General features: G+C 68.9%; 41 protein-coding genes. 22 read left to right on the top strand and 19 right to left on the bottom strand.

Annotation, left to right across the window (positions count from 1 at the left end):
* Positions 1–128: 128 nt before the first annotated feature.
* From trmB to B128_RS0104485, 11 genes are read left to right on the top strand one after another with little or no spacing between them, the layout of a single operon-like run.
* Positions 129–1,064 carry a tRNA (guanosine(46)-N7)-methyltransferase TrmB gene (gene trmB, locus B128_RS0104535; protein WP_018111089.1) on the top strand — a complete coding sequence of 312 codons (936 nt, stop codon included), beginning with the start codon at positions 129–131 and terminating at the stop codon, positions 1,062–1,064.
* A 13-nt stretch (positions 1,065–1,077) separates the two neighbouring features.
* Positions 1,078–2,442: a bifunctional UDP-N-acetylglucosamine diphosphorylase/glucosamine-1-phosphate N-acetyltransferase GlmU gene (glmU, locus tag B128_RS0104530; RefSeq protein ID WP_018111088.1), complete on the top strand. Its 1,365-nt coding sequence runs from the start codon at positions 1,078–1,080 to the stop codon at positions 2,440–2,442.
* A 45-nt stretch (positions 2,443–2,487) separates the two neighbouring features.
* Entirely contained in the window at positions 2,488–2,715 is a 228-nt protein-coding gene (locus tag B128_RS0104525; protein WP_018111087.1) for a TatA/E family twin arginine-targeting protein translocase, read from the top strand.
* Positions 2,712–3,455 (top strand): twin-arginine translocase subunit TatC, encoded by a 744-nt coding sequence (gene tatC / locus B128_RS0104520; protein ID WP_018111086.1) that lies wholly within the window; start codon positions 2,712–2,714, stop codon positions 3,453–3,455. Before B128_RS0104525 ends, tatC begins: the two co-directional genes overlap by 4 nt.
* 33 nt (positions 3,456–3,488) lie before the next feature.
* Positions 3,489–4,556 (top strand): bifunctional 3-deoxy-7-phosphoheptulonate synthase/chorismate mutase, encoded by a 1,068-nt coding sequence (locus tag B128_RS0104515; protein WP_018111085.1) that lies wholly within the window; start codon positions 3,489–3,491, stop codon positions 4,554–4,556.
* On the top strand, positions 4,556–5,497 hold the full coding sequence (locus B128_RS0104510; protein ID WP_018111084.1) for a 4Fe-4S dicluster domain-containing protein: 942 nt from the start codon (positions 4,556–4,558) through the stop codon (positions 5,495–5,497). The genes B128_RS0104515 and B128_RS0104510 overlap by 1 nt, the downstream gene beginning before the upstream one ends.
* 24 nt (positions 5,498–5,521) lie before the next feature.
* On the top strand, positions 5,522–7,159 hold the full coding sequence (locus B128_RS0104505; RefSeq protein WP_018111083.1) for an FAD-binding dehydrogenase: 1,638 nt from the start codon (positions 5,522–5,524) through the stop codon (positions 7,157–7,159).
* Positions 7,156–7,533, top strand: a complete 378-nt coding sequence (locus B128_RS0104500) for a DUF3054 domain-containing protein (protein WP_018111082.1) — start codon at positions 7,156–7,158, stop codon at positions 7,531–7,533. Before B128_RS0104505 ends, B128_RS0104500 begins: the two co-directional genes overlap by 4 nt.
* Before the next feature lie 9 nt (positions 7,534–7,542).
* A complete protein-coding gene (locus B128_RS0104495) occupies positions 7,543–8,412 on the top strand; it encodes an NAD(P)-dependent oxidoreductase (protein WP_018111081.1) in 870 nt (289 codons plus the stop codon).
* A gap of 2 nt (positions 8,413–8,414) precedes the next feature.
* On the top strand, positions 8,415–9,065 hold the full coding sequence (locus B128_RS0104490; protein WP_018111080.1) for an AzlC family ABC transporter permease: 651 nt from the start codon (positions 8,415–8,417) through the stop codon (positions 9,063–9,065).
* Positions 9,062–9,340, top strand: coding sequence for a hypothetical protein (locus tag B128_RS0104485; protein WP_015716159.1), 279 nt, complete (start codon positions 9,062–9,064; stop codon positions 9,338–9,340). Before B128_RS0104490 ends, B128_RS0104485 begins: the two co-directional genes overlap by 4 nt.
* Positions 9,341–9,391: 51 nt before the next feature.
* Here the strand turns inward: B128_RS0104485 and lpdA (B128_RS0104480) are convergent, their stop codons facing one another.
* Genes lpdA (B128_RS0104480) through B128_RS0104455 form a run of 6 tightly spaced genes read right to left on the bottom strand, consistent with a single transcriptional unit; the run spans position 9,392 to position 14,702 of the window.
* The gene (gene lpdA / locus B128_RS0104480; RefSeq protein WP_018111079.1) at positions 9,392–10,777 is read right to left on the bottom strand and encodes a dihydrolipoyl dehydrogenase; all 1,386 of its coding nucleotides are present in this window, start codon (positions 10,775–10,777) and stop codon (positions 9,392–9,394) included.
* A gap of 9 nt (positions 10,778–10,786) precedes the next feature.
* Entirely contained in the window at positions 10,787–12,172 is a 1,386-nt protein-coding gene (locus B128_RS0104475) for a dihydrolipoamide acetyltransferase family protein (RefSeq protein ID WP_018111078.1), read from the bottom strand.
* A gap of 7 nt (positions 12,173–12,179) precedes the next feature.
* Positions 12,180–12,389: a type II toxin-antitoxin system HicA family toxin gene (locus tag B128_RS0104470; RefSeq protein ID WP_019550432.1), complete on the bottom strand. Its 210-nt coding sequence runs from the start codon at positions 12,387–12,389 to the stop codon at positions 12,180–12,182.
* Between the two features lie 11 nt (positions 12,390–12,400).
* Positions 12,401–12,598: a type II toxin-antitoxin system HicB family antitoxin gene (locus B128_RS0104465; RefSeq protein WP_018111076.1), complete on the bottom strand. Its 198-nt coding sequence runs from the start codon at positions 12,596–12,598 to the stop codon at positions 12,401–12,403.
* Positions 12,599–12,613: 15 nt separating this feature from the next.
* Positions 12,614–13,588 (bottom strand): alpha-ketoacid dehydrogenase subunit beta, encoded by a 975-nt coding sequence (locus B128_RS0104460; protein ID WP_018111075.1) that lies wholly within the window; start codon positions 13,586–13,588, stop codon positions 12,614–12,616.
* Between the two features lie 10 nt (positions 13,589–13,598).
* Entirely contained in the window at positions 13,599–14,702 is a 1,104-nt protein-coding gene (locus B128_RS0104455; RefSeq protein ID WP_018111074.1) for a thiamine pyrophosphate-dependent dehydrogenase E1 component subunit alpha, read from the bottom strand.
* Positions 14,703–14,853: 151 nt separating this feature from the next.
* Here B128_RS0104455 and B128_RS0104450 point away from each other — a divergent pair, with 151 nt between their 5' ends.
* Both B128_RS0104450 and B128_RS0104445 read left to right on the top strand, forming a co-directional pair.
* The gene (locus tag B128_RS0104450; RefSeq protein WP_018111073.1) at positions 14,854–15,267 is read left to right on the top strand and encodes a 23S rRNA (pseudouridine(1915)-N(3))-methyltransferase RlmH; all 414 of its coding nucleotides are present in this window, start codon (positions 14,854–14,856) and stop codon (positions 15,265–15,267) included.
* A complete protein-coding gene (locus B128_RS0104445; RefSeq protein ID WP_018111072.1) occupies positions 15,264–15,662 on the top strand; it encodes a metallopeptidase family protein in 399 nt (132 codons plus the stop codon). The genes B128_RS0104450 and B128_RS0104445 overlap by 4 nt, the downstream gene beginning before the upstream one ends.
* On the opposite strand, the gene B128_RS0104440 is transcribed toward B128_RS0104445, so the two are convergent.
* From B128_RS0104440 to B128_RS0104430, 3 genes are read right to left on the bottom strand one after another with little or no spacing between them, the layout of a single operon-like run.
* Entirely contained in the window at positions 15,607–16,032 is a 426-nt protein-coding gene (locus B128_RS0104440) for a DUF2203 domain-containing protein (protein WP_018111071.1), read from the bottom strand. The two genes, B128_RS0104445 and B128_RS0104440, sit on opposite strands and share 56 nt — an antisense overlap.
* Positions 16,033–16,079: 47 nt before the next feature.
* A complete protein-coding gene (locus B128_RS0104435) occupies positions 16,080–16,976 on the bottom strand; it encodes a biotin--[acetyl-CoA-carboxylase] ligase (protein WP_018111070.1) in 897 nt (298 codons plus the stop codon).
* A gap of 3 nt (positions 16,977–16,979) precedes the next feature.
* Positions 16,980–18,026 (bottom strand): glucose-1-phosphate thymidylyltransferase, encoded by a 1,047-nt coding sequence (locus B128_RS0104430; protein WP_018111069.1) that lies wholly within the window; start codon positions 18,024–18,026, stop codon positions 16,980–16,982.
* 34 nt (positions 18,027–18,060) lie between these two features.
* Here B128_RS0104430 and B128_RS0104425 point away from each other — a divergent pair, with 34 nt between their 5' ends.
* Positions 18,061–18,852, top strand: a complete 792-nt coding sequence (locus B128_RS0104425) for a class I SAM-dependent methyltransferase (RefSeq protein WP_018111068.1) — start codon at positions 18,061–18,063, stop codon at positions 18,850–18,852.
* A 10-nt stretch (positions 18,853–18,862) separates the two neighbouring features.
* On the top strand, positions 18,863–19,243 hold the full coding sequence (locus B128_RS0104420; RefSeq protein WP_026175018.1) for a secondary thiamine-phosphate synthase enzyme YjbQ: 381 nt from the start codon (positions 18,863–18,865) through the stop codon (positions 19,241–19,243).
* On the opposite strand, the gene B128_RS0104415 is transcribed toward B128_RS0104420, so the two are convergent.
* Genes B128_RS0104415 through B128_RS0104405 form a run of 3 tightly spaced genes read right to left on the bottom strand, consistent with a single transcriptional unit; the run spans position 19,240 to position 24,770 of the window.
* Positions 19,240–21,420, bottom strand: coding sequence for a RelA/SpoT family protein (locus B128_RS0104415; RefSeq protein WP_018111066.1), 2,181 nt, complete (start codon positions 21,418–21,420; stop codon positions 19,240–19,242). The genes B128_RS0104420 and B128_RS0104415 overlap by 4 nt on opposite strands.
* 19 nt (positions 21,421–21,439) lie before the next feature.
* A complete protein-coding gene (locus B128_RS0104410; protein WP_018111065.1) occupies positions 21,440–23,701 on the bottom strand; it encodes a coiled-coil domain-containing protein in 2,262 nt (753 codons plus the stop codon).
* Between the two features lie 10 nt (positions 23,702–23,711).
* Positions 23,712–24,770 carry a mechanosensitive ion channel family protein gene (locus B128_RS0104405; protein ID WP_018111064.1) on the bottom strand — a complete coding sequence of 353 codons (1,059 nt, stop codon included), beginning with the start codon at positions 24,768–24,770 and terminating at the stop codon, positions 23,712–23,714.
* A gap of 42 nt (positions 24,771–24,812) precedes the next feature.
* Between B128_RS0104405 and hemQ the strand changes: the two genes are divergently transcribed.
* Positions 24,813–25,565: a hydrogen peroxide-dependent heme synthase gene (gene hemQ / locus B128_RS0104400; protein ID WP_018111063.1), complete on the top strand. Its 753-nt coding sequence runs from the start codon at positions 24,813–24,815 to the stop codon at positions 25,563–25,565.
* Between the two features lie 4 nt (positions 25,566–25,569).
* Positions 25,570–26,061: a chlorite dismutase family protein gene (locus B128_RS0104395; protein ID WP_018111062.1), complete on the top strand. Its 492-nt coding sequence runs from the start codon at positions 25,570–25,572 to the stop codon at positions 26,059–26,061.
* On the opposite strand, the gene B128_RS0104390 is transcribed toward B128_RS0104395, so the two are convergent.
* The 3 genes from B128_RS0104390 to B128_RS0104380 are packed head-to-tail and all read right to left on the bottom strand — an operon-like array spanning position 26,058 to position 27,955.
* Complete coding sequence (locus B128_RS0104390) at positions 26,058–26,672, bottom strand: PepSY-associated TM helix domain-containing protein (RefSeq protein WP_018111061.1); 615 nt, start codon at positions 26,670–26,672, stop codon at positions 26,058–26,060. The genes B128_RS0104395 and B128_RS0104390 overlap by 4 nt on opposite strands.
* Positions 26,650–27,189: a DUF2271 domain-containing protein gene (locus tag B128_RS0104385; protein WP_018111060.1), complete on the bottom strand. Its 540-nt coding sequence runs from the start codon at positions 27,187–27,189 to the stop codon at positions 26,650–26,652. Before B128_RS0104385 ends, B128_RS0104390 begins: the two co-directional genes overlap by 23 nt.
* Positions 27,190–27,199: 10 nt before the next feature.
* Positions 27,200–27,955 (bottom strand): FAD:protein FMN transferase, encoded by a 756-nt coding sequence (locus B128_RS0104380; RefSeq protein ID WP_018111059.1) that lies wholly within the window; start codon positions 27,953–27,955, stop codon positions 27,200–27,202.
* Positions 27,956–28,037: 82 nt separating this feature from the next.
* Between B128_RS0104380 and B128_RS0104375 the strand changes: the two genes are divergently transcribed.
* Positions 28,038–28,697: a response regulator transcription factor gene (locus B128_RS0104375; protein WP_018111058.1), complete on the top strand. Its 660-nt coding sequence runs from the start codon at positions 28,038–28,040 to the stop codon at positions 28,695–28,697.
* Positions 28,687–29,880, top strand: a complete 1,194-nt coding sequence (locus B128_RS0104370; RefSeq protein ID WP_018111057.1) for a sensor histidine kinase — start codon at positions 28,687–28,689, stop codon at positions 29,878–29,880. Before B128_RS0104375 ends, B128_RS0104370 begins: the two co-directional genes overlap by 11 nt.
* Here B128_RS0104370 and ruvA read toward each other — a convergent pair.
* Entirely contained in the window at positions 29,877–30,452 is a 576-nt protein-coding gene (gene ruvA / locus B128_RS0104365; protein ID WP_018111056.1) for a Holliday junction branch migration protein RuvA, read from the bottom strand. The genes B128_RS0104370 and ruvA overlap by 4 nt on opposite strands.
* 6 nt (positions 30,453–30,458) lie before the next feature.
* Positions 30,459–31,223, bottom strand: coding sequence for an enoyl-CoA hydratase/isomerase family protein (locus B128_RS0104360; RefSeq protein WP_018111055.1), 765 nt, complete (start codon positions 31,221–31,223; stop codon positions 30,459–30,461).
* 86 nt (positions 31,224–31,309) lie between these two features.
* Here B128_RS0104360 and B128_RS0104355 point away from each other — a divergent pair, with 86 nt between their 5' ends.
* From B128_RS0104355 to lpdA (B128_RS0104345), 3 genes are read left to right on the top strand one after another with little or no spacing between them, the layout of a single operon-like run.
* Complete coding sequence (locus B128_RS0104355; RefSeq protein ID WP_018111054.1) at positions 31,310–33,994, top strand: 2-oxoglutarate dehydrogenase E1 component; 2,685 nt, start codon at positions 31,310–31,312, stop codon at positions 33,992–33,994.
* Between the two features lie 11 nt (positions 33,995–34,005).
* A complete protein-coding gene (gene odhB, locus B128_RS0104350) occupies positions 34,006–35,208 on the top strand; it encodes a 2-oxoglutarate dehydrogenase complex dihydrolipoyllysine-residue succinyltransferase (RefSeq protein ID WP_018111053.1) in 1,203 nt (400 codons plus the stop codon).
* A gap of 1 nt (position 35,209) precedes the next feature.
* Positions 35,210–36,577 (top strand): dihydrolipoyl dehydrogenase, encoded by a 1,368-nt coding sequence (gene lpdA, locus B128_RS0104345; RefSeq protein WP_018111052.1) that lies wholly within the window; start codon positions 35,210–35,212, stop codon positions 36,575–36,577.
* A 46-nt stretch (positions 36,578–36,623) separates the two neighbouring features.
* On the opposite strand, the gene B128_RS0104340 is transcribed toward lpdA (B128_RS0104345), so the two are convergent.
* The gene (locus B128_RS0104340) at positions 36,624–38,681 is read right to left on the bottom strand and encodes a S8 family serine peptidase (protein WP_018111051.1); all 2,058 of its coding nucleotides are present in this window, start codon (positions 38,679–38,681) and stop codon (positions 36,624–36,626) included.
* 6 nt (positions 38,682–38,687) lie between these two features.
* A complete protein-coding gene (locus tag B128_RS0104335) occupies positions 38,688–40,388 on the bottom strand; it encodes a carboxypeptidase-like regulatory domain-containing protein (protein WP_018111050.1) in 1,701 nt (566 codons plus the stop codon).
* Positions 40,389–40,676: the final 288 nt, after the last annotated feature.

Raw genomic sequence — 40,676 nt, 5'->3', positions numbered from 1 at the left:
AGGATGGAAGGGGGCGTCTGGTGTTCTTCCACAGCTCACCAAGCGCCCCCTTTTCCTTTGGCTTGTCAAGGGGGTATGCATTGAATATCCGAAAGGGGGGCCTTGAAAAGGTCGTATAATGCCCTTTCGTGTTGGTCCGGCCCGCCCTCCTTCCCTCCTGGCCCCCAAGCCCCGAGGAGCTCTTCGGCCGCGAAGGGCCTTTGGTGCTGGAGATTGGTTTTGGCGACGGGCGCTTCACCGCCGAGCTGGCCAAGGCCCATCCCGACTGGCTCATCCTGGGGGCCGAGGTCTCGGCGGCCAGCGTTCACCGGGCCCTGAGGCGCCTGCGCCGGGAGGGCATCGGCAACGTGCGCCTCTACCTGGGGGAAGGCCCCTTTGCCCTGCGCAACCTGGTTCCGGACCGCGGCCTGCGCCGGGTGATCGTCAACTTTCCTGATCCCTGGCCCAAGAAGCGCCACCAGGAGAGGCGGCTTTTGCAGGAGAGCTTCTTCCGCCGGCTTTCCCGCAAGCTGGCCGAGGGCGGCGACCTCCTCCTCACCACAGACCACGAGGCCTACTTCCGCTTCGCCCTGGAGGAGGCCGGGCGTACGGGGCTTTTCCGGGTGGCGGTGGCCCCTCCCCCGGAGGCCCACCTGCGCACCAAGTACGCCCTGAAGTGGAAGGAGGCGGGCCGGGCCTTTTTCCATGCGGTCTTCACCAAGGTGGCCGAGGACGAGACCCCCTGGCCCCCCTTAAGGAGGTACGAGATGGCCCACGCCCTTTTGGAAGGCAGTTTGCCCGAGGCCCTTTCCCTGGAGAAGACCCCGGTCCCGGTGGCGGGCGGGGTGGCGGTCTTTTTAGAGGTGGTGCGGGGGGAGAGGGGGTTTTACGTGCTCACCCACGTGGAGGAGGAGGACCTCACCCAGGACCTCCTCCTGGAGGTGCGCCCCAGCGCCCGGGGGGTGTACGCCGGGGTGGGCCGCTTCGGCAGCCCCCTCATCACCGAGGGAGTCAAGGAGGCGGTTCGTGCCCTGGTGGCCAGGTTGGCCAGTATGGGCCTAAGGGTGGTGCAGGACCACACCTGAGTAAGATAGCCTCATGCACGCCCACGTGATCCTGGCCGCCGGGCAGGGGACGCGGATGAAGTCCCGCCTGCCCAAGGTGCTCCACCCCCTTCTGGGGAAGCCCATGCTGGCCTATGCCGTGGAGGCCGCCCTGGCCCTGGACCCCAAGAGGCTCATCGTGGTGGTGGGCCACGGGGCGGAGGCGGTCAAGGAGGCCCTCAGGGACTACCCCGTGGCCTTCGCCCAGCAAAAGGAGCAGCTGGGCACCGCCCACGCCCTCCTGCAGGCCGAGCCCCTGCTGGGGGATTTCCCCGGTCCCGTCCTGGTAACCCAGGGGGACACCCCCCTCCTGCGGCCCGAGACCCTGGGGGCCCTCCTGAAGGGGGTGCGGGAGGGAGCGGGGATGGCCCTCCTCACCGTGGAGCTTGAGGACCCCACGGGCTACGGCCGCATCCTCCGGGAGGGGGAGGAGGTCTTGGGCAACGTGGAGGAGAAGGACGCCTCCCCTGAGGTCAGGGCCATCAGGGAGGTCAACGCCGGGGCCTACGCCTTTGACGGCTTCCTCTTCCAGGCCCTAAAGGAGGTGGGCAACCAGAACGCCCAGGGGGAGTACTACCTCCCCGACCTCATCGCCATCTACCGGGCCCACGGCCGGAGGGTGGCGGCGGTGAGGGGGGTGGCCGAGGAGGCCCTGGGGGTGAACACCCGGGAGGAGCTGGCCCGGGTGGAGGGCATCCTCCTGGCCCAGTTGCGCTCGGTCTGGATGCGCCGGGGGGTGCGGATGGTCCTGCCCGAGAGCATCTACCTGGAGCCCTCGGTGGAACTGGCCCCTGACGTCACCCTCTGGCCCGGAGTGGTGCTGAAGGGCCGCACCCGTATCGGGGAAGGGTGCGAGGTGGGGCCTTACGCGGTGCTGGAGGACACGGTGCTGGAGCCCGGGGCCCGCGTCCTGGCCCATACCGTGGCCCAGGGGGCCCACCTCCACCCCGGGGCGGATGCCGGCCCCTTTGCCCGCTTGCGCCCGGGGGCGGTCCTCATGGAGGAGGCCCACGTGGGCAACTTCGTGGAGGTGAAGAAGAGCGTCCTCCACAAGGGGGTGAAGGCCGGCCATCTGGCCTACCTGGGGGACGCCGAGGTGGGGGAGGGGGCCAACATCGGGGCTGGGGTCATCACCGCCAACTACGACGGCAAGCGCAAGCACCGCACGGAGATCGGCAAGGGGGCCTTCATCGGCTCCAACAGCGTGCTGGTGGCTCCGGTGAAGGTGGGGGACCACGCCCTGGTGGGGGCAGGGAGCGTCATCACCCACGAGGTGCCCTCCGAGGCCCTGGCGGTGGCCCGCTCCCGGCAGCGGAACCTGGAGGGCTACGCCCGCAAGAAGCTCCTGGAGGAAGGGTAGTCCCTTTCATCCCCCCTTCAGGTCCTGGATGGTACACTTTAGGGTATGAACCTGGGCATGCCGGAAATCCTGGTGATCCTGGTGGTGGCCCTCCTCATCTTCGGGCCCAAGAAGCTCCCCGAGCTTGGCCGTTCCTTGGGCCAGAGCATCCGCGAGTTCAAGCGGGGAGCCCAGGAGATCCGCGAGGAACTGGAGAAGTCCGTGGAGGTCCGCGAGGAGGCCAAGCCCAAGCCGGCCGTGCAGGCCCCCGAGGCCGAGGAGCGTAAGGCTTGAAGGAAGCCCCCCTCGTAGAACACCTGGAAGAGCTCAGGGCCCGCATCCTCTGGGCCCTCCTGGCCTGGGTGGTGGGCACGGGGGTGGCCTGGAGCTTCCGGGTGGAGCTTCTGGCGTGGCTGAAGCGCCCTTTGGACCTGGCGGCCCAGCAGAACGGCATCCAGGTGAACCTCATCGTCCTGGACATCACCGAGCCCTTTTTGGTCTCCTTGAAGGTGGCGGCCTTCGGGGGGCTGGTGCTGGCCCTTCCCTTCATCGTCTACCAGGTCTGGGCCTTCATCGCTCCAGGCCTCTACGAGCACGAGAAGCGCCTGGCGGCGCCCTTCCTCCTGGGGGCAGGGTTTAGCTTCGCCCTGGGGGCTCTTTTCGCCTACTACGGCTTTTTGCCCTTCGCCATTCCCTTCCTCCTGGGCTTCCTGGGTGAGGTGATCACCCCCCAGATCTCCATCGGCCGCTACATGGGCCAGGTGCTCATGATGATGACCGTCATGGGCCTGGTCTTTGAGATGCCGGTGGTGAGCTACCTCCTGGCCCGCCTGGGCCTCCTCTCCTCGGGCTTTTTGGCCCGCAACTGGAAGGTGGCCGTGGTCCTCCTCCTCACCCTGGCGGCGGTCATCACCCCCACGGTGGACGTGGTCTCCCTGGCCATCGTCACCGGCCCCCTCCTCGTCCTCTACTGGGTCTCGGTCCTGGTGGCCCGCGTGGCCGAGCGGGCCCGGCTTCGGGAGGAGGCCGCTTGACACCCTGAGGGGGCTTTGCCCCTACAATGACCCATGGACGAGCGCATCCTGGCCCTGCGCAAAGAGGTGGACCGGGTGAACCGGGAGATCCTGCGCCTCCTCTCGGAAAGGGGGCGGCTGGTGCAGGAGATCGGCCGCATCCAGACGGAGCTGGGCCTGCCCCACTACGACCCCAAGCGGGAGGAGGAGATGCTGGCCTACCTCACCGCGGAGAACCCGGGACCCTTCCCCCCGGAGACCATCCGGCGGCTTTTCAAGGAGATCTTCAAGGCCAGCCTGGACCTGGAGGAGCGGGAGGACCAGAAGAAGTTCCTCTACTCCAGGAAGCATAAGCCCGAGCCCACCCGGGTGCGGGTGAGGGACGTGGTCTTCGGGGAGAGGCCCCTCCTCATCGCCGGGCCCTGCTCCATTGAGTCCGAGGCCCAGATGATGGAGACCGCCCGCTTCCTGGCCGCTAAGGGGGTGCGGGTCCTGAGGGGCGGAGCCTTCAAGCCCCGCACCAGCCCCTACGGCTTCCAGGGCCTGGGGGTGGAGGGGTTGAGGCTGGGCCGCCGGGCGGCGGATGCCTTCGGCATGGTCTTCGTCACCGAGGTCATGGACACCCGGGACGTGGAGGTGGTGGCGGAGTACGCGGACATCCTGCAGATCGGGGCCCGCAACATGCAGAACTTTGCCCTCCTCAAGGAGGTGGGCCGTGCGGGGCGGCCCGTGCTCCTCAAGCGGGGGCTTTCCGCCACCATGGAGGAGTGGTTCTACGCCGCGGAGTACATCCTGGCCCAGGGCAACGAGCAGGTGATTCTGGCGGAGAGGGGCATCCGCACCTTTGAGCGCTGGACCCGGAACACCCTGGACCTTTCCGCCGTGGCCCTGGCCAAGCAGGAGACCCACCTGCCGGTGATTGTGGACGTGACCCACGCCGCCGGGCGCACGGACCTCCTGGCCCCCCTGGCCCGGGCGGCCCTGGCGGTGGGGGCGGACGGGGTGCACGTGGAGGTCCACCCCAACCCCAAGGTGGCCCTTTCCGACAACCAGCAGCAGCTGGACTTTGCCCAGTTTGAGCGCTTCCTGGAGGCCCTCAGGGACCTCCTGCCCGAGGGGTGATGGGCCTTTTGGACAACATCCTCAACGTCTTCCTGAAGGCCACGGACCCCAGGCCCCGCTACACTGAAGGCCGGTGCCTCCTCTACAAGAACAGCGTGGGGGGGTGCGACCGGTGCTACCAGGCCTGCCCCCGGGGGGCGGTGCGCCTCGAGGGCTGGCGGGTGGAGCTGGACGAGGTCCTGTGCACGGGCTGCGGCCTCTGCACCGGGGTGTGCCCCGGGATTGCCCTGGAGTACCCCCTGGGGGGCATCCAGGAGGCCCTCATCCGGGGCAAGGGCCAAATCCGCTGCTCCAAGGCCGAGGGCAAGGGGGAGGAGGTCTTGTGCCTGGGCCGCCTCACCCCTGGGCTTCTGGCGGAGGCGGGAAGCCGGTTTGGCAAGGTGGTTCTGGCCCGGGGGGACTGCGCCAGCTGCCGGATCGGCGGGGCCTCGGTGCCCGAGCACCTTTCCCAGATGGCCGCCGAGGCCCAGCGCTACCACCCGGTGGAGGTGGAGGTCCTGGAGGGGGAGCTTCCCGGGGAGAAGGTGGGGCGGCGGGAGCTCTTCCAGGCCCTTCTGGGTAGCGCCAAGCGCACCGCGGCCGACCTGGTGCCCGAGCTTCCCCTGCCCCAGGAGCCCGAGGAAAAGGGCCTGCCTGCCGAGCTCCGCCTGCGCCAGTTGGCCGCAACACGGGCCCCTGAGGTCCAGTGGCCCCGGATCCGGGTGGAGGAGGGGTGCACCCTCTGCCCGGTCTGCACCAACGTCTGCCCCACGGAGGCGGTGCGGCGGGTGCGGGAGGGGGAGGAGTACGTGCTCTACCTCCAGGTGGCCGCCTGCACGGGGTGCGGGGCCTGCGTGGAGAGCTGTCCGCCCCAGGTGATCCGCCTCGAGGCCGCCCCCAAGGAGGCCGTGGGCCAGGAGCTGGAGCTTTTCCGGGGCAAGCCCCCCTGGTATGACCTTTGAACCGGGTATAATCCTCCCCAACCTATGGAAGCGGACGCCATCGTGGTGGGGGGTGGCCTGGCTGGTCTGGTGGCGGCCACCGAGGTGGCCCGGCGGGGCAGGCGGGTCCTCCTCCTGGAGCAGGAGCCCCACCTGGGGGGGCAGGCCTACTGGTCCTTCGGGGGGCTTTTCCTGGTGGACTCCCCCGAGCAACGGCGGCTTGGCATCCGGGACAGCCTGGAGCTGGCCCGCCAGGACTGGTTCGGTGCCGCGGGCTTTGATCGGGAGGAGGACCTTTGGGGCCGGCGCTTCGCCGAGGCCTACCTGGAGTTCGCCGCCTCCGAGAAGCGGGCCTGGCTGGTCTCCCTGGGGGTGCGCTTCTTCCCCGTGGTGGGCTGGGCGGAGCGGGGCGGGGGCTTGGCCACGGGGCACGGGAACTCGGTGCCCCGCTTCCACATCGTCTGGGGCACGGGGCCGGGGCTTCTCGAGCCCTTCCTCCGCCGGGTGCGGGACCTGGAGGAGAAGGGGCTCCTTAAGGTCCTCCTCCGCCACCGGGTGGAGGAGGTGTGGCGGGAAGGGGGCAGGGTGGTGGGGGTGGCCGGGGTGGTCCTGGCCCCCGACCCCAAGCCCCGGGGGGTCCCCACCTCCCGGGAGCCCGTGGGGGAGTTCCGCTTCCGGGCCCAGGCGGTGGTCCTGGCCACGGGGGGCATAGGGGCCAACCTGGACCTGGTGCGCCGCCTCTGGCCTGAGCGCATGGGCCCTCCCCCCGGCAGGATGCTCTCCGGGGTGCCCGACCACGTGGACGGTTTGGGCCTCTTCCTGGCCGAAAGGGTTGGGGCGCGGCTGGTGAACCTGGACCGCATGTGGCACTACCCCGAGGGGGTGGAGAACCACACCCCCATCTGGAGCCACCACGGCATCCGCATCCTTCCGGGGCCCAGCCCCCTGTGGCTGGACGCCACGGGCCGGCGCCTCCCCCCACCCCTCTTCCCCGGGTTTGACGCCCTGGAGACCCTGCGCCATCTGCGGCAGACGGGGTTTGACTGGAGCTGGTTCCTCCTGGACCTGCGCACCCTGAAGAAGGAGTTCGCCCTCTCCGGTTCGGAGCAGAACCCCGACCTCACGGAAAGGCGCTGGCTGGAGGTGCTAAGGGGCCGCCTCCTGGGGCCTTCCGCCCCCGTACGGGCCTTTTTGGAGCGGGGCAGGGACTTCCTGGTGGCGGAGAACCTTTCTGAACTCATGCGCAAGATGGAGGCCCTGGCCCCCGGGGTCCTGGACCCCGTGCGCCTGGAGAAGGAGGTGCGGGCCCGGGACCATGAGCTCCAGAACCCCTTCGCCAAAGACGCCCAGGTGCTAGCCCTCCACGCCTTCCGCCGCTACCTGGGGGACCGGCTTTTCCGCGTGGCCAAGCCCGCCCCCTTCCTGGGGGGGAAGGGGCCCCTGGTGGCGGTGAGGCTCTGGACCCTGACCCGCAAGACCCTGGGGGGTATCCAGACCGACCTCAAGGGCCGGGCCCTCACCCCGGGGGGCGAACCCCTCCCGGGCCTCTTCGCCGCCGGGGAGGCGGCGGGGTTCGGCGGCGGGGGTGTGCACGGGTACAAGGCCCTGGAGGGCACCTTCCTGGGAGGGGCCCTCTTCTCCGGCCTCCTGGCGGGAAGGGGGGTGGCGGAGGGGTTAGAATGACCCCCATGACCTCCAGGCGTGCCTCTCCCTACCTCTTCCTCCTGGACCTCCTGGCCCTCCTCCTCTTCGCCGGGGTAGGCCTCCTTTCCCACGGCCAGCCCTTAAGCCTTGCGGGCCTTGCCCGGAACGTCCTCCCCGTCCTTTTCGTCTGGGTCCTCCTGGCCCCCTTCCTGGGCACCTACCGCCGGCCCAGCTGGCCCAACCTCCTCCTCACCTGGGCCCTGGCCTTCCCCGCGGGGCTTTGGCTCAGGCAGATGGTCTTCTTCGGCTCCTTCGGCATGGGGTTTTGGGTTTTCCTGGGGGTGGCCATGGGCTTCAGCCTCCTCTTCCTCCTGGGGCTTAGGGGCCTGGCCAAGCTCCTCCGCCTCTGGTAAAAAGGACCCATGGAGAAGGTAGCCTTTGTGGGGCTTGGGGCCATGGGCTACCCCATGGCGGGGCACCTGGCCCGGCGGTTTCCCACCCTGGTCTGGAACCGCACATGGGAAAAGGCCAAACGGCACCAGGAGGAGTTCGGCTCCCTGGCCGTGCCCCTGGAGGGGGTGGCGGAGGCCCAGGTCCTCTTCACCTGTCTGCCCACCACCAAGGAGGTGGCGGCCCTGGCCGAGGCCCTCTGGCCCCACCTGCGCCCGGGCACCTACTGGGTGGACGCCACCAGCGGGGACCCCGGGGAAAGCCGCCTCCTGGCGGAGCGCCTTCTGGAGAAGGGGGTGGTCTATCTGGACGCCCCGGTCTCCGGGGGCACCCTGGGGGCCCAACGGGGCACCCTCACGGTGATGATGGGGGGACCGGAGGAGGCGGTGGAACGGGTGAGGCCGTATTTAGCCTACGCCGGCAAGGTGGTGCACGTGGGCCCCGTGGGGGCGGGGCATGCGGTGAAGGCCATCAACAACGCCCTCCTGGCGGTGAACCTCTGGGCGGCAGGGGAGGGGCTTGTGGCCCTGGTGCGCCAGGGGGTTTCCGCGGAGAAGGCCCTGGAGGTCATCAACGCCTCCAGTGGCCGCTCCAACGCCACGGAGAACCTCATCCCCGATCGGGTGCTCACCCGGGCCTTCCCCAAGACCTTCGCCCTGGGCCTCCTGGTGAAGGACCTGGGGATTGCCATGGGAGTTTTGGATGGGGAAAAAGCCCCAAGCCCCCTGCTTCGCCTCACCCGGGAGGTGTACGAGATGGCCAAAAGGGAGCTGGGCCCGGAGGCCGACCACGTGGAGGCCTTGAAGCTTTTGGAGCGCTGGGGCGGGACGGAGATCCGCTAGGGATGGGAGAAGGCCTGCGGGCTGCCTGGCCCATCGCCCTGGGCTACTTCCCCGTGGCCGTGGCCTTTGGCGCCTTGGGGGCCCAGGCGGGGCTTGGCTACCTTTGGATCCAGCTCACCTCCCTTCTGGTCTTCGCCGGGGCCAGCCAGTTCGCCCTGGTGGGGCTTCTAGCCCAGGGGGTGCCGCCCCTTTTGGCGGCCTCCCTGGGCCTTCTCCTTAACCTGCGCCACGCCTTCTACGGCCCGGCCCTGAGGCCCTACCTGAAAGGAGGCCCCCTGGAGGCCTTTTTCCTCACCGACGAGGTCTTCGCCCTGGCCTTAAGGACGCTTCCCGGCCTTTCCCCGGAAAAGAGGCGGGGCTACTTCCTGGGCCTGGCTTTGGGAGCGTACCTTTCCTGGAACCTGGGCACTGCCCTCGGGGCCTTGGGGGCCAAGGGGCTTCTGGCCTGGCCCCGCCTGGGGGAGGCCCTTGCCTTTGCCCTTCCCGCCCTTTTTCTCCTCCTGGCCCTGCCCCACCTGCGGAACCCAGCGGCCCTTCTGGCGGGGGGAATGGCCCTGGGGTTTCACCTCCTGGGCCAGACGGCCTGGGGTCTATTCCTGGCAGGGGTGGTGGGGCTCCTTTGGAAGGAGCCCTGGAAAGGGAGGAAGGCATGACCCTGGCCCTTCTCCTTCTGGCTTTGGGCACCTTTCTCCTCCGCTTTCTGCCCTGGCGGGGGGAAAAAAGCCTGAAGACGGGCCAGGCAGGGCCCGCCTTGGTGGTGGCCCTTTTCCTGGTCTCCGCCTTTAGCCCGCCTCCTTCTTCCGAGTGGGTCCGGGCGGCCTTGGCCCTTCTTGGCACCTATCTGGGGCTTAGGCTCACCGGGAACCTGGGCGTGGCCGTCTTCCTGGGGGCAGGGCTTTACGGGCTTCTCGGGGCCCTGGGCTTTTAAGGGCCCGGTGGGGCTTCTGCCCCACCGGGAACTCCCAAGAAACCTGTTGGGTCAACGGTTCAGGATGTGGATGGCCTGTTTGTGGAGGGCCTCCGCCGCCTCCATGAGCCCCTCGGAGAGGGTGGGGTGGGGGTGGATGGTGAGGCCCAGGTCGGAAACCGTGGCCCCCATCTCCAGGGCCAGGGTGGCCTCGGCGATGAGCTCTCCCGCCTGGGGCCCCACCATGAAGACCCCCAGGAGGAGGTCCGTCTCCTCGTCCCCCACCACCTTGATGAGCCCCTCCGCGGCCCCCAGGGTGAGGGCCCGGCCGCTGGCGGAAAAGGGAAACTTCCCCACCTTGACCTTATACCCCGCCTTCTCTGCCTCCTCCTCCGTGAGCCCCACCCCGGCCCATTCGGGGCCGGTGTAGACCACGCTGGGCACCTGGAAGTCGAAGAGGGCGTTTTTGCCGGCGGCGTTTTCCGCGGCCACCAGGCCCTCCTTCATGGCCTTGTGGGCCAGGAGGGGGGGACGGGCCACGTCCCCGATGGCGTAGACCCCGGGGGCCGAGGTTTCCATGCGGGCGTTCACCTGGATGAAGCCCCGTTCGTCCACCTTGACCCCAGCCTTTTCCAAGCCGAGCCCTTCCGTGCGGGGCCTGCGGCCCACCGCCACCAGGATTTTGTCCACCACGATCTCCTCCTGGCTGCCTCCCTGGGCGGCCTCGAGGAGCACGTGGAGGCCATCCTGCTTCTTCTCGTAACCCACCGCCTTGGTGCCGGTGCGTACCTTAAGGCCTTCCTTCTCCAGGGCCTTGCGCAGGAGGGCGGCGGTTTCCTTATCGCCTGCGGGGAGGATCTCCGGCATGTATTCGATCAGGGTCACCTCCGAGCCCAGGCGGTGGTAGATCTGGCCAAGCTCGAGCCCCACCGCCCCGCCCCCGATCACCAAAAGGCGCTTGGGGATGCCCTCTTCCACCCTTAGGGCCCGGGTGGAGTCCCACACGTCCTCCCCGAAGGGAAAGCCCTTTAAGGGCATGGGCTCGCTTCCCGTGGCGATAATGAGGCTTTTCGCCCCATAGGCCTCGCCGTTTACCTCGATCTCCTTAGGCCCCCTAAAGCGGGCGAAGCCCCGCAAAAGCTCCACCTTGTTGCCCTTTAAAAGCCCGGCCACGCCCCCGGTGAGCTTCTTCACCACGCCATCCCGCCAGGCGCCGAGCTTGTTGAAATCCAGTTCGGGCTTGGCCTTCAGGCCAAAGCCCTCGGCCCCCTTGAGGTGGTGTACGGTTTCCGCGGCGTGCAAAAGCGCCTTGGTGGGGATGCACCCCACGTTCAGGCACACGCCCCCTACCTCGGCGGCCTCCACCGCCAGAACCTTAAGCCCGAGCTGGGCTCCCCGGATGGCGGCGTGGTAGCCGCCGGGTCCGGTGCCGATCACGATCAGGTCGTAGGTCTTCATGGCGTCATCCTACATTTCCAGGAGGAGGCGCTCGGGGTTTTCCAGGAGCCGGATCACCTCCCGGGTGAAGGAGGCCGCCTCGGCCCCGTCCACCAGGCGGTGGTCAAAGGAGAGGGAGAGGTACATGATATCCCTCGCCTGGATGGAGCCATCCGGCATCACCCAGGGCCGCTTCCTTATGGAGTGCACCCCCAGGATAGCGGCCTCGGGTACGTTGATGATGGGGAAGCTCATCAAAGCCCCCACGGAGCCAATGTTGGTGATGGTGAAGGTGGAACCCGTGACCTCCTCGGGGGAGAGCCTTCCTTCCCGGGCCTTGGCGGAGAGCTCGGCGATCTCCTGGGCCAGCTCCAGGATGTTTTTCCGGTCCACGTCCCGCACCACGGGCACCATGAGACCCCGCTCCGTGGCCACCGCCAGGCCCAGATGGTAGTAGCGCTTGTAGACGATCTCCTGGCGCTCCTCGTCCAGGCTGGTATTGAGCATGGGGTACTTCTTCAGGGCCCGCACCACGGCCTTGAAGATGAAGGGGAGGTAGGTGAGCCTTATGCCCTGCCCCTCGGCCTCGGGCTTCAGGCGTTCCCGGAGGGCCACCAGCTCCGTGAGGTCGGCCTCGTCCACGTTCAGGGTGCGCACGGTGTAGAGGTGGCTCTGCCAAAGCCCGGTGGCGATGCTGCGGCGGACACCCCTCAGGGGCTGGCGTTCCTCCAGGTGCTCGTACCCCTTGGGGGGGGTGTAGCGGGGTGGGGGAGGGAAGGCACTGGGGGCAGAGGGGGGTGGGGGAGGGGTTTCGGGGGCTGGGGTGGGCTGGGCCTGGCGCGTATTTGCGTAGGCCCGGACGTCCTCTACCCGGATCCGGCCCAGGGGACCGGAGCCGGGGACCTCCTCAATGGGAATACCCAGCTCCCGGGCCAGCCGGCGGGCGGCGGGCACCGCCAGGACCCGGCCCTGGGGCCTTTGGGGCGCCTTCTCCTCCGGCCTGGCCTCCTGGAGGAAGGGGTTTTTCACCGCCACCTGGGTGGTGTCGGGCTTGAAGAGGGAGAGATCCTCCTTTTCCTCCTTTGGGGGAAGCCCGGGCTCCACGATGGAGCGCTCCTCCACCGCTTGCACGGGCGGAGCCTCCTCCTTTACCTCCTTTACCCCAGCCACGGCCTCCCCGGGCTCCGCCAGGAGGGCGATGGGGGCGTGGACCTTGACCACCTCCCCTTCCTTGGCCAGCTTTTTCAAAAGCACCCCCTCGTAGGGGGAGGGTAGCTCCACTGTGACCTTGTCGGTCATCACCTCCACGAAGGGCTGGTCCTTCTTGAGGTAGTCCCCTTCCTCCACCAGCCACTTGAGGATCTCGCCTTCCACCACGCTTTCCGCCAGTTCGGGCATGAGGATTTCCTTGGGCATAGGCCTCCTAGATCAAATCTAAAAATTCCTCGAGGGAGATCTGCGCATCTTTGAGAATGTGGGCTAGGGTGGAGCGCTTTATGGGGATATGCGCAGGCACGATGACGATGATCCGCTTTTCTCCCAGCTGCCTCTCCATCCGGATATGGCTTCCCCGTTGGCGCACCACCTGAAAGCCTGCCTTTTCTAAAGCCTTGATCACCCGCTTGTAGGACAAGGAGGGGACCTTCAAACCTCTACCTCGGCCAGCTCAGCGTTCTCCGGCAACTTTTCCTCTAGCGGTTCCAGGTAGAGGGCGATGGCCTCACGGATGTTGGCCAAAGCTTCTTCCAAGGTGTCCCCCTCGCTAATACAACCAGGAAGGGCAGGCACGTAGACGGTGTACCCTCCCTCCTCGCTCTTTTCCAGGACCACCTTTAGCCGCATAAAGCCTCCCTTCAGTCAGTAGTCTAACGCCCGCTTGGCGGCGCCCAGGATGCGGGTGACGGTGGGCAGGTACAGCTTGTCCTGGGCGTAGGGGTACGGGGTGTCAAACCCCGTCACCCGGATGGGAGGGGCGAGGAGCATGTCCAGGATGTCCTCGGCGATGGTGGCCGCCACCTCGCTGAGGAAGCTCGCGTGCCGGGGGGCATCGGAGACCAGGACCACCCGCCCCGTCTTGGCCACGGAGCCCATCACCGCCTCGTAGTCCCAGGGCATGAGGCTCCGCAGGTCCAGGACCTCCGCGGAGACCCCGGCCTTGGCGAGCTCCTCCGCCGCCTGGAGCACCTCGGGCATCACCGTGCCGTAGCCGATGAGGGTTAGGTCCTTCCCCTCCCGCCGCAGGGCCGCCTTGCCCAGGGGAAGGGTGTAGTCCTCCTCCGGCACCTCCTCCTTCACCGAGCGGTAAAGCCTTTTGGGCTCCAGGAAGACCACCGGGTCCTCGTCGCGGATGGCGGCCTTGAGGAGGCCCTTGGCGTCGTAGGGGGTGGAGACGGCCACCACCTTGAGCCCGGCGGTGTGGACGAAGTGGGCCTCGGGGCTTTGGGAGTGGTGGTGCCCCCCCTTGACCCCGCCCCCGGAGGGCATCCGCACCACCAAAGGGGCGGTGAACTGCCCGCCGGAGCGGTAGCGGAGCTTGGCCACCTGGCTCACCAGCTGGTCGAAGCCGGGGAAGATGTAGTCGGCGAACTGGATCTCCGCCACGGGCCTTAAGCCGTGGGCGGCCATGCCCAGGGCAGCTCCCACGATGGCGGCCTCGGAGAGGGGGGTGTCTATGACCCGGTCGGGGCCATACTTCTGCAAAAGGCCTTCCGTCACCAGGAAGACCCCGCCCCTCTTGCCCACATCCTCTCCTAGGACCACTACCCGGGGGTCCAGGGCCATCTCCTCGTCCAGGGCCCGGTTCAGGGCTTGCACCATGGTCATGGGGGCCATGGGGACCTCCTTAAAGCTCTTCCTTGAGAAGGGCCTCCTGGCGCTTTAGGTGCCAGGGCTTTTCCGCAAGGACGTCGTCGAACATCCACTCGGGGGGTACGGCGCCGGCCTCCTCGGCTTCCTTCAGGCCCCGCTCCAGCTCGGCGCGGATGCTTTCCCGCAGGTCCTCCTCCCACTCCAGGTTCCAGAGGCCCTTGGCCTCGAGGAAGCGCTGGAACCGCAGGATGGGGTCCCGCTTGCGCCAGGCCTCCACCTCCTCCTTGGGGCGGTAGCGGGTGTCGTCGTCCGCGGAGGAGTGGGGGCCGTAGCGGTACACCCGGAGCTCCACCAGGCTGGGGCCCCCGCCCATGCGGGCCCGTTCCACCGCCTCCCGCACCACGTAGTAGGCGGCCAGGACGTCCATGCCGTCCACCAGATAGCCGGGGATGCCGAAGGCGTGGGCCTTGTCGGCGAGGGTGGGGCTGTGGGTCTGGTGGCGGTAGTCCACGCTGATGGCGTAGAAGTTGTTCTCGGCGATGAAGACCGCCGGAGCCCCCTGCACGGCGGCGAAGTTGATGCCCGCGTACCAGTCTCCCTCGCTGGTGGCCCCGTCCCCGAAGGTGCAGACCGCCACCTGGCCGGTGCGCAGAAGCTTCATGCTGATGGCGGCCCCAGCGGCGGGGGGCACGTGGGAGGCGATGGGGCTGGCCACGGTGAAGTAGTTGAGGGCCTTGGAGCCGGGGTGCTCGGGCATCTGGCGGCCTTTGTTGGGGTCGGCCTTGGTGGCGAGCATCTGGCCGAAGAGCTCCTTGAGAGGGATCCCGAGGGCCAGGGCCAGGCCGTGGTCGCGGTAGTAGGGGAAGACCCAGTCAAAGCCCCTCCTGATGGCGTGGGCGATGGCCACCTGGGCGGCCTCGTGCCCGGCGGCGGGGGCGATGAAGCTGGTCTTGCCCGTGCGGATGAGGATGGTGTAGCGCTCGTCCAGCATCCGGGCCGCCAGCATGTCCCGGTAGAGGCGGCGTAGCTTGTCCTCCTCGAGGTCCAGGGGGAAGTCCCCCAGCCACTCTCCCTTCTCCCCGATGAGCCTTATGGGCTCGGGGGTGAAGGGCTGAAACCGGTGGGTGTCCTTTACCATAAACCCTCCTTTTCCGGCGCTTTTGGCGCCCCTCGGGCCTGCCCTGGGTAAGGGCTTAGGCCCGGGTCGGGGTGGGGCTAGGCCCACTTTCCCTTCGCCCTGAGTATACCCAAGGCCTTCGTGGGAGGCCGCTGGGGGTAGCATAGGACCTGTGCGCCTGCGGGTGGTGGCGGTGGGCAGGCCCCGGCTGGACTACGCCCGGCTGGGGGTGGAAGAGTATGCGGGGCGCATCCGGAAGTATGCCCCCCTGGAGCTCCTCTACGTGAGGGAGGCCCAGGAGCTCCTCCCCAAGGCCGAGGGGCACCGCAAGGTGGTGCTGGACGAGCGGGGGAGGCTTTACACCACGGAGGAGCTGTACCGGCTCCTCCGGGGGTGGGAGGGGGAGCGGGTGGCCTTCCTGGTGGGGGGGGCGGAGGGGCACCTCGAGGCGGTGCGCAAGGGGGCGGACCTTCTCCTTTCCCTTTCCCCCCTCACCCTACAGCACGAGCTGGCCCTCCTGGTCCTCCTGGAGCAGCTCTACCGCCTCCTCACCCTTAGGGCGGGCCATCCCTACCACCGGCCATGACCTACCCGGAGTTCGTCCGCCTGGTGGAGCGCCTTTGGGCCCAGGTCCCTGAGGCCTTCAAGCGGGGGCTTCAGGGGGTGCACGTCCTGCCCCAGGCCAAGCCCGAGCCGGGCTTAGAGGGGGTTTGGCGCCTGGGGGAGTACCTGGACCCCGGCCCCCCCAGCGCCTTCGGGGGGTTTGAAGGGCTTGGGCGGCACATCGTCCTCTACCACGGCTCCTTCCTGGCGGTGGCCGGACCCGACTTTGACTGGGAGGAGGAGGCCTGGGAGACCCTCCTCCACGAGCTCCGGCACCACCTGGAGTCCCTGGCGGGCCGGGACGACCTGGTGCGGGAGGACCTCAGGCGCCTGGCCGCCTTTCGCCGGGGCGCTCCTCCGGGGGAAGGGCAGGGTTAGGTTCCCCCAAGGGGCGGCGCTGGGCGAAGCCCCCGGCCAGGGGATGGTAGTGGGCCACCTCGGGCTCCCCCTCCCGCCAGCAGAGGAAGACCACCTCCCCCCCCAGCCGGGCGGGGAAGTCCACCAGACCCTGGTCTAGGTCCTTGAGGAAGACCCCTAAGGAGGCCAAATAGCGGGCGTCGGCCTCTAGCGCCCCCAGGAGGAAGCGGATTTCCTCCTCCAGGGCCCGCCTTTCCAGGCCCCGGGTCTGGGGAAGGCGGGCCTGGGCCTCCTGGAGGTCCTGCCGGTTCTGCCGCATCTGGGCCAGGACCCGCCTGAGCTCGGGCAGGAGGGCATCGGCCTCTTCCTTGGTGAAGATGCGGGCGAACATACCCACCCTTATCCTAGCAAGGATGCTTAGGAAAATCTAAGCCTGATTCACTCAATGGGTGGGCGCACCCCTCCCAGGAGCTCCACATCCCCCGCCCCCACCCGCACCCCGCCCACCAGGAGGCTGCCGTCGGGGAGGACGGCCTCCGCCACCCCTTCCACCGGGCCCCTGGGGGTGTGCACCCGCACGGGCCACCCCAGGGTGTAGGAGGCCTGGCGGTAGCGGGCTAGGAGGGCTTCCGGCTTCTCCAGGAAGGGGAGGAGGGCTTCCAGCCGCAGGAGGAAGCCCTCCAGGACCTGCAGGCGGGAAAGGGAAGAGAACTCTCCCAGATGGGCCGCTCCCTCGGGAGCCCAGGCCACGTTGACCCCCACCCCCAGGAGGGCGTAGGCCACCTCCTCCCCCTCGGCCTTGGCCTCCAGGAGCACCCCAGCCAACTTCCGCCCGTCGGGGGAGAGGAGGTCGTTGGGCCACTTCAGCCCCCCCACCCCCACCGCCTCCCAAAGGGCGAGCCCCGCCAGAAGGGGCAAAAGGCCCAGGGTGGGAAGGGGGAGCTTAGGCCTGAGGAGGAGGGAAAAGGTGAGGCTGGTGGCGGGGCGGCTTTCCCAGGGCCTTCCCCGGCGGCCCCGGCCCCTTTGTTGTGCCTCCGCCAGCACCAAGGCCCCTTCAGGGGCTCCCGCCTCCGCCCAGGCCCGCAGGACGTCCTGGGTGCTCCCCACCCGGCCCAGGTAGCGGTAGGGCTGGCCCAGCCGGCCTTGGGGGCGAAAGAGGTGGGGCAGGGGGGTCCCGGGGAGGATGCGGTAGCCCTTGCGGTCCACCACCACGGGAAAACCCTCCCCCTGGAGGCGTCTGGCCTCCTTGTGCACCGCGGCCCGGCTCACCCCCAGGGCCCGGGCCAGGGCTTCCCCGCTCTGGGGGGTTTCGGTGAGGAGGTCCAGAAGCCCCATTCCCTAGGCCAGCTCCACCTGGGAGAGGTCTCCCAGGATGAGCCGGTGGGCCCGGGGGAGGCCGTTGCGGCTTCGCACTGCCGCCCCCACCCCCAGGATGCTCTCCTGGAGCCTTAGGGCCACGTCCACCAGGGCGGCGTGGTCCTCGAGGATGGAGTACTCCACCTCGGAACGCACCACCCTGGCCCCGGGCCCCAAGGAGGTGAAGGGGCCGATGTAGGCCCCCTCCACCAGGGCCCCTTCCCCGATGAAGGCGGGGCCGATTACCGTGCTCCCCACCACCTTGGCCCCCCGCTCCACCACCACCCGCCCGGTGAGCTGGCTTCCCTCCACGTGCCCCTCCACCCGGGGAGAGAGCTCCTCCAGGAGGAGGCGGTTGGCGTCCAGGAGGTCCTCGGGCCGGCCGGTGTCCTTCCACCAGCCCTCCACCTCCACCCCCACCACCCGCTTGCCCCGGTCCACCAGGCCCTGGATGGCGTCGGTGATCTCGTACTCCCCCCGGGCGGAGGGCTTCAGGTCCTGGATCACCTCCAGCACCTCGGGGGTGAAGACGTAGACCCCGGCCACGGCCAGGTCCGAGGGGGGGTCCTTGGGCTTTTCCACCAGGCGCACAATCCTATCCCCCTGGAGGACGGCCACGCCGAACTGGCTGGGGTTTTTCACCCGCACCAGGGCGATGACCGCGCTCACCCCCTCCCCGAAGGCCTCGAGGAAGCGCCCAATCCCCTTCTGGAAGAGGTTGTCCCCCAGGTAGAGGACGAAGGGGCTTTGCCCCAGAAAGTCCCGGGCCACCGCCACGGCATGGGCCAGGCCCTGGGGCTCCTCCTGCAGAACATAGCTCACCCGGTAGCCCGCCAGGGCCTCGCGGATGTCCTTCTCCGTCTCCGGGGAGACCACCACCCCGATCTCCTTTACCCCCGCTTCCAGGAGGTTTTCCACCGCGTAGTGCAGGATGGGCCGGCCCGCCACCCGGATGACGGGTTTGGGCCGGGTGTGGGTGAGGGGGCGCAGGCGCGTCCCCCTTCCTGCGGCCAGAATCAGCCCCTTCATGGGGGGGAGTATACCCCGTAGAATGAGGGGGAAGATGTCCAGCGCCCTTACCCGGGTGGCCTACGCCTACGACCGCCTGCGGGCCTACCCGCCCGAGGTGGCGGGCCGCATCGCCACCGCCATGGCCAACGCCCTCCAGGTTAAGGGCGAGGAGCCCTTGCTCTTGGAGCTCGGGGTGGGCACGGGGCGCATCGCCCTGCCCCTTATCGCCCGGGGCTACCCCTACCTGGCCCTGGACAACAACCCGGCCATGCTGGAGGTCTTCCGGCAGAAGGCGGCCGGGGTCATGCGCAAGGTGCGCCTCCTGGAGGCGGACGCCCGCGACATCCCCCTGCCGGGGGAGAGCGTGCACGGGGTGATCGTGGTCCACCTCTGGCACCTCCTCCCCGACTGGCCCAGGGCCCTGGCCGAGGCCCTTAGGGTGCTGAAGCCTGGGGGGGTGCTCCTGGAGGGCTGGGACCGGGTGGAGGCCGAGGTGGAGTGGCGCCTGCAGGAGCGCTGGCGGGCCCTGGTGGAGGCCGAGGGGTTTAGGGTGGAGCGGGGCCTCCACCAGAGGCGGCTTGCCGAGGTGGAGGAGGCCCTGAAGCGCCTGGGCCTTAAGCCCAAGGTCCGCCAGGTGGTGGCCTGGCGGGAGATGCGCACCCCCAGGGAGGCCCTGGAGGCCTTAGGGGAGCGGCTTTACTCCTTCACCCAGGCGGTGCCGGAGGCGGTGCACCAGCGGGTCATGCCCAGGCTTTGGGCCTGGGCCGAGGGGGAGCTTGGCGACCTGGACCGCCCTTTCCCGGTGGAGAAGAGCTTTTACCTGCGGGCCTCCCGCCTGGGCTAATATCCGGAGCATGAGGGCGCTTTCCGTGCGCACGCCTACCGAGGGGCTGGTCAACATCACCCGGCTGGTGGAGGGGGCCCTGGAGGGACACACGGGCCTCGTCTACCTCTTCGTGCCCCACACCACCTGCGGCCTCCTGGTGCAGGAGGGAGCGGATCCGGACGTGGCCCACGACCTCCTGGTGCGCCTGGACGAGCTTGCCCCCCGCTTCCACCCCAAGGACCGCCACGCGGAGGGCAACACCCACGCCCACCTGAAAAGCCTCCTCACCGGGGTCCAGCTCCTCCTTCCCGCGGAGGGGGGAAGGCTAAGGCTTGGCCGCTGGCAGCAGGTTTTCCTGGCGGAGTTTGACGGGCCCAGGACCCGGGAGGTCTGGGTGCGCCCCCTCTAGACCCAGCGCACCTCCTGCACGCTCTTGACCCCCTTCAGGGCCTGGACCAGGGCCTCCCGCTCCCCGTCCTGCACGGTAAGCCGCAGGCGGATGCGGGCCAGGGGGCCCAGGATCCGGGTCTCCGAGCCCAGGGCACTCTTGCCCGCCTCGGCCACCACCTGCATCACGTCCCGCAGGAGGCCGGCGCGGTCCTGGGCCAGGACCTCGAGGGTGGCCACCTTTCCCCCCACCCCCTCCCAGTGGGCCCCGATCACCCGGTCGGCCTCCGGCCCCTGGAGGAGGCGGCGCAGGTTGGGGCAGTCCGCCCGGTGCACCGTCACCCCCCGGCCCCGGGTGACGAAGCCCAGGATGCTGTCCCCCTTGGCGGGCTCGCAGCAGGAGGCCAGGCGGATGGGGGCCTGCAGGTCCTGGTCCAGGCGGATGCCCCACTCATTCCTGGGAGGGGGCTTGGGCTTTTCCGGCTTGAGGAGGGCTTTGGGGTAGAGCTTCTCCGCCACCTGCTTGGGCGTGAGGCGGTTCAGGGCCAGGGCCAGGTAGAGCTCCTCGGGGGAGGGCGTGAGGCCTAAGCGCTTGGCCGCCTCCTCCAGCTGGCTGTCCGTGGGCTTGGGCAGGCCCTTGCGCTTCAGGTAGCGCTCCAGGAGGTTTTGGCCCCGCTCCAGGGTCTCCTGGCGCTCCTGGGCGCGGAAGTACTGGCGGATCTTGCTCTTGGCGCTCCGGGTCCTGGCAAACTCCAGCCAGCCCTTGGAGGGGTGGGCGTTTTTGGCGGTGAGGATCTCCACGATCTCGCCGTTTTGCAACTCGTAGGAGAGGGGGACGATGCGCCCGTTGACCTTGGCCCCCACCATGTGGTGCCCCACCTCGGTGTGGATGTGGTAGGCGAAGTCCACCGGGGTGGCCCCCTTGGGCAGGTTGATGATCCGCCCCTTGGGGGTGAAGACGAAGACCCGTCCTCCCAGGAGGTCCCGGGTCACCGCCTCCACGAACTCCCGGGAGCTGGAGAACTCCTGCTGCCACTCCTGGATGTTCTTCAGCCAGGAGACCCTCCGCTTCACCTCCTCGGGGTCGGTGAGGCCCTCCTTGTAGAGCCAGTGGGCGGCGATGCCGTACTCGGCGATGCGGTGCATCTCCCGGGTGCGGATCTGCACCTCCAGGGGCAGGCCCTCCAGGGCGATGACCGTGGTGTGGAGGGACTGGTAGCCGTTGGGCTTGGGCACGGCGATGTAGTCCTTGACCCGGCCGGGGATGGGCTGCCAGAGGGCGTGGACCAGGCCGAGGACGTGGTAGCAGACCTGCTTTTCCCGTAGGGATTGCCCCTCCTCCGTGGGGGCGGGCCTGGGGTCCAGGATGACCCGCACCGCCAGGAGGTCGTAGATCTGCTCCAGGGCCTTGCCCTCCCGCTCCATCTTCTTCCAGATGGAGTAGAGGTGCTTGGGCCGTCCTGTAATCTCCAAGCCCTGGAGCTGGGCCTGGAGGAGCTCGTCCTTCTCCAGGGCCTCCTTTAGGGCGGCCATGGCCCTTTGGATGACCCGCTCCCGGGCCTCCTGGGTCTCTTGGATGCGGGAGAGGAGGGCATGGTAGGCCTCGGGGTGGAGGTAGCGGAAGGAGAGGTCCTCCAGCTCCCACTTCAGTTGCCCCATGCCCAGGCGGTGGGCCAGGGGGGCGTAGATCTCCAGGGTCTCCTGGGCGATGCGCCGTTGCTTGTGGGGGGGCATGTGCTCCAGGGTGCGCAGGTTGTGCAGGCGGTCCGCCAGCTTGACGATGATGATGCGCACGTCCTCCGCCATGGCGATGAACATCTGGCGGAGGTCCTCGGCCCGCTTTTCCTCCCCTTCCAGGTTGGCCAGCTTGTAGAGCTTGCTGACCTTGGTCTCCCCCTCCACGATGCGCCGCACCGCCGGGCCGAACCGCCTCTCCAGCTCCTCGGGGCTTACGCCGCAGTCCTCCAGGGTGTCGTGCAGAAGCCCCGCGGCCACGGTGTCCGCGTCCATGCGCAAGGAGGCCAGGATCTCCGCCACCGCCACGGGGTGGGTGATGTAGGGCTCCCCGCTCTTGCGCAGCTGGCCCCGGTGGGCCTCCTCCGCGAAGAGGTAAGCCTGCCAGACCCGCTCCCGCTCCTCAGGGGAGAGGTAGTCCAGAGAAGGGGCCAGGTTTTCCCAGAGGGCCGAGGCGGTTACCACTATAACTTAGTGTAGCACCCTAGGAGGCGAGCTCCTGCAGGAAGGCCGAGAGGCTTGCCCGCTCCAAGAGGGCCACCAGGGTCCGGCCCCGGTAAGGGCTCAGGACCAGCGCCTTTTCCCCCAGGAGGACCACCGCCGCCTTCCTGGGGTGCCTCAGCCCTTCGTCCAGGCGGTCCAGGGCCCGCTTGAGCTCCAAAAGAGCTTCCTTGGGCAGGGGCAGGGGGTCTTCCAGGTGGCCGAGCACCTCCACCCCTGGTAGCCGCAGGCGGGCCAGGTCCTCAGGGGGGGCTTCCGGCGCCCTGGGCTGGTCAAAGACCCCCAGGAGGGCCTCCAGGTCTGCCCCGCGGATCTCCTGGAGCACCGCCTTGGCCGCCTCCTTCTCCCGCTCCAGCTCCTTGAGGAGGACCTCCGCCTGGCCCAGGGTCTTCTCCACCTGCAAAAGCCCCTGGGGGCCCAGGCGGGGGAGCTTCTCCGCGGCGCTCTGCAACACCCCCAGCAGGGGCCTCAGCCGCCGAGCGGTCTCGCTCTGGAAGTCCCCCAGATGGGCGTGGGCCTGGAAGAAGGCGGTGAGGCGGGTCATGAGTTCCTCGCGCTTGGCCTCAAGCCGCCTCCTTAGAGCCTGCAGGGCCCGGGCGATGGGGAGGGGATCGGGGAGGGGCTTGGCCTTTTCCTCCTCCAGGGCTCTCAGCACCCCCTCGCCCCCGAAGCCGCGGAAGCGTTCGGCCAGGGCCTGGAGCCGGGAGAGTTCCCTGAGGGCCGCCTGCCGGGCCTGGGCCTTGGCCTCGGCCATGGCGGCCCGGAGGGCCTCCAGGTCGGGAAGCTCTCCCCGGTTGAGGAGGGCTTCCGCCTCGGCCACCGCCTCCTCCAGGCCCAGGGCCTTGGCCTCCAGGCGCAGGGCCTCCAGGGTCTCCCGGGCCTCCTGGAGCTTGGCCCGGAGGGCAGCCTCCTCCCCCTGGGCCTTGAGGAGCTCGGCGTAGCGGGAGCGGACCTGGGGGAGGCCCTGGGGCAGGGCCTCGAGGGGCATCTCCTTCAGGGCCTCCCAGAGGGGACGGAAGACCTCCCCCTTCCCGGAAAGCTCCGCCAAGAGGGCTTCCTTTTCCGCAAGGAGGCGTCTTTCCTCCTCCGCCTTGCGCCTGGCCTCCTCCTCCAAGCGCTTGAGCTCTTCCTCCAGGGGTACCAGGTCGGGGTAGCCTCCCTCGGCCAGGGTCTCCTCGGCCAGGCGCAGGGCGCTTTCCAGGGGGGCCTTGGCCCCCTCGGGGAGGGGCAGGGCCCTGAGGGCCTCCGCCAGCTGGATGAGCCGGGCCCGCTTCTCGGCCTTAAGGTTTCGCTCCGCCTCCTTGAAGGCCTCCTCCAGGGCGCTGAGCTTCTCCCCCACGGGGGTGCCCGCCTCCAGGAGGGCCTGGACCTCGGCCAAAAGGGGGCTCACCGTGGCCCGCTCCAGGAGGGGGCTGTAGCGGGCCAAGAGTTCCTCCAGCCTCCGCCTTTCCTCCTCCACCTCCAGGGCCTGGATCCGCTGGTTGGCCTCCTCAGGCAGGGCCTCCAGGTCAATGACCAGCTCCCCCTCCAGCTCGGAAGCCTCCTCCACGGTGAGGAAGACGTCCGTGGGGTGCTTGGGGGCCTCCTCCTGGGTTTCAAAGACGATCTCCGGCAGGGTGGGGGCCCGCACGGCGCTGGACTCCAGGAACTTCCTGAGCTCCAGGGCCAGGCTCCGGGCCTTCTCCACCTCCCCCTGGGCCAGGAGCCCGTCCTGCTGGGCCTGGCGCACGGTCTCCACCAGGCTCTCCAGCCGCCGCACCTTGGGCCCCCCCAGGTGGCGCACCCGTTCCAGGGCCTCCTCCAGGTGGACCAGGTCCTTGGCCTGGCGCAAGAGGGCCTCCTCCAGCCGCTCCTCCAGGGCTTCCAGGAGGTGGGCGCCCTCGGCCAGGAGCTGGGGGTCGGGGCTTTGGCGCAGGCGGTTCACCAGGGCCCGCAGGCGGCCCACCTCGGGCCAGTCCAGGTAAAGGCCGAAGCGCTTCAGCCCCCTTTCCAGGGCCTCCAGGGTGGTTCCCTGGGCCTCCAGGCGGGCCAGGAGGCCCTCCACCACCCGCCGGGCCTCCTCGGGGCGCAGGCGGGTCTGGAGCTCGCGGAAGACCAGGCCCTTCAGGAGGTGCTGCCCGTCCTCGAGGGTGAGCTCGGAGGGGCGCTTGCCCAGACGCTTCAGGCCCTCATCCATCACCGCCTCCGCCCGGTTGCCCAGGTGGGGGCGGAGGGATTCCAGGATCTCCCCGTAGATGTCCGGCATCGCCCTTAGCCTACACCCCCTTTGCCAGCTGTAGGGGCTCCCCGAAGTAGAGCTTCTGGTGGGGGAAGGGGATCTCTATCCCCTCCCGGTCCAGGCGGTTTTTGATGCGGCGGCGGAACTCCCGGGCCACGGGCCACTGCTGGGCCGGCTTGGTGCTGAAGAGGACCCGGATCACCACCCCGCTTTCCCCAAGCTGCTGCACCCCCAGGACCTCCGGGGGCTCGGTGAAGCGCTCCTGCCACTCGGGGTCCTGGTGGAACCTTTCCACCTCGTCCCGGAAGACGGCCAGCACCCGGTCCAGGTCCTCCTTGTAGGCCACGGCCACGTCCACCACCGCCCGGCTCCACTCCTGGGTGAGGACCGTCACCTGGCGCACCTCGGAGTTGGGGAGGAAGTGGACCCGGCCCTCGAGGTCCCGCAGGACGGTGAGCCGCAGGGTGAAGCGCTCCACCTGTCCCCCCACGTTCCCGATCTGCACGATGTCCCCCACCCCGTACTGGTCCTCCAGCAGGATGAAAAAGCCGTTGAGGAAGTCCCGGATCAGGTTCTGGGCGGCAAAGCTCAGGGCCAGGCCCGCCACCCCCGCCCCCGCCAGGAGGGCGGTGATGTTGAGGCCCAGGTTGGAGAGGAGGAAAAGTCCCCCCACCACCAGGAGGCTTCCCTTGAGCACCGACTCGGCCACCGCCCGCAGGGTGCGCCGCCGCACCGCCTCCCGGGTGAGCTCCCCCTCGGGCTCGGGGAGCCGGGCCAGGAGGAGGGGCAGGAGGCGGAAGCCCAGGAAGGTGAGGCCCAAGACCGCCAAGGCGGCAAGCCCCCGGGCCCCCAGCCAGCCCGCCAAGGCCCTTCCCCAGGAGGCCCAGGGCTCGTGGGGTAGGCCCAGGGCGTGGACCAGGTAGCTTAAGGCCAAGAGGAGGACCACCCCCCACCAGAGGAGGCCCAGGAGGCGGAAGAGGCCGTCGTCCCGTTCCGTGGGGGTGAGGCGGCCTAGGGCGTTCAGGGCCCTGGCCCCGTAGCGGCCAAGAAGCCAGGCCAGGATGAGGGTCAGGACCACCTGCAGCAAGGCAGCCATGGGGTGAATATACCCAAGGCGGGTGCCCGTATAGTGAGGGGGATGGAAGGCCACGTTCCCGAACCCACCTTTACCCTGGAGGGCTGGCACATCCTCCACGACTTCCGCCACCTGGACTTCCCCGCCTGGCGGAGGGCCCCGGAAGGAGAACGGCAGGCGGCCTGGGAGGAGCTACGGGACATCCTGGCGGAGTGGGCCGGGGTGGAGGCCGCAGGCAGGGGGTCTTTTGGGGTCTACCAGGTGGTCACCCACAAGGCGGACCTCCTCTTCCTCAACCTGCGGGAGGACCTGGAGGCCCTTTTGGCGGTGGAGGCCAGGCTCAACCAGAGCCGCCTGGCCGCCTACCTGCGGCCCGCTTACGGCTTCTACTCCGTGGTGGAGCTGGGGAGCCAGACCGGCCCCCTGGACCCCGAGGCCCCCTACGTGAAGCCCCGCCTCACCCCCCGGGTGCCCAAAGGGGGGTACGTGTGCTTCTACCCCATGAACAAGCGCCGCCAGGGCCAGGACAACTGGTACCTCCTCCCCGCCCGGGAGCGGGCCGGCCTCATGAAGGCCCACGGGGAGACGGGCCGCAAGTACCAGGGCAAGGTCCTCCAGGTCATCAGCGGGGCCCAGGGGCTGGACGACTGGGAGTGGGGGGTGGACCTCTTCAGCGAAGACCCCCTGCAGTTCAAGAAGATCGTCTACGAGATGCGCTTTGACGAGGTCTCCGCCCGCTTTGGGGAGTTTGGGCCCTTCTACGTGGGCAAGTACCTCACGGAGGAGGCCTTGGCCCGCTTCCTGGGCGTAGGATAGGGGCATGGCGCGCTACTGGGCCTTTAGCCTCTTCCGGCTCCTGCCGGAGTTCCGCCGCCTCGAGGCCGAGCACCAGGAGCACCTCAAGGAGGAGTTCGCGGCCCTCCTGGGGCGCTGGCAGGCCCGGGAGGGGTTTTTGGCCGTATACAGCCTGGTGGGCTTTTCCGCGGAGGCCGACCTCCTCCTGTGGCAGGGTGCCCCTGACCCTAGGGCCTTCCAGGCCCTGAGGCGGGAGATGTACCGCACCCGTCTTTTGGGCTACCTGGAGCCCGTGGGCCTCCACCTGGACCGGGGGGAGGGGGAGCCGGGCGGGCACTTTTTGGCCCTTTTCCCCTTTGGGCTGGAAGGGAGCCTACCCGAGGGGCTTAAAGCCTTCCGGGGGGAGGTCCTCCAGGCCCTGGAGGGGTCTGTGGAAGCCCTCCTTCCCCTGGCCCTGCGCGAGGGGGGTCTCCTGGGGGCCCGCCGCACCCCCCGGGAGGCCCTGGACGAGCTTTAGCGCGCCGCCCAAAGGGCGAAGCCCCCGAAGAGGAGGAGGCCCAGGAGGAGGCTTAAGAGGGCCGCCCGCCGGGTTTTGCGCAGGAAGAGGCTGAGGAGAAGCCCTGTGAGGCTCACCAGGCCCAGGAAGAGGGCGGAGAGGTCCAGCACCCACCGCCAGCCTGAGGGTGTATCCCGGCCCTTGTGCAGGTCGTTCAGGGCGGCCACCAGGCCGGCCTGGGTCAGGCTCAGGGTGTAGCGCCCCGTCTTGAGGTCCACCTGGGCGTCGGCCCCGTACCCGGGGGCGCGGAAGGAGAGCCAGGCCATCTCTCCACTTGTCCCGTGCTCCGCCACCCGGCCCCTAAGGCCCAGGGCCCGCAGGTCCTCCGCCAGCCTCAGCCAGTCCACCCCTTCTTCCGCCTGGTAGGGGGCGCCGGGGAGGGTACCGGAGCGTTTTTGCACCTGCCCTTCCCCGAACCACTCGGGATGGTTCAGGGTGAGGCCGGTAAGGGCGAAGAAGAGGATGGCCAGAAAGGCCAGCAGGGAGAGGTAGAGGTGCAGGGTCCGGGCCCAGGCGTAGACCCTGGCCCGCAGGGCGCTTCCTCCGGGCTTAGGCCTTCCGACCGTAGTCAAGGCGCACCTCCTGAAGCTCCCCCTTGAGGGCATAGGCCTTCTGAAAAGGGCTTTCCCCTATCTCCACCCTTTCCCGGAAAAGCTCGTAGGGGCCGTGCTCCCGGGCGTACTCCACGCAGAGGTAGTAGCCCCCCTGGGCCACGGTGCGCCCCCGCTCGTCCTTCCCGTCCCAGGCCACGGTGTAGCGCCCCGGGGGGCGGGTGGGTCCGGAGAGGGTGCGCATGGCCTGCAGCTCCCCCAGGGCGAAGTAGCGCCTCAGCTCGTTCCACCACCTTTCCCCTTTCCCCGGCATGAGGAAAAGGGCCAGGGTGCGCACCAGGCCCCCCCGCTCGTCCTCCACGTAGACGGCCACGTAGGGGGCCCGGTAGCGAAAGCCCGCCCCCTCGTAGGCGAAGCTCACCCGCAGCTCCATTCCACTGGGCCAGGGCTTGCCCTGGGCCCGGGCCAGGCCCACGGCCAAAACCCCTCCCAGTACCCGCCTAAAGAAGTTCCTCCGGCTGTAGTAGCGCTTCAACATGCTCCCCTCCCTAAGGAACCGGTACGGGGCCTTGGGAGGTGAAGAGAAACCCCTGGGCCCCAAAGGCCGCCAGGACCTTTCCTGCCTCCTGACCCATGAGGAAGAGGGCCTTGGCCAGGCCATCGGCCAGGAGGGCTGAGGGGGCGAGGACCGTGGCCTGCAGGCCCACGGCCGGGGTGCCCTTCCGGGGGTCCAGGAGGTGGGCCCCCTTGTGCCGCACCCCGCTGGTGGCCACCCCGCCTTCCCCAAGGGTCAGGGTCAGGGCTGGGGGGGCGTTGTCGGGGCCCGTGGGGGGCTCCACCCCCACCAGGGCCTTCCCCGGGCCCCGGCGGGCCAGGTTCCCGCCCAGGTTCACCAGGGCCGCCCGGGCCCCGGCCCGGAGGGCGGCCGCCACCGCCTGGTCAGCCATGTACCCCTTGGCCAGGCCATCCAGGTCCAGGGGGGCCAGGACCTCCACCTCCTCCCCCAGGAAGCGGAGGGCCTCCCCCCCATGCTGAGGGGCAGGGTGGAAGGCCCCATCTGTGGCCTCCTGGAGCTTAAGGGCCCAGGCCAGGACCTGGCGCATCTCCCCGCTGGGCCGCCCCCCGCCCGCCCGCACCAGGCGGGTGAGCTCGCTTTCCCGGTGGCGGCTGAATACACCTTCCAGCCTTCGCACCTCCGCCAAGGCGGCCTCGAGGGCCCTCCGTGCCCGCCAGGGGGGAGCGAAGAGCTGCACCTCCAAAAAGCTTCCCAGCACCCCTTCCCACCTGGCCCCGTACCGGCCCATGGCCTACAGGGTAGGGGCGGGCGGTTAGCCCGGGGTTAACCCCCGTAACCCCCGGCTAACCGCCCCGGGGCATACTGGGGGTGTGCAGGTGCTCTTGCTGGAGGACGAGCCCCGCCTGGGCCGGGCGGTGGAGAGCGCCCTTTTGGCCCAGGGCTACGGGGTGCGCTGGGCCAGGGACCTGGTGGGGGCCCGGGAGGCCCTTTGGGAGCTGGAGCCCGACCTCATGGTCCTGGACGTGCGCCTGCCTGAGGACCCCGACGGGGGCTTCCGTTTTGCCCAGGAGGTGCGCCAAGCGGGATACAAGGGCTCCATCCTCTTCCTTACCGCCCGGGACGCCCTGGAGGACCGGGTTTTGGGCCTGGACCTCGGGGGGGACGACTACCTGGTGAAGCCCTTCCACCTGGAGGAGCTTTTGGCCCGGGTGCGGGCCCTTCTGCGCCGGCAGGCGGAGATGAAGGCAGGGCAGGTGCGCTTTGGGGCCCTGGAGGCCGACCTGGCCGGGCGGGCGGTCTACCTGGGGGGTCGGCGGGTGGACCTCTCCTTGCGGGAGTTCGCCCTTTTGGAGGCCTTCCTCCTGCATCCGGGCCGGGTCTTTACCCCGGAGGAGTTGGCCGAAAAGGTCTTCGGCCACGGGGAGAAGGTGGGGGCGGTGAAGGTCTACGTGCACTACCTGAGGCAGAAGCTCTACCCGGAGGTGGTGCGCACCGTGCCCGGGGGGTACCGGCTTGGGGATGAGCCTTAGGGCGCGCCTGGCGCTTTTTCTGGCCCTGGCCGTGGGGCTGGCCCTCCTCTTCCAGGGGGCCTTGAGCTACCTGGCCTTCCGGCGTTTGGTGGAGGCCGACCTGGACCGCTCCCTCCTCCTCTACGTGGAGGCCCTTTCCGAGGGGCGCCGCCCTCCCCGGGGGGAGTTCGCCTTTCGCCTGGTGCAGGAGGGAGAGGCCCACGCCAGCGCCAACTTCCCCAACCTTCCTGACCTTGCCCCGGGGTCCCACTGGCGGGAGGGGTGGCGGGTTCTGGTCCTAAAGGTGCCCGGGGGCACCCTCACCGTGGCCCGGTACGATCCCGGAGCCGCGGCCGCCCTGCGCAACTTCCGCCTGGCCCTCCTGGGGGTGGGGGCCCTTCTCACCCTGGCCTTTGCCCTGCTGGCTTCCTGGCTGGCCCAGGCGGCCCTGAGGCCTCTTTCCCGGCTTACGGAGGTGGCCCGGAAGGTGGCGGACTCCGCCGACCTCTCCCACCGGGTGGCCCCTGCGGGGGGTGGGGAGCTCAAGGCCCTGGCCCAGGCCTTCAACCACATGCTGGAGCGCCTCCAGGCCTTTTGGGAGCGGGAGCGGCGCTTTACCCGGGACGCGGCCCACGAGCTGAGGACCCCGGTGGCCGCCGCCTTGGCCCAGCTCCAGGCGGCGGAGGCGGGCTACCTGCCCAAGGAGGAGGCCCTGGAGGCGCTTAAGGAGGAGCTTTTGCGCATGAAGCGCCTGGTGGAGGCCCTCCTCGTCCTGGCCCGGGAGGGGCGGGTGGAGCGGGTGGCCCTGGACCTGGCGGCCCTGGTCCAGGAGGAGGCCGCGGCCTTTGGGGTGCCCTACCGGGGGCCCAAGACCCTGCCCTTCCAGGGGAACCCCCTGCTCCTGGCCCAGGCCCTGCGCAACCTCCTGCAAAACGCCTTCCTCCACGGGGAGGGGAAGGGGGTGGTGGCGGCCCTCCGGCCGGAAGGGGGAGAGGTGATCCTGGAGGTGCAGGACCAGGGGCCGGGGATGTCCGAGGCGGCCCTCAAGGAGGCGGGAAGACCCTTCTTCCGCGCCTCCCCAAGCCCGGGGGAGGGGCTTGGTCTCTCCGTGGTCCAGAAGGTGGCCGAGGCCCACGGGGGGAGGCTGGAGCTTCTCCCTAACTCTCCCTCAGGCCTCTTGGCCCGCCTCCGCCTGCCCCTTTAGCGCAGGCGCTTCAGGGCTTCCTTGATGAGCTCCTGGGCCTTGGCCCCCGGGCGCTTGGCCAGGAGGTCCAGGACCACCGCCCGGGCCTGCCCCTCCTTGAAGCCCAGGGCGCTCAGGGCCAGGACGGCCTCCTCCGCCGCCTGGCTTTCCACCCGTTCCCCGGTGAGGAGGTGGGCGGGTACCTTGCCCTTGAGCTCCAGGACGAGCCTCTCCGCCAGCTTCCGCCCCACCCCGCTGGCCGAGGTGAGGAGGCGCAGGTCCCCCTCGGCCAGGGCCCGGGCCAGGAGCCTGGGGGTGAGGGCGGAGAGGAGGGCCAGGGCCACCTTGGGCCCTACCCCGCTCACGGAGAGGAGGAGCTCAAAGAGGGCCAGGCTGTCCTCCTCGGGAAAGCCATAGAGGCTGAGGCCCTCCTCCTTAAGTTGCAGGTGGGTGTGGACCGCCACCTCCTGGCCTTCCTCCAGGCCCTGCAGGAAGGGGATAGGGGCCTGCACCTGGAAGCCCACCCCCCCCACCAGGAGGAGGAACCAGCCCTCCTCCTTCTTCAGGACGGTGCCCCTGAGGTAGCGGAGCATGGGGGGCTAGCGGCCTTGGAAGCGGGGGGGGCGCTTCTCCCGGAAGGCCCGTACCCCCTCCTCGTGGTCCGCCGTGCGCCCCGCCTGCCCCTGGAGGATGGCCTCGAGGCCCAGGGCCTCGGGGAGGGAGAGGCGGTAGGTCTCCAGGAGGAGCTTCTTGGTGAGCCCGTAGGCCCGGGTGGGCCCCTCGGCCAGCCGCCTGGCCAGGGCCAGGGCCTCTTCCATGAGCCTTTCCCCCGGCACCACCTTGTGCACCAGCCCCAGGGCCAGGGCCTCCTCCGCGGAGAGGCGGGGGGAGAGGAGGAGGAGCTCCTGGGCCTTGGCCAGGCCCACCAGGCGGGGAAGGAGGAAGCTCATGCCCGAGTCCGGCACCAGGCCGATGTTGACGAAGGCGGTGGTGAAGCTGGCCCCCGTGGCCGCCACCCGCAGGTCCCCCCAGAGGGCGAGGCTCATCCCCGCCCCGGCGGCAGGGCCGTTCACCGCCACCACCAGGGGCTTCTCCAGGGCGCTCATGGCCTCCACCACCCGGTTGTAGCGGCGCAGGTGGGCCTCGTAGTCGGGCTTTTCCTCTCCAAACTCCCCCAGGTCCTGCCCCGCAGAGAAGGCCCGCCCCGCCCCGGTGAGGAGGAGGGCCCGCACCCCGGGGTCGGCCCCCGCCTCCTCCAAGGCCTCATGGAGGGCCTCCAGGAGCTCGCCGGTCAGGGCGTTGAGCCGTTCGGGCCGGTTCAGGGTGAGGAGGAGGACATTCCCCTCTCGTTCCTTCAGGACCATGGCCCCATTGTAAAGGACCTGGGTTCCTACACCGCGTTTTGGTGTAGCGTAATGAAGGGGGTATACCACCCCCCTTGGGAGGCAGGATGGAGCTCACGCTGGAAAGCCAAGGTTACCTGGAGGCCCTCTACCGGGCTTACCTGGAGGACCCCTTTTCCCTGCCGGAGGAGTGGCGGCGCTACTTCTCCACCGTGGTCCTGGAGGACGGCCGACGAGAGGGGCCCCCTACCCCGACCCCCGTGGCCGAGGCTGTGGACCTGGCCTTCCTCCTCAGGGTGGAGCGCCTGGTCCAGGCCTACCGGGAACTGGGGCATCTGGCGGCCCAGATAGACCCCCTGGGCCGTCCCCGGCCCAGGCCCAAGGAGCTCACCCTGGAGGCCCACGGCCTCTCCCCGGAGGACCTTAAAAAGCCCCTTCCCCCCTTCTTCGGCGCCCCCACCCTGGAGGCCCTCCTTTCCCGCCTGGAGGCCATCTACCTGGGTCCGGTGGGCATTGAGGTGGCCCACGTGGACCCTGAGGCGCGCTCTTGGCTCCTGGCCCGCCTGGAAGCTCCCTGGGAAAAGCCCCCCCTGGAGGTGCGCCGCCGCCTCCTGGAGGGCCTCATGCAGGCCAGCCTCTTTGAGACCTTTTTGCAAAAGAAGTACCTGGGGGCCAAGACCTTCAGCGCCGAAGGCTTGGAAAGCCTGGTCCCCCTCCTTAAGGAGGCGGTGGTGGAGGCCGCGCGGCTTGGGGTCAAGGAGGTGGTCCTGGGCATGGCCCACCGGGGGCGGCTCAACGTGCTGGCCAACGTGGTGGGCAAGCCCTTTGAGCGCATCTTCCGCGAGTTTGAGGAGATCTTCCCCGAGGGCTACGCCGGGGACGTGAAGTACCACCTGGGCTTTTCCCGCGACCTGGAGACCCCCTTCGGCCCGGTGCACCTCTCCCTCAACTTCAACCCCAGCCACCTGGAGTTCGTGAACCCCGTGACCCTGGGGAGGCTTCGCGCCAAGCAGGACCGCTTCGGGGACCGGGAGCGCAAGCGGGGGCTGGCGGTTTTGGTCCACGGGGACTCGGCCTTCATCGGGGAGGGCATCGTCCAGGAGACCCTGAACCTCTCGGGGCTTCCTGGCTACCGGGTGGGGGGCACCCTGCACCTGGTGGCCAACAACCAGGTGGGCTTCACCACCAACCCCGAGGAGTACACCTCCTGTCGCTACCCCACGGACATCGCCAAGATGGTGGGGGCCCCCATCTTCCACGTGAACGCGGAGGCCCTGGACGAGCTTTGGTTCGTCCTCCGCCTGGCCCTGGAGTACCGCCAGCGCTATGGCCAGGATGTGGTCATAGACCTGGTGGGCTACCGCCGCCGGGGGCATAACGAGACCGACGAGCCCACCTTCACCCAGGCCCCCATGTACGCCCTCATCGCCAAGAAGCCCGAGCCCTGGCGGGTGTACGCCGAGCGGCTTAAGGGGGAAGGGGTGGTGGCCGAGGAGGAGCTTAGGGCCTGGCAGGAGGCCTACCTGGAGCGGCTGGAGAGCGAGTTCGCCCGGGTGAAGGCGGAGCCGGGCCCGGTGGTGCCCCACGGGCTTTCCGGCCTCTGGCAGGGGTACGTGGGCGGGGCGGACGCCCTGGTGCCCGAGGCGGACACCCGGGTTTCCAAGGAGGTCCTGAAAGGCCTCCTGGTGCGCCTGGCCTCGGTGCCCGAGGGCTTCCAGGTGCACCCCAAGCTCAAGCGTTTCCTGGAGGCCCGTCTGGAGATGGCCGAGGAAAAGCGCCCCCTGGACTGGGCGGCTGCTGAGGCCTTAGCCTTTGCCTCCTTGGCCGTGGAGGGGCACCGGGTGCGCCTCACGGGCCAGGACGCCCTGCGGGGCACCTTCACCCAGCGCCATGCCGCCCTTTACGACTACCGCACGGGAGAGCCCTACATCCCCCTGCGCCACCTGGCCGAGGGGCAGGCGGAGGTGGAGATCCACAACTCCCCCCTCTCCGAGGCCGGGGTCCTGGGCTTTGAGTACGGGTACAGCCTGGACTACCCCGAGGGGCTCATCCTTTGGGAGGCCCAGTTTGGGGACTTCGTTAACGTGGCCCAGGTGTACATAGACCAGTTCCTGGCCAGCGCCGAGGCCAAGTGGAATCGGCTTTCCGGGCTGGTCCTCCTCCTGCCCCACGGCCTCGAGGGCCAAGGCCCCGAGCACTCCTCCGCCCGGTTGGAGCGCTTCCTCCAGCTGGGGGCCAAGGACAACCTCCAGGTGGCCTACCCCACCACCCCCGCCCAGTTCTTCCACCTCCTGCGCCGCCAGGTGAAGCGCCCCCTCCGCAAGCCCCTCATCGTCATGACCCCCAAAAGCCTCCTCCGCCACCCCGAGGTGGTCTCCACCCTGGAGGAGCTAGCCGAAGGAGGCTTCCAGAAGGTCATCCCCGAGCGGGTCAAGGGGGCCAGGAAGGTCCTCCTCACCTCGGGCAAGGTCTACTACGACCTTCTGCAGAAGCGCCGGGAGCTCAAGGCGGAGGACGTGGCCTTGATCCGCCTGGAGCTCCTCTACCCTTTCCCCGAGGAGGCCCTAAAGGAGGCCCTGGCCTTCTACCCCAAGAAGACCCCCGTGGTCTACGTGCAGGAGGAGCCCGTGAACCAGGGGGCCTGGTGGTACCTTTCCGCCCGCTTCTGCGGGGAGATCTACGGCCACCCCTTCCGCGTGGTGGCCCGGCCCGAGTCCCCAAGCCCGGCCGTGGGCTCCTCCAAGGTGCACAAGCTGGAGCAGGAAGCCCTTCTGGAAGAGGCCTTCAAATAGGGAGGTAAACGGTGCAAGAACTCAAGGTGCCCTCCGTGGGCGAGTCCATCGTGGAAGTGGAAATCGGCGCCTGGTTGAAGGGGGAAGGGGAGGCCTTTGCCCCGGATGAGCCCCTGGTGGAGCTCATCACCGACAAGGCCACCCTGGAGCTCCCCGCACCCTTCGCGGGTACCCTGAAGAAGATCCTCAAGCGCACCGGGGAGACGGCCCGGGTGGGGGAGGCCATCGCCCTCCTGGAGGCCGCGGCCCAGGCGGAGGCCAAGGCCCCTGAGGCCCCGGCGGTCCCCGCTGGGGAGCCCCTGGCCATGCCCGCCGCGGAGCGCCTCCTGCAGGAAGCGGGCCTTTCCCCCGCCGAGGTGGCGGGCACCGGCCTTGGGGGGCGCATCCTCAAGGAGGACGTGCTCCGCCACCTGGAGGCCCGGGCTCCCCAGGTACCGGCTCCCGCCCCTGCTCCTGCGCCGGCTCCCGCCCCCACCCCCCTTCCCGCTTCCCAACCCCCTGCGGACAGGCCCTGGCGGGTGAGCGAGGCCGTGCCCATGACCCCCCTGCGCCGCCGCATCGCCGAGCGCCTCCTCCAGGCCCGGCAGACCACGGCCATGCTCACCACCTTCAACGAGGCGGACATGTCCGCGGTGATGGCCCTGAGGAGGGAGCTGGGGGAGGCTTTCCAGAAGAAGCACGGGGTGAAGCTGGGCTTCATGAGCTTCTTCGTGAAGGCCGTGGTCCAGGCCCTCAAGGAGATTCCCGAGCTCAACGCGGAGATCCGCGACAACGCCATTGTCTACCACCGCTACTACGACATCGGGGTGGCCGTGGGGGGCGGGGAGGGGCTGGTGGTGCCCGTCCTGCGGGACGCCGACCGCCTCTCCTTCGCCGAGATTGAGCGGCAGATTGCCGACTTCGCCGAAAGGGCCCGCACCAAGAAGCTCAAGCCCGAGGAGCTCATGGGGGGCACCTTCACCATCACCAACGGGGGCATCTACGGTTCCCTCAACTCCACCCCCCTCCTCAACCCACCCCAGGTGGGCATCCTGGGCATGCACGCCATCCAGGAGAGGCCCGTGGCCCGGGAGGGGCAGGTGGTGGTCCGGCCCATGATGTACCTGGCCCTCTCCTACGACCACCGCATCGTGGACGGCCGGGAGGCGGTCACCTTCCTGCGCCGGGTGAAGGAGCTCATTGAGAACCCCGTGCGCCTCCTCCTGGAGGTCTAGCATGTACGACCTTCTGGTGATTGGCGCCGGCCCTGGGGGGTACGTGGCCGCCATACGGGCGGCCCAGCTGGGCCTCAAGGTGGGGGTGGTGGAGAAGGAGAAGGCCCTGGGGGGCACCTGCCTGCGGGTGGGGTGCATCCCCTCCAAGGCCCTCCTGGAGACCAGCGAGCGCATCTACGAGGTGAAAAAGGGCCTTCTGGGGGCCAAGGTCCAGGGCCTGGAGCTGGACCTGAAGGGCCTCCTGGCCCACAAGGACAAGGTGGTCCAGGCCAACACCCAGGGGATTGAGTTCCTCTTCAAGAAAAACGGCATCACCCGCTACCAGGGCACGGCCCGCTTCCTCTCCCCCGGCAAGGTACTGGTGCAGGAGACGGGGGAGGAGCTTTCCGCCCGCCACATCCTCATCGCCACCGGTTCTGCCCCCCTCATCCCCCCCTGGGCGGAGGTGGACTATGAGCGGGTGGTGACCTCCACCGAGGCCCTGAGCTTCCCCGAGGTGCCCGGGCGGCTCATCGTGGTGGGGGGCGGGGTCATCGGGTTGGAGCTGGGGGTGGTCTGGCACCGCCTGGGGGCGGAGGTGGTGGTCCTGGAGTACATGGACCGCATCCTGCCCACCATGGACCAGGAGCTCTCCCGGGCCGCGGAGAAGGTTTTCAAGAAGCAGGGCCTGGAGATCCGCACCGGGGTGAGGGTGACGGCTGTCCGTCCCCAGGGCCGGGGAGCCCGGGTGGAGCTGGCGGGGGGGGAGGTCCTCGAGGCCGACCGGGTCCTCCTGGCCGTGGGGCGCAGGCCCTATACCGAGGGCCTGGCCCTGGAAAAGGCGGGCCTCACCACCGACGAAAAGGGCCGCATCCCCGTGGATGAGCACCTTAGAACCCCCGTACCCCACATCTACGCCATCGGGGATGTGATCCGGGGCCCCATGCTGGCTCACAAGGCCAGCGAGGAGGGTGTGGCCGCGGTGGAGCACATGGTGAAGGGCTACGGCCACGTGGACTACCTGGCCATCCCCAGCGTGGTCTACACCCACCCCGAGGTGGCCGGGGTAGGGTACACGGAGGAGGAGCTGAAGGAACGGGGCATTCCCTACAAGGTGGGGAAGTTCCCCTACTCCGCCAGCGGCCGTGCCCGGGCCATGGGGGAGACCGAGGGCTTCGTCAAGGTCCTGGCCCACGCCCAGACCGACCGCATCCTGGGGGTCCACGGCATCGGGGCCCGGATGGGGGACATCCTGGCGGAGGCCGCCCTGGCCATCTTCTTCAAGGCCAGCGCCGAGGACGTGGGCCGCGCCCCCCACGCCCATCCCTCCCTCTCGGAAATCCTCAAGGAAGCGGCCTTGGGGGCGTGGGAAAAGCCCATTCACCTCTAAAGCCTTACCCCCGGCCGGTGCAAGCCGGCCGGGGATAGTCTCTTACCTAGTTGGTCTTCTTCAGCTCCAGCCGGTACTTGTTGAAGGGGCTATCGTCGGAGGCGTTGGGGTTGCTGGCGATGGTGTAGCTGGTCACCACCAGATAGTAGGTTCCGGTGTTCGGGAGGGTGTAGGCGATCTCCGAATCGGTGTTCTGTCCGGAGACAATGTCGTCGTTTTCGGTCAGCACGTTTCCGTTTCCGTCCAGCAGATAGAGGTAGGAGTCCAGGGTTCCTCCCAGACTGGAGCGGGCGTACACCCGGGCCCGGATCTGGTCCCCGGCGGTTCCGGAGAAGGCGAAGTAGTCAAAGTCCCGGGGTTGGCCGAAGATGTAGGCCATCTGGGTGGTGGTGTTGTAGGCGATGGGCTTGGCCTGAGCGGTGTTGTCGTTGGGATCGTAGGGGTCGGTGGGGTTGAGCTCTACTTGGGTCGCGTTTAGGCGCACCGGCTTGAAGTCCGGGTTGCCCGCGTGGGAGCCCGAGGTGGCCACCAGGGTGCCCACAAAGGTTCCCCGCTCCTCGGGGAAGCCACCCGTGAGGGCCAGGTCAGCCCCGGCCACGTAGATATCGTACTCCCCAGGGGCGATCTCGTAGAACCAGGCCTCGCCCTCCTGATTGGTGCGGGCCCAGTACATAGGGGTGGGGTCATTGGGGTCCCCGGGGCGCAGGCCCTTACCCCGGAGGATCACATCGGCCAGCAACCCGGGGAAGACGCCGTCTTGGTTGAAGTACTCTACCTTTACCCGCACCACCGCGCCCTTGGGCGGAAGCGCCCCACAGCCCTGTTTCAGGAGGTCGGCCAGGTTGCCGGCGTTCAGGTGCCCCCAGCCCTTTTGCCGGCTGAAGCTCCTTTCCCAGGTGGTGCTCTCCAGGGCCCGGCGCACCTGGTAGGGGGTGGCGCCTGGGCAGGCGGCCTTCACCAGGGCGGCGGCCGCCGCGGTATAGGGCCCCGAGAAGGAGGTACCGGAGATGAGCCCGTACCCCCCGCCCAGCCAGGTGGGGTTGGCCAGGAGGACATCCACCCCGGGCGCAGCGCTGGAAACGTGGCGGCCGTGGGTGGAGAAGTCGGCGCGGTTGCGGTTCCCGTCCGCTGCTACCGAGGCGATGATGCCCGGGTAGCCCGCGGGGGTGCGCACCTCGTCCTTGGAGGAGTTCCCGGCGCTGGCCACCACCACCACCCCGTTGGCTAGGGCATAGTCAAAGGCTTCCTTCACCAGCTCCCCGTACCCGAGGCCACCCCAGGAGTTGTTGAGCACCTGGGCCCCGTTGTTCACTGCCCAGACGATGCCCCGGGCCACGTAGAAGTCGCCCACGTAGCCGGGTTGGAAGATGGCCACGGGGAGGAACTTGGTCTTGGGGGCCAACCCGGCGATGCCCTGGCCATCCCGGGGAGCGCTCACCGTGGAGGCCACGAAGGTGCCGTGGGAGATGTTGGGGTTGTTGTTGATAAAGGCCAACCAGGCACTGGCGCTGGTGTAGGTGGTGTTGGTCACGGGGTCGTAGGCCTTGCCTGCCCAGTTGGCGGCCAGGTCAGGGTGGGTAACGTCGGCGGCGTCGTCGATGATGGCCACCGTCACCCCCTGGCCCTCAAACCCCAGGTCCCAGGCCCGCTTGGCGTTGAGGTGCCGGGGGTCCAGGGCGTACTGGGGTAGCCCATCCAGAATCTGGTCGGCGGGGTTGGCCAGGGGCACCAGGCCGCTTTCCTGGCGAGGACGCTCCACGGGGTCCTCGCTGGGCGGGGTGACCTGGGCCAGGTGGGGCTCGGCGAAGCGCAGCCCCCGAAGCCCCTTCAAGCTACGGCTCGCCTTCAGGGCATCCCCCTCCACCTGGAGGAGGGCGGCCTTGAGCTCGGGGATCCGGGCAATCTCCCTGGCCCGGAGCTTTTGGATGGCGGTCTGGAGGGCGGCCTCGTCCTGGTAGCCCACCACCACCTGCCCCCGGAAGTGGCGGATGCCCTCCGAGATAGCGAGGGTGGCCGAGGGGGCGGCGCCCTGAGGCGGAGTGGAGCAAGCCCCGAGCAGGGCGGCAAGACCGAGGATAAGGGTTAGGCGAAGGTTCTTCATCATGCCTCCTTACTGCCCCGTGGTGAAGTCAAAGACCTGGGTGCCGGGACGGGAGATGCGGATGAAGGAGGTGGAGCTGGGCCAGGTCTGGATGCTGTAGGCCGAGATGCGGTTTTCCTGAGGGTTGTACTTGTAAGCGTAGGCCACGTAGAGCTGCCAAGCGTAGGAGCGCAGGGCCTGCAGGGCGGGGAGCTGGGCCAGGCCGTCAAAGTTGTAGGGGATGCTCACGGTACCCTGGGTTACGTCCACCGGCACCCGGTTGGGCCTTGTCGAGTCCACAATCCCGGCGGTGTCGGTGAAGAACACCACGCCGTTCGTGGGGGGATGGAAGCCATAGACCAGGGCTTCCCCGCTGGGGATGCCGTTGTCCGGGGTGCCGAACTCCACCAGGAGGTTATACCCCGCCAGGCTCTGCCAGGCCACGCTGTCCCCGGTAAGGGTGTCCCAGAGGAGCAGGTTGTAGGCGGCCCCGTCTGCCCCGATGGTGAGCTGGGGGTGCCCGATGGTGAAGTCGGGCGTGCGGGAGACCCCCGTGCTTTCGTCCGCGGGGCTCAGGAGGGGGGCGAAGAAGGGGGGTAGGGGCGTGGTGGCGCTGGGGGTGCTTGGGGCCTGGTTGGCTCCCCGGGCTACCACCCGGTAGTAGTAGGTCTGGCCGGGGGTCAGGTCGGGCGAGGCGTCGCGGAAGAAGAAGGGGCGGTCCAGAGGGTTGTTGGGGCAACTGCTGCTTCTGCCTCCTCCTACGGTGCCCACCCGGGTCCAGTTGGTCCCGTCGGTGGAGCGTTCGATGTCAAAAGCGAAGGGGGTGGCAGTGGCGGTGTAGCACCAGCGCACTTCCACGTAGAGGTTGCTTCCCTCCGGTACCGCCTCAGGGTCCAGGGTGAGCTCGCCCATCGTGCCCTTGGCTACCGGCACCTTAAGGGTAGTCGGGCTCTTGACGCTGAAGAAGCCCACCGCCTGGCCCAGGGTGATGGCGGTGGCGGCCACTCTGGTGGGGGCGCTCACAGTGTTGTTCTGGTTAGGCGAGGTGTTCTTGAAGGTGATGGGAATCAGGTAGTGGCTGCGGTTCAGGTTGAAGTCGTAGGCCACCACCTCCACGTAAACGGTTTCCCCGCTGGCGCTGCCGAAGCCGGCCACGTTGGCACCGCTGAGGGCGCGATTGCCGGTGTCCTCCACGTTGCTGAACACCTGGCGGGTCCAGGTGGCGCTGTTGGTGATGAAGGCCGAGCCCGGGGTGCGGCCCAGGGCCACGTAGATGAGGCGCATGGGACGGACGTAGTCCTTGGTGGTATCCACCTGGACACGGAAGGGGATGGTGTTGGTGAAGGTACCCCCTTCCAGGGGCTGGGTGCCGTCCCGGGTGATGAGGAGGGTGGGCGGGGTGGTGGTGGCGCTGGCGTCAAAGGCCTGGCGTTGGATGAGGGTGACGCTGGCCATCTCCGGCACGCGTATCCCTTCCAGGATGCTTCCCGCCATGCCGGGCTTTTGGGCCTCCAGGCGGTAGGTGCCGGGGGCTAAGGTACCAAAGCTGAAGCTCCCATCGGCTCCGGAGAGGGTCGTGGCCACCAGGTTGCCGTTTTTGTAGAGCTTGAGCGTGCTTCCGGCCACGGGCCCGCCGGCGTACTCGCTGACCACCGTACCCGAGAGGGTGTGTATGGCAGTGGGGTCGTAAGGGGAACATCCGGGAAGCCAAAGCCCTAGGTTAATTAGCATCCAAAGAGTACATTTCCTAGATTTCGCAAGCCTTTTTCGGAAGAAGATCATAATGGAGTAGAGTTTATACTGACATCTAAAAGCTATCAAGACCCCCCTTTCGGATATTCAATGCATACCCCCTNGACAAGCCAAAGGAAAAGGGGGCGCTTGGTGAGCTGTGGAAGAACACCAGACGCCCCCTTCCATCCTNCCCCTGTCCCTGGAGGAACTGGTCCCCCTGCTCCAGGCATGGCTCCAAGCCCGCTTGCCAGAAGGGGAGAGAAAACCCGGCAGGCCCAGGACCTT

This window comes from Thermus igniterrae ATCC 700962, assembly GCF_000376265.1.
GTDB classification, from domain to species: domain Bacteria; phylum Deinococcota; class Deinococci; order Deinococcales; family Thermaceae; genus Thermus; species Thermus igniterrae.
The sequence above is the reverse complement of the archived record's forward strand: the minus strand, read 5'-3'. Positions and strand labels throughout refer to the sequence as shown.

Coding starts and splice junctions, on each gene's coding strand:
- glmU (WP_018111088.1), top strand. CDS start 1,078: ATGCACGCCCACGTGATCCTGGCCGCCGGGCAGGGGACGCGGATGAAG.
- B128_RS0104525 (WP_018111087.1), top strand. CDS start 2,488: ATGAACCTGGGCATGCCGGAAATCCTGGTGATCCTGGTGGTGGCCCTC.
- B128_RS0104515 (WP_018111085.1), top strand. CDS start 3,489: ATGGACGAGCGCATCCTGGCCCTGCGCAAAGAGGTGGACCGGGTGAAC.
- B128_RS0104510 (WP_018111084.1), top strand. CDS start 4,556: ATGGGCCTTTTGGACAACATCCTCAACGTCTTCCTGAAGGCCACGGAC.
- B128_RS0104505 (WP_018111083.1), top strand. CDS start 5,522: ATGGAAGCGGACGCCATCGTGGTGGGGGGTGGCCTGGCTGGTCTGGTG.
- B128_RS0104500 (WP_018111082.1), top strand. CDS start 7,156: ATGACCCCCATGACCTCCAGGCGTGCCTCTCCCTACCTCTTCCTCCTG.
- B128_RS0104495 (WP_018111081.1), top strand. CDS start 7,543: ATGGAGAAGGTAGCCTTTGTGGGGCTTGGGGCCATGGGCTACCCCATG.
- B128_RS0104490 (WP_018111080.1), top strand. CDS start 8,415: ATGGGAGAAGGCCTGCGGGCTGCCTGGCCCATCGCCCTGGGCTACTTC.
- B128_RS0104485 (WP_015716159.1), top strand. CDS start 9,062: ATGACCCTGGCCCTTCTCCTTCTGGCTTTGGGCACCTTTCTCCTCCGC.
- lpdA (WP_018111079.1), bottom strand. CDS start 10,777: ATGAAGACCTACGACCTGATCGTGATCGGCACCGGACCCGGCGGCTAC.
- B128_RS0104475 (WP_018111078.1), bottom strand. CDS start 12,172: ATGCCCAAGGAAATCCTCATGCCCGAACTGGCGGAAAGCGTGGTGGAA.
- B128_RS0104465 (WP_018111076.1), bottom strand. CDS start 12,598: ATGCGGCTAAAGGTGGTCCTGGAAAAGAGCGAGGAGGGAGGGTACACC.
- B128_RS0104460 (WP_018111075.1), bottom strand. CDS start 13,588: ATGGCCCCCATGACCATGGTGCAAGCCCTGAACCGGGCCCTGGACGAG.
- B128_RS0104455 (WP_018111074.1), bottom strand. CDS start 14,702: ATGGTAAAGGACACCCACCGGTTTCAGCCCTTCACCCCCGAGCCCATA.
- B128_RS0104445 (WP_018111072.1), top strand. CDS start 15,264: ATGACCTACCCGGAGTTCGTCCGCCTGGTGGAGCGCCTTTGGGCCCAG.
- B128_RS0104440 (WP_018111071.1), bottom strand. CDS start 16,032: ATGTTCGCCCGCATCTTCACCAAGGAAGAGGCCGATGCCCTCCTGCCC.
- B128_RS0104435 (WP_018111070.1), bottom strand. CDS start 16,976: ATGGGGCTTCTGGACCTCCTCACCGAAACCCCCCAGAGCGGGGAAGCC.
- B128_RS0104430 (WP_018111069.1), bottom strand. CDS start 18,026: ATGAAGGGGCTGATTCTGGCCGCAGGAAGGGGGACGCGCCTGCGCCCC.
- B128_RS0104425 (WP_018111068.1), top strand. CDS start 18,061: ATGTCCAGCGCCCTTACCCGGGTGGCCTACGCCTACGACCGCCTGCGG.
- B128_RS0104420 (WP_026175018.1), top strand. CDS start 18,863: ATGAGGGCGCTTTCCGTGCGCACGCCTACCGAGGGGCTGGTCAACATC.
- B128_RS0104410 (WP_018111065.1), bottom strand. CDS start 23,701: ATGCCGGACATCTACGGGGAGATCCTGGAATCCCTCCGCCCCCACCTG.
- B128_RS0104405 (WP_018111064.1), bottom strand. CDS start 24,770: ATGGCTGCCTTGCTGCAGGTGGTCCTGACCCTCATCCTGGCCTGGCTT.
- hemQ (WP_018111063.1), top strand. CDS start 24,813: ATGGAAGGCCACGTTCCCGAACCCACCTTTACCCTGGAGGGCTGGCAC.
- B128_RS0104395 (WP_018111062.1), top strand. CDS start 25,570: ATGGCGCGCTACTGGGCCTTTAGCCTCTTCCGGCTCCTGCCGGAGTTC.
- B128_RS0104385 (WP_018111060.1), bottom strand. CDS start 27,189: ATGTTGAAGCGCTACTACAGCCGGAGGAACTTCTTTAGGCGGGTACTG.
- B128_RS0104380 (WP_018111059.1), bottom strand. CDS start 27,955: ATGGGCCGGTACGGGGCCAGGTGGGAAGGGGTGCTGGGAAGCTTTTTG.
- B128_RS0104370 (WP_018111057.1), top strand. CDS start 28,687: ATGAGCCTTAGGGCGCGCCTGGCGCTTTTTCTGGCCCTGGCCGTGGGG.
- ruvA (WP_018111056.1), bottom strand. CDS start 30,452: ATGCTCCGCTACCTCAGGGGCACCGTCCTGAAGAAGGAGGAGGGCTGG.
- B128_RS0104360 (WP_018111055.1), bottom strand. CDS start 31,223: ATGGTCCTGAAGGAACGAGAGGGGAATGTCCTCCTCCTCACCCTGAAC.
- B128_RS0104355 (WP_018111054.1), top strand. CDS start 31,310: ATGGAGCTCACGCTGGAAAGCCAAGGTTACCTGGAGGCCCTCTACCGG.
- lpdA (WP_018111052.1), top strand. CDS start 35,210: ATGTACGACCTTCTGGTGATTGGCGCCGGCCCTGGGGGGTACGTGGCC.
- B128_RS0104340 (WP_018111051.1), bottom strand. CDS start 38,681: ATGATGAAGAACCTTCGCCTAACCCTTATCCTCGGTCTTGCCGCCCTG.
- B128_RS0104335 (WP_018111050.1), bottom strand. CDS start 40,388: ATGCTAATTAACCTAGGGCTTTGGCTTCCCGGATGTTCCCCTTACGAC.